The 56,211-nt window shown below is 56.2% G+C and carries 59 protein-coding genes and 1 tRNA gene (1 of these 60 cut by a window edge); 23 read left to right on the forward strand and 37 right to left on the reverse strand.

Annotated elements, in window-relative coordinates; all coding sequences use genetic code 11:
* From SCT_RS12365 to SCT_RS12375, 3 genes are all read left to right on the forward strand, one after another.
* Window positions 1–689: glycosyltransferase family 4 protein (locus tag SCT_RS12365; protein ID WP_159107906.1), on the forward strand; the 689-nt coding region annotated here is incomplete at its 5' end.
* Entirely contained in the window at window positions 686–1,546 is an 861-nt protein-coding gene (locus tag SCT_RS12370; RefSeq protein ID WP_059423473.1) for a glycosyltransferase family 2 protein, read from the forward strand. The genes SCT_RS12365 and SCT_RS12370, both read left to right, overlap by 4 nt.
* Window positions 1,546–2,604 carry a glycosyltransferase family 4 protein gene (locus SCT_RS12375; RefSeq protein WP_059423475.1) on the forward strand — a complete coding sequence of 353 codons (1,059 nt, stop codon included), beginning with the start codon at window positions 1,546–1,548 and terminating at the stop codon, window positions 2,602–2,604. Before SCT_RS12370 ends, SCT_RS12375 begins: the two co-directional genes overlap by 1 nt.
* 174 nt (window positions 2,605–2,778) lie before the next feature.
* On the opposite strand, the gene SCT_RS12380 is transcribed toward SCT_RS12375, so the two are convergent.
* The 14 genes from SCT_RS12380 to soxX all read right to left on the reverse strand — a co-directional run bounded on the left by SCT_RS12380 (window position 2,779) and on the right by soxX (window position 16,305).
* Complete coding sequence (locus SCT_RS12380; protein WP_059423477.1) at window positions 2,779–4,980, reverse strand: glycosyltransferase; 2,202 nt, start codon at window positions 4,978–4,980, stop codon at window positions 2,779–2,781.
* Between the two features lie 91 nt (window positions 4,981–5,071).
* Window positions 5,072–6,109, reverse strand: a complete 1,038-nt coding sequence (locus SCT_RS12385; protein WP_059423479.1) for a sulfotransferase family protein — start codon at window positions 6,107–6,109, stop codon at window positions 5,072–5,074.
* Between the two features lie 104 nt (window positions 6,110–6,213).
* Window positions 6,214–7,488: an ABC transporter ATP-binding protein gene (locus SCT_RS12390; RefSeq protein WP_059423481.1), complete on the reverse strand. Its 1,275-nt coding sequence runs from the start codon at window positions 7,486–7,488 to the stop codon at window positions 6,214–6,216.
* Window positions 7,489–7,495: 7 nt separating this feature from the next.
* The gene (locus SCT_RS12395) at window positions 7,496–7,912 is read right to left on the reverse strand and encodes a DUF86 domain-containing protein (protein ID WP_059423483.1); all 417 of its coding nucleotides are present in this window, start codon (window positions 7,910–7,912) and stop codon (window positions 7,496–7,498) included.
* The gene (locus SCT_RS12400) at window positions 7,897–8,289 is read right to left on the reverse strand and encodes a nucleotidyltransferase domain-containing protein (RefSeq protein WP_059423485.1); all 393 of its coding nucleotides are present in this window, start codon (window positions 8,287–8,289) and stop codon (window positions 7,897–7,899) included. The genes SCT_RS12395 and SCT_RS12400 overlap by 16 nt, the downstream gene beginning before the upstream one ends.
* A 118-nt stretch (window positions 8,290–8,407) precedes the next feature.
* Complete coding sequence (locus SCT_RS12405) at window positions 8,408–9,208, reverse strand: ABC transporter permease (protein WP_059423487.1); 801 nt, start codon at window positions 9,206–9,208, stop codon at window positions 8,408–8,410.
* 32 nt (window positions 9,209–9,240) lie between these two features.
* Window positions 9,241–10,464, reverse strand: a complete 1,224-nt coding sequence (locus tag SCT_RS12410; RefSeq protein ID WP_059423489.1) for an ABC transporter permease — start codon at window positions 10,462–10,464, stop codon at window positions 9,241–9,243.
* Window positions 10,461–11,156 (reverse strand): ABC transporter ATP-binding protein, encoded by a 696-nt coding sequence (locus SCT_RS12415; protein ID WP_059423491.1) that lies wholly within the window; start codon window positions 11,154–11,156, stop codon window positions 10,461–10,463. Before SCT_RS12415 ends, SCT_RS12410 begins: the two co-directional genes overlap by 4 nt.
* Window positions 11,156–12,319 (reverse strand): efflux RND transporter periplasmic adaptor subunit, encoded by a 1,164-nt coding sequence (locus tag SCT_RS12420; protein WP_059423493.1) that lies wholly within the window; start codon window positions 12,317–12,319, stop codon window positions 11,156–11,158. Before SCT_RS12420 ends, SCT_RS12415 begins: the two co-directional genes overlap by 1 nt.
* 55 nt (window positions 12,320–12,374) lie before the next feature.
* Window positions 12,375–14,090: a thiosulfohydrolase SoxB gene (soxB, locus tag SCT_RS12425; RefSeq protein ID WP_059423495.1), complete on the reverse strand. Its 1,716-nt coding sequence runs from the start codon at window positions 14,088–14,090 to the stop codon at window positions 12,375–12,377.
* Window positions 14,091–14,180: 90 nt separating this feature from the next.
* Window positions 14,181–15,008 (reverse strand): sulfur oxidation c-type cytochrome SoxA, encoded by an 828-nt coding sequence (soxA, locus tag SCT_RS12430; protein WP_059423497.1) that lies wholly within the window; start codon window positions 15,006–15,008, stop codon window positions 14,181–14,183.
* A 70-nt stretch (window positions 15,009–15,078) separates the two neighbouring features.
* Window positions 15,079–15,393, reverse strand: coding sequence for a thiosulfate oxidation carrier complex protein SoxZ (soxZ, locus tag SCT_RS12435; RefSeq protein ID WP_059423498.1), 315 nt, complete (start codon window positions 15,391–15,393; stop codon window positions 15,079–15,081).
* Window positions 15,394–15,444: 51 nt separating this feature from the next.
* Window positions 15,445–15,915, reverse strand: a complete 471-nt coding sequence (soxY, locus tag SCT_RS12440) for a thiosulfate oxidation carrier protein SoxY (RefSeq protein ID WP_059423501.1) — start codon at window positions 15,913–15,915, stop codon at window positions 15,445–15,447.
* 21 nt (window positions 15,916–15,936) lie between these two features.
* On the reverse strand, window positions 15,937–16,305 hold the full coding sequence (gene soxX / locus SCT_RS12445) for a sulfur oxidation c-type cytochrome SoxX (protein WP_371257745.1): 369 nt from the start codon (window positions 16,303–16,305) through the stop codon (window positions 15,937–15,939).
* A 283-nt stretch (window positions 16,306–16,588) separates the two neighbouring features.
* Here soxX and SCT_RS17930 point away from each other — a divergent pair, with 283 nt between their 5' ends.
* Window positions 16,589–16,792 carry a putative motility protein gene (locus SCT_RS17930; RefSeq protein WP_082098335.1) on the forward strand — a complete coding sequence of 68 codons (204 nt, stop codon included), beginning with the start codon at window positions 16,589–16,591 and terminating at the stop codon, window positions 16,790–16,792.
* A gap of 28 nt (window positions 16,793–16,820) precedes the next feature.
* Here SCT_RS17930 and SCT_RS12450 read toward each other — a convergent pair whose 3' ends face one another.
* Window positions 16,821–17,729 (reverse strand): fructosamine kinase family protein, encoded by a 909-nt coding sequence (locus SCT_RS12450; protein WP_059423503.1) that lies wholly within the window; start codon window positions 17,727–17,729, stop codon window positions 16,821–16,823.
* Window positions 17,730–17,802: 73 nt separating this feature from the next.
* Between SCT_RS12450 and SCT_RS12455 the strand changes: the two genes are divergently transcribed.
* Window positions 17,803–18,393, forward strand: a complete 591-nt coding sequence (locus SCT_RS12455) for a DUF938 domain-containing protein (protein ID WP_059423647.1) — start codon at window positions 17,803–17,805, stop codon at window positions 18,391–18,393.
* 4 nt (window positions 18,394–18,397) lie between these two features.
* Here the strand turns inward: SCT_RS12455 and SCT_RS12460 are convergent, their stop codons facing one another.
* Complete coding sequence (locus SCT_RS12460) at window positions 18,398–19,867, reverse strand: YdiU family protein (RefSeq protein WP_059423505.1); 1,470 nt, start codon at window positions 19,865–19,867, stop codon at window positions 18,398–18,400.
* A gap of 85 nt (window positions 19,868–19,952) precedes the next feature.
* On the opposite strand from SCT_RS12460, the gene SCT_RS12465 reads away from it, so the two are divergent.
* Both SCT_RS12465 and SCT_RS17335 read left to right on the forward strand, forming a co-directional pair.
* The gene (locus SCT_RS12465; protein ID WP_059423507.1) at window positions 19,953–21,092 is read left to right on the forward strand and encodes a GNAT family N-acetyltransferase; all 1,140 of its coding nucleotides are present in this window, start codon (window positions 19,953–19,955) and stop codon (window positions 21,090–21,092) included.
* 135 nt (window positions 21,093–21,227) lie between these two features.
* Entirely contained in the window at window positions 21,228–21,368 is a 141-nt protein-coding gene (locus tag SCT_RS17335; RefSeq protein WP_159107907.1) for a hypothetical protein, read from the forward strand.
* A 21-nt stretch (window positions 21,369–21,389) separates the two neighbouring features.
* Here SCT_RS17335 and SCT_RS12470 read toward each other — a convergent pair whose 3' ends face one another.
* Complete coding sequence (locus SCT_RS12470) at window positions 21,390–23,660, reverse strand: bifunctional diguanylate cyclase/phosphodiesterase (RefSeq protein ID WP_059423508.1); 2,271 nt, start codon at window positions 23,658–23,660, stop codon at window positions 21,390–21,392.
* A gap of 624 nt (window positions 23,661–24,284) precedes the next feature.
* On the opposite strand from SCT_RS12470, the gene SCT_RS12475 reads away from it, so the two are divergent.
* From SCT_RS12475 to SCT_RS12490, 4 genes are read left to right on the forward strand one after another with little or no spacing between them, the layout of a single operon-like run.
* The gene (locus tag SCT_RS12475; RefSeq protein WP_202812157.1) at window positions 24,285–24,581 is read left to right on the forward strand and encodes a hypothetical protein; all 297 of its coding nucleotides are present in this window, start codon (window positions 24,285–24,287) and stop codon (window positions 24,579–24,581) included.
* A gap of 8 nt (window positions 24,582–24,589) precedes the next feature.
* Window positions 24,590–25,090: an RNA polymerase sigma factor gene (locus SCT_RS12480; protein WP_082098336.1), complete on the forward strand. Its 501-nt coding sequence runs from the start codon at window positions 24,590–24,592 to the stop codon at window positions 25,088–25,090.
* Entirely contained in the window at window positions 25,087–25,893 is an 807-nt protein-coding gene (locus SCT_RS12485) for an anti-sigma factor (protein WP_059423512.1), read from the forward strand. Before SCT_RS12480 ends, SCT_RS12485 begins: the two co-directional genes overlap by 4 nt.
* A 30-nt stretch (window positions 25,894–25,923) precedes the next feature.
* Window positions 25,924–26,925, forward strand: coding sequence for a catalase family peroxidase (locus SCT_RS12490; protein WP_088178663.1), 1,002 nt, complete (start codon window positions 25,924–25,926; stop codon window positions 26,923–26,925).
* 539 nt (window positions 26,926–27,464) lie between these two features.
* On the opposite strand, the gene SCT_RS12495 is transcribed toward SCT_RS12490, so the two are convergent.
* The 5 genes from SCT_RS12495 to rpsU form a co-directional block, all read right to left on the reverse strand.
* A tRNA-Ile gene (locus SCT_RS12495) sits at window positions 27,465–27,541 on the reverse strand.
* A 28-nt stretch (window positions 27,542–27,569) separates the two neighbouring features.
* Window positions 27,570–29,456 carry an RNA polymerase sigma factor RpoD gene (gene rpoD / locus SCT_RS12500; RefSeq protein WP_059423516.1) on the reverse strand — a complete coding sequence of 629 codons (1,887 nt, stop codon included), beginning with the start codon at window positions 29,454–29,456 and terminating at the stop codon, window positions 27,570–27,572.
* A gap of 52 nt (window positions 29,457–29,508) precedes the next feature.
* Window positions 29,509–31,266 (reverse strand): DNA primase, encoded by a 1,758-nt coding sequence (gene dnaG / locus SCT_RS12505; RefSeq protein WP_059423519.1) that lies wholly within the window; start codon window positions 31,264–31,266, stop codon window positions 29,509–29,511.
* Between the two features lie 102 nt (window positions 31,267–31,368).
* Window positions 31,369–31,815, reverse strand: a complete 447-nt coding sequence (locus tag SCT_RS12510; protein ID WP_059423521.1) for a GatB/YqeY domain-containing protein — start codon at window positions 31,813–31,815, stop codon at window positions 31,369–31,371.
* 3 nt (window positions 31,816–31,818) lie between these two features.
* Window positions 31,819–32,031, reverse strand: a complete 213-nt coding sequence (gene rpsU, locus SCT_RS12515; protein WP_009205451.1) for a 30S ribosomal protein S21 — start codon at window positions 32,029–32,031, stop codon at window positions 31,819–31,821.
* A 120-nt stretch (window positions 32,032–32,151) separates the two neighbouring features.
* Here rpsU and tsaD point away from each other — a divergent pair, with 120 nt between their 5' ends.
* A complete protein-coding gene (gene tsaD / locus SCT_RS12520; protein WP_059423523.1) occupies window positions 32,152–33,156 on the forward strand; it encodes a tRNA (adenosine(37)-N6)-threonylcarbamoyltransferase complex transferase subunit TsaD in 1,005 nt (334 codons plus the stop codon).
* Here the strand turns inward: tsaD and SCT_RS12525 are convergent.
* Window positions 33,149–33,943, reverse strand: coding sequence for a hypothetical protein (locus SCT_RS12525; RefSeq protein WP_059423525.1), 795 nt, complete (start codon window positions 33,941–33,943; stop codon window positions 33,149–33,151). The genes tsaD and SCT_RS12525 overlap by 8 nt on opposite strands.
* Window positions 33,944–33,974: 31 nt before the next feature.
* Window positions 33,975–34,598, reverse strand: a complete 624-nt coding sequence (gene plsY / locus SCT_RS12530) for a glycerol-3-phosphate 1-O-acyltransferase PlsY (RefSeq protein ID WP_059423528.1) — start codon at window positions 34,596–34,598, stop codon at window positions 33,975–33,977.
* A 61-nt stretch (window positions 34,599–34,659) separates the two neighbouring features.
* On the opposite strand from plsY, the gene SCT_RS12535 reads away from it, so the two are divergent.
* Entirely contained in the window at window positions 34,660–35,022 is a 363-nt protein-coding gene (locus SCT_RS12535; RefSeq protein WP_059423530.1) for a dihydroneopterin aldolase, read from the forward strand.
* A 23-nt stretch (window positions 35,023–35,045) separates the two neighbouring features.
* Entirely contained in the window at window positions 35,046–35,747 is a 702-nt protein-coding gene (locus tag SCT_RS12540; RefSeq protein WP_256381549.1) for a sulfite exporter TauE/SafE family protein, read from the forward strand.
* A 7-nt stretch (window positions 35,748–35,754) separates the two neighbouring features.
* Here the strand turns inward: SCT_RS12540 and xerD are convergent, their stop codons facing one another.
* The 7 genes from xerD to ffh all read right to left on the reverse strand — a co-directional run bounded on the left by xerD (window position 35,755) and on the right by ffh (window position 40,584).
* Window positions 35,755–36,651 carry a site-specific tyrosine recombinase XerD gene (xerD, locus tag SCT_RS12545; protein ID WP_059423534.1) on the reverse strand — a complete coding sequence of 299 codons (897 nt, stop codon included), beginning with the start codon at window positions 36,649–36,651 and terminating at the stop codon, window positions 35,755–35,757.
* Entirely contained in the window at window positions 36,629–37,099 is a 471-nt protein-coding gene (locus SCT_RS12550; protein ID WP_059423536.1) for a methylated-DNA--[protein]-cysteine S-methyltransferase, read from the reverse strand. Before SCT_RS12550 ends, xerD begins: the two co-directional genes overlap by 23 nt.
* 151 nt (window positions 37,100–37,250) lie before the next feature.
* On the reverse strand, window positions 37,251–37,634 hold the full coding sequence (rplS, locus tag SCT_RS12555; protein ID WP_059423539.1) for a 50S ribosomal protein L19: 384 nt from the start codon (window positions 37,632–37,634) through the stop codon (window positions 37,251–37,253).
* 18 nt (window positions 37,635–37,652) lie between these two features.
* A complete protein-coding gene (gene trmD / locus SCT_RS12560) occupies window positions 37,653–38,423 on the reverse strand; it encodes a tRNA (guanosine(37)-N1)-methyltransferase TrmD (RefSeq protein WP_059423542.1) in 771 nt (256 codons plus the stop codon).
* Window positions 38,420–38,899, reverse strand: coding sequence for a ribosome maturation factor RimM (rimM, locus tag SCT_RS12565; RefSeq protein WP_237759692.1), 480 nt, complete (start codon window positions 38,897–38,899; stop codon window positions 38,420–38,422). Before rimM ends, trmD begins: the two co-directional genes overlap by 4 nt.
* A gap of 13 nt (window positions 38,900–38,912) precedes the next feature.
* Window positions 38,913–39,155: a 30S ribosomal protein S16 gene (gene rpsP / locus SCT_RS12570; RefSeq protein WP_009205463.1), complete on the reverse strand. Its 243-nt coding sequence runs from the start codon at window positions 39,153–39,155 to the stop codon at window positions 38,913–38,915.
* Between the two features lie 85 nt (window positions 39,156–39,240).
* Complete coding sequence (ffh, locus tag SCT_RS12575; protein ID WP_059423543.1) at window positions 39,241–40,584, reverse strand: signal recognition particle protein; 1,344 nt, start codon at window positions 40,582–40,584, stop codon at window positions 39,241–39,243.
* Window positions 40,585–40,676: 92 nt separating this feature from the next.
* Here ffh and SCT_RS12580 point away from each other — a divergent pair, with 92 nt between their 5' ends.
* The 8 genes from SCT_RS12580 (at window position 40,677) to SCT_RS16830 (ending at window position 48,567) form a co-directional block, all read left to right on the forward strand.
* Window positions 40,677–41,504, forward strand: coding sequence for an inner membrane protein YpjD (locus SCT_RS12580; protein WP_059423545.1), 828 nt, complete (start codon window positions 40,677–40,679; stop codon window positions 41,502–41,504).
* 123 nt (window positions 41,505–41,627) lie between these two features.
* Window positions 41,628–42,896 carry an HlyC/CorC family transporter gene (locus SCT_RS12585; protein WP_059423546.1) on the forward strand — a complete coding sequence of 423 codons (1,269 nt, stop codon included), beginning with the start codon at window positions 41,628–41,630 and terminating at the stop codon, window positions 42,894–42,896.
* A 75-nt stretch (window positions 42,897–42,971) separates the two neighbouring features.
* On the forward strand, window positions 42,972–44,687 hold the full coding sequence (gene pilB, locus SCT_RS12590; protein WP_059423548.1) for a type IV-A pilus assembly ATPase PilB: 1,716 nt from the start codon (window positions 42,972–42,974) through the stop codon (window positions 44,685–44,687).
* A 10-nt stretch (window positions 44,688–44,697) separates the two neighbouring features.
* On the forward strand, window positions 44,698–45,921 hold the full coding sequence (locus tag SCT_RS12595; RefSeq protein WP_059423550.1) for a type II secretion system F family protein: 1,224 nt from the start codon (window positions 44,698–44,700) through the stop codon (window positions 45,919–45,921).
* Window positions 45,922–45,997: 76 nt separating this feature from the next.
* A complete protein-coding gene (locus SCT_RS12600) occupies window positions 45,998–46,852 on the forward strand; it encodes an A24 family peptidase (protein ID WP_059423551.1) in 855 nt (284 codons plus the stop codon).
* Window positions 46,853–47,464 carry a dephospho-CoA kinase gene (gene coaE / locus SCT_RS12605; RefSeq protein WP_237759686.1) on the forward strand — a complete coding sequence of 204 codons (612 nt, stop codon included), beginning with the start codon at window positions 46,853–46,855 and terminating at the stop codon, window positions 47,462–47,464.
* 117 nt (window positions 47,465–47,581) lie between these two features.
* Complete coding sequence (gene zapD, locus SCT_RS12610; RefSeq protein WP_059423552.1) at window positions 47,582–48,337, forward strand: cell division protein ZapD; 756 nt, start codon at window positions 47,582–47,584, stop codon at window positions 48,335–48,337.
* A gap of 32 nt (window positions 48,338–48,369) precedes the next feature.
* Window positions 48,370–48,567 carry a DNA gyrase inhibitor YacG gene (locus SCT_RS16830; RefSeq protein WP_082098338.1) on the forward strand — a complete coding sequence of 66 codons (198 nt, stop codon included), beginning with the start codon at window positions 48,370–48,372 and terminating at the stop codon, window positions 48,565–48,567.
* A 16-nt stretch (window positions 48,568–48,583) separates the two neighbouring features.
* On the opposite strand, the gene SCT_RS12615 is transcribed toward SCT_RS16830, so the two are convergent.
* The 6 genes from SCT_RS12615 to SCT_RS12640 form a co-directional block, all read right to left on the reverse strand.
* Complete coding sequence (locus tag SCT_RS12615; RefSeq protein ID WP_144408268.1) at window positions 48,584–49,009, reverse strand: hypothetical protein; 426 nt, start codon at window positions 49,007–49,009, stop codon at window positions 48,584–48,586.
* A 14-nt stretch (window positions 49,010–49,023) separates the two neighbouring features.
* A complete protein-coding gene (locus SCT_RS12620; RefSeq protein ID WP_059423554.1) occupies window positions 49,024–49,956 on the reverse strand; it encodes a Nudix family hydrolase in 933 nt (310 codons plus the stop codon).
* Window positions 49,956–51,185 carry a bifunctional glutamate N-acetyltransferase/amino-acid acetyltransferase ArgJ gene (gene argJ, locus SCT_RS12625; RefSeq protein ID WP_059423555.1) on the reverse strand — a complete coding sequence of 410 codons (1,230 nt, stop codon included), beginning with the start codon at window positions 51,183–51,185 and terminating at the stop codon, window positions 49,956–49,958. Before argJ ends, SCT_RS12620 begins: the two co-directional genes overlap by 1 nt.
* Window positions 51,186–51,268: 83 nt before the next feature.
* A complete protein-coding gene (locus SCT_RS12630; RefSeq protein WP_059423655.1) occupies window positions 51,269–52,000 on the reverse strand; it encodes an EI24 domain-containing protein in 732 nt (243 codons plus the stop codon).
* A gap of 107 nt (window positions 52,001–52,107) precedes the next feature.
* Window positions 52,108–54,828: a preprotein translocase subunit SecA gene (gene secA / locus SCT_RS12635; RefSeq protein ID WP_059423557.1), complete on the reverse strand. Its 2,721-nt coding sequence runs from the start codon at window positions 54,826–54,828 to the stop codon at window positions 52,108–52,110.
* Between the two features lie 117 nt (window positions 54,829–54,945).
* A complete protein-coding gene (locus tag SCT_RS12640) occupies window positions 54,946–55,860 on the reverse strand; it encodes a M23 family metallopeptidase (protein ID WP_059423559.1) in 915 nt (304 codons plus the stop codon).
* A gap of 28 nt (window positions 55,861–55,888) precedes the next feature.
* Here SCT_RS12640 and SCT_RS12645 point away from each other — a divergent pair, with 28 nt between their 5' ends.
* Window positions 55,889–56,211, forward strand: partial view of a DUF721 domain-containing protein gene (locus SCT_RS12645; protein ID WP_059423561.1) — the 5' portion only. 118 nt of this gene lie beyond the right edge of the window; the window shows 323 of its 441 coding nt (coding positions 1–323); its start codon is at window positions 55,889–55,891; the stop codon falls past the right edge of the window.

Here is a 56,211-nt window from a genome sequence, read left to right on the forward strand (position 1 = left end):
TAGACAGATTGACGGTGGTCAGCGCGGCTTTACGCACGCATGCATTCAGCCTGGCAAGCCGGGATGATGTGGAAATCATCCCGATGGGGGTCGATTTAGCCGAGACTTTTACGCCCCCCGTCGAATCGGGGCGCAGCAACGCTGAACTTTTGTTTGTCGGGCGTCTGGTTGAACAAAAGGGGGTGCAATACCTGATCATGGCCATGCCGGAGATTCTAAAAAAACACCCCAGGACGACGCTGGTCATCGCCGGCGACGGGCCGGAACGTGAGAATCTGCTGCGGCAGGCCGCCGCTTCGGGCGTGGGCAAACATGTCCGGTTTCTTGGCGCAATGGAGAATGCCACACTGAGTGAGTTGTATGGAAATGCCGCGATATTTGTGTCGCCTTCTCTGGCGGAAGGGTTTGGTCTGGCTCTCGTCGAAGCGTCGGGCTGTGGGTGCCCGGTTATCACCACAGACCTCCCAGCCATCCGGGACTTAGTCATCGACGAGGTCACCGGATTGTTATGCCGGCAAGCGGATAGTGCCGACCTTGCCGCCAAGATAGACTTTCTCCTCGAACATCCCGAACTGCGCGAATCCATGGGGCATGCGGGTCGGCAACATGTACTGGAGCAGTTCGATTGGGAAACAATTTCCCGCCGGTATGCCTCCCTGTTCGAGGGATTGTTGCGGGAACGCCCATGAAAATTTGCGCCATCGTCCTCAATTACCGCAATGCCGCACGCACAGAAGCCTGTTTATGTTCATTAGCCGGCGAGGGACTGGACGCGGTGCTGGTCGTCGACAATTCAGCCGATAAGCACGCTGCCGCCGAGCTTGCCTCCGTGATGGCGCGGCAGGAGGGGTATGTGGACTGCACGTTGCGCCTGCTCAACCCTGACCGCAATCTTGGCTTCGCGCGCGGCGTCAATCTGGCGCTCAATGACGAGGCCGCGCGACACTGCGACGCCTTCCTGCTAATCAACAACGATGCCGTCGCCCTGCCTGGTATGCTTGCGGGTCTCGCAGCCGCGCTTGCCGACACCGGCGCGGGTTTGGTTGCGCCCACGGTGATCGATGCAGAAGGCAAGCCACAACCCATGTTCTGGTACCAACGCTTCTTCGGCTTGCAGACTATGCGCCCGCTGCCCGGCTCATTTCCCTACCTGAGCGGTTGCTGCCTACTGGTACGCCGCGACATGCTGGAGGAAGGCAAATTGTTCGACGCGGAGTTTTTCATGTATGGAGAAGATACCCTGCTCGGCTGGCGTCTTGCATGTGCGGGGATAAAGCCGCTTCGCCTAGACGATGCCTTTGTACGCCATGATAGTGCGGGGTCTTCACGGCGTGGCCAATTTTTTTACGAATACCACATGGCACGCGCCCATGTCCTGCTCGCCATGAAAACCTGGCGTCACCCGCTGGAGATACCCCTGCTGCTGGCAAGCAAGTGTGTTGGCCTGGTCTTGCGCGCCTTGTGGCGCAGCCTGCGTTTTGGAAGCCCCATTCCGCTCAAGGCATTTTTCATGGCCTGGGTGGCACTGGACATTCGCGAACCCTGATGGAAAACGAAAGAATCAAGGCTTGGCTACCGGCGATCCGAGCGGGCAGCGGTACCGACGTTTATACCCGACGCCTTGCCGCATCGCTGGAGCGCCACGGCATAATGGCGCAAATCACCTGGTTCCCGTTGTCCCATGAACTGCTGCCAGCCTTGCTGCAGCGCACGCAACCGCCCCTTGGCACAGACATTATCATCGCCAATAGCTGGAACGGTTTCGCCTTCGAGCGCAACAACCTGCCGCTGGTGGTGATCGTGCATCACTGCGTGTTTGATCCCGGGTTGCGGCCATACAAAAGCGTACTTCAGTCTCTTTATCATCGCTTCTTTGCGGAACCCCGGGAAGTGCGGTCGATGCATGCCGCAGATGCCGTCGTGACGGTCAGCCACTATGTGGCGAATCATCTGCGGCAGAAGATAAGCATGGATGGCGTGGAAGTCATTAACAACTGGGTCGATACCGAGTTGTTCAAGCCGAAACCACAGGAAACCCACGAAAACAGGCCATTCCGATTACTGTTTATCGGGAAGCCCACACGCCTCAAAGGGGGCGATCTGCTTGCGCCACTAATGCGCAGACTGGGAACTGATTTTGAGCTCCGCTTCACAGCAGAACCGCAAGACTGCCGAAGAATGAATCTTCCGGCCAACATGATTCCGGTGGGCAAATTTACGGAACAGGGTATGGTTCGAGCCTACCAGGAATGCGATGCGGTACTGCTGCCCTCGCATGCCGAAGGTTTTGGCTATGCAGCACTGGAAGGCATGGCGTGCGGCAAGCCAGTCATTACCAGCAACAATACGGCCCTGCCGGAAATAATCATAGACGGTGTTACGGGTATCCTTTGCGAAACCAATGATATTGAAGCTTTTGCCAGAGCCGGCCAACTGCTTGCGCAAGACTCAACTCTTTGTTCAGTTATGGGCAGTGCAGGTCGTCAGCGAACTATGGAAACCTTCTCTGAGAGCATGTTAATCGATAGGTATATCCGCTTGATACACCAGTGTTTAATGCCGAAAAAGGATTCTCTTACCTTACCATCCTCTTCATTTCCGTGACTGAGGTTCCCTCGGTATTTCGTCTTCCAACGAGTGGGTTTGATGCTACCAATTTTTTATTTTATTGTTTGATCCAGTCCGCCAGAAACTACGCTGGTGACTTGTAGCCAAGTATTCAACACTCAAGGCTTGCACCGATAAATTCGGTCGTAAATAGCAGCATTAACGGCAATCTCAGGAAGGCCAGCGGCCAGCCAACCAAGCTTTAATCATCTTGCGGTTATACGGAGAGAGAATCTTCCCGATTTTTCTAACAACTGGGACTATAATTTTCACCAATCGTAGCAATGGGTTAAGTATTACCCTCAAGTCAAGAAGCATACGCTCAAGAAGTTTGAAAGGTGGTCGGCAATACGCCACTAATAAATGGCGCACCACAGAAAGGTCGCCCTCTGCCAATGCTGCACATTTGCCAGTTCTAACATAATCCTGATATCGATAATAGGTGGAACTTTGTGCATCATTCGTGACGGCGGGGCTAACATTAGCTAAAAAATTGGCTTCCCTCACCCGCACAAAAAATTCATTCCATTCAACTGCCGAACAATCCCAACGGCATACCCATGACCATGGGCGTTGGCTTACTCTTTCTGTAAATGCACCAATATTTGGCACAATTATTGGAAATTCGCTCATCAATGCTGTGCTGAGTGTGTAACTGTAGGTTTCCGGCCATTGAGCAGGGAACCAGATAACATGCGGTCGTGAGTCTAAAATCAATTGCTGCAAATCCACATCTTCATATTCGCCATGGATTGAAAGAACCTCAGCAGGCAATCCTGCCATATCCTTGTAAGCGTAGCCAATTAAATGAAATTGCAGCGGTAAATTATATTGATTAGCCAATATGGCACAGCGATCCAATATATCCGCACCTTTGATTTGACTCATTGCACCAATAACAACGATGCGTAATCTTTCATTTGTGCTCAGTGGTAGTGCTTTCGGAGTTGGCAAGGTGCTTTCTGGCCCAATGTCCAAGTGGGGAGCTAACACGACCTTTGCATCATTAAAATAGGTTCGAATTCGCCGCGCTGCATCTTCGCTTGGGACAAACACATGCATTGCTTTATTGAACATGGTTCTATTTTCATCACGCCAATTTTGGATATTTGCTGAGCCAACTCGAGGCTTTATATTTAGACATGCATTGCATTGCTGCAAGTCAGGTTCCCCGCAGTAGCGATAATTAATCGAGGTTAGCGAAATTCTTGGACAAATTGCGTAATAGTCATGAACAGTAAAGTCGAAAGGGACGCCAATATCCTCAGGAATGTTCCTTATTTTAATATTGTGTCCAAACAAATGATGAAAATGTACCTGACCGATGCGTGCCAACCTGAGAAAGCTCAGTAATGCTTGATAGTCGCGATCCATATGGAAATAAAGTTGGAACCGCTCTCCTGGTCTTATCCATTCAAGCGTAATTACACCCCAAAGATAAGGGCGTAGCATTAACACTTCCGCTGCATGATCGAGATGCATGGAAAGCTCTCGCACATGCCTTTCTGTGCCTCCGCCTCGTCTGTGGGTAACAAAGAGAATAACGGGGCGACGACCGACACGTATCCGCATAAAATCCACCATCAGTCGGTAAGACCGTGCAGGATCTTTCTTGAGATGCCATGACACCAAAGGCATGTAATGCGGATAACGCCGCCGCAGAATGGACATGGCATTTTCCTTGCGCACATTCTGCGTTTCAGCGAAGCTCACACCGCCAGCATGGTAAACAAAAGTATCGGCGCACAATATGTGCCGCCAACCACGTCTGCGCGCGCGCATGCAGAAATCATTTTCTTCCCCGTACCCCTTACCAAAAGTTTCCGTATCAAACAAACCGACCGCATTCAGACAGGCGCGTTTTATATACATGCAGAAGCCCACCGCCGTGGGAATTTCAACGCTTTTACCTGAATTGACTTGGTGAAAAATAGCATCGAGTTTGGCGGCATCCCACCCTTCCGGAAGGGTGTTGTCCTCGCAAAACTTCGGGTAACTACATATCGTTGCGTTATTCGAAAATGGTGTGACCGTGCCGACATCAGGGGCACTGTAGGCACAGCGATGCAACCTGTCGAGCCAGTCTCCAGCAACCTCCGTGTCACTGTTGAGCAAAATCACATCGGCATTCGGATCAAGCTCCATGCCACGATTGACCGTTGCCACAAACCCAAGATTCTGTTCGTTGCGTAAAAGCTGCACCATCCCACCCTTCGATAGCTCGATGAGATAATCCGTCAACTCTGGATCGGGGCTGCAATCGTCAATGATGGTAATGCGGTGATCCAGGCTATTGCCAGCGCGAAGTACGCTTTCAATGCACTGTCTCGTTTCCGCAATTCCCCTATAGACAGGAATAATGATGTGAACCATATCGTTTGTTATTTGGTGGCTATTTCAGCAGGCTATGGGCAGGTTCCGTTTATATCACCGATTTTTCAACAAGCTCAGCATATTCAATTTTTCATGGTTTTCTTGTGCCAGGAATGATCAGCCGTATCAAATACTGGACCAATCTTAGTGGTTTGGTAATTTGCCAAGAAGCCGTATTTTTGACTCGCTTTATTTCTGAATGCAGCAAAGCATTCTCCGATTCAAGGCGGGCAAGATTGGTGCATGAATCTTGATTTTTTGTCTCACTAGACCTAAGCAGTTTTGACAATGGAGCAACGATACTGACGAGTTCTACGGTCTGAGCGCGCATACGATCAAGTTTCGCTGGGTCTGGCGATTTAGCCAAAAGGAGTTCGAACACTTCCTGAGCCAAGCGGCACACCGGATGGTCAGGCAGTGTGGCATTGTCGACATAATGTCGCAGAGAAGGGTCGATGAATGCCTCAATGCTAGGGGCGGCATCTTCTACGGTGACAGGCCAAGTCAAACCGAGGGTTTGGCCGATTGAAGCCACAGTTTTCCGCCAATCAGCCAATAGGCATTCATAATTAACGAAAGCTCGTGGCTGGCCTCTAGTCTGGTATTCAGCTTCCAGCATGTGGGTGAGCCACAGCAGGCAGGATGTTACTTCTGAGAAATTGTCTCGTTTACGTAAGGAATGCGCCACTTCGGCTGGTTTCCGTAGCATGAGGATAAACAGCGGTTGGCAGGCCAGTTCACGGAACACCTCCTGCCACAGAGGCAACAGGCGGCACATGCGTGGGTCTTTGATGAGCCAAAGGGGGCTGTTGCTAAAGTCACGGCGCAGCACGCTAACGATCCTGTCGCGAAAAACGTCAACGGGGGGTGAACGCCACCACTGGTCGGGCAAAGAGGTTTCTTCGTACCATGAGGAATCGAATGCCTCCAGTATCTGATCGTGAATGGTCACAACTTCTGCATGCTCCCAGAAGCCTTTGGGGTTAATACCTTCCATCGCTGGCAGGAGAGAGTAGCCAGGATGAATGCCCAGCATGTGCAGCACGCCAGCCAATGCAGAGGTGCCGCTGCGGTGCATACCCAGAACAACAATGCCGGTTTTTGGCGCGAGTTCTTGTATCAAATTCACTTCAGTGATTTCCTGAACAAAACTAGAAAGTGCCGTTGATGGGATGGACGAAATCCATTATGTATAGGTTGAGACATGTCTATCGATTTTATGAGATCGATCTGTCAGGGCATGAGGCCTGAAAATGAGGAGGATATATCCACTGTTCCTGATCGTATTGAACCATTTTCCTGTGTGATTTTGAACATGGCTGCATCAAGCACTCTGTGCAAATACACTTCGCCCTTGTCAGGCATAAGACAGGTAATGCCAGCATTAAGAAAATAAGTACCCGATAGCAGGTTGCATCGAAAACGAAACCGTTGAGAAAGGGTTGTGCCACACTCAACCGAAATACCAGTGTCCGCGGGGTGAGAGAGAAGACCGCCTAGTTCGTAGCCTGTAACTGTTTTGATCATCATGCCGAAACGTACGCATTTTGCGGGCACGTTGAACTGGGCTTCATAAGCATAGATGTATTCCTCACCACTATGCAGCAGATTTACACATTTCCCATCAAGGGAAAGAATGCGAGGATTGATGATTTGCGCACCCAAGGAGGTGTATGAAACGGTACTTTCCGGAATTAGTGTTTGGTCAAAGCACGCCGTTTCTTGCTCTTGGTAAGCTAGCTTAGGGTTATTTTTCACCTCATCTGTGGCGTACGGACGATTGAGATTTTTCAAATAACTCGCTGAAACAAACTTGGGATTGCCGATTACAGTGAGTTTACCTTGTTCCAGAAGCAATGCATGATCACAGAGTTCAACCACGGATGCCATGTTATGAGAAACGTAGATGATGGTACATCCCTGCTCGCGGATTTGGCGAATGCGTTCAAAGCATTTTCGCTGGAATGGTTCATCACCCACAGATAGCGCTTCGTCAATAATTAAAGTATCAGGTGCACTGTGGATTGCGGTGGCAAATGCCAATCTCACATACATTCCACTGGAATAAATCCGCACTGGCTGGTCAATGAATTCGCCGATGTCTGAGAAGGTGGCGATGTCGTCGAAGCGTCGCACCATCTCTTTTTTGGGGATACCCATGACAGCCCCCTGAAAGTAAACGTTTTCTCGGCCAGTAAACTCCGGATTGAAGCCTGCCCCCAGCTCCAGCAGGGCCGATACCCTGCCATTGACTTCAACCTCACCCGAGGTGGGTTTGAGAATACCGCAAATCAATTGCAACAGAGTGCTCTTACCCGACCCATTTCGCCCAATGATGCCAACGGTTTCCCCTTTTTTGATTTCAAAGGAAACGTCCCGCAAGGCGGTGAATTCTCGATGAAAGCGCATTCTGCCAAAAGTAAGCGCCTGCTTGATGCGGTCGCCAGGGTGGCCGAAGATACGGTAGGTCTTTGTGAGGTTTTTGACAGAGATGGCGATTTCGTTCATGGAATACTTAGAGCCCAGTTTTCTGGATAACAGCCTGAGCAAACTCCTTGAAATCAGTTAGGTGACTGGTTGCGATGGCATGAACGATTTGCCAGTTGATTGCTTCATAATTATGGACGGCGATATTGCGAAAACCCAAGGTTTTTTTCATGCGTATTGCCAGTTCGGTGTTGATGCATCCAAGCTCGGCAAGCACGTCGAAGGTTTGACCCATTGTGGCAGGAGGAGGAGTGTCCTTGCCGGCGATAAGGTGCGCTCCGATGTCAACGCAGAGTTGGATGGCTCGAGTCAGATTGAGCGCGAGGATATCTTGCAAGTCGACATCTCTGCCAAGGGTTTCGGAGGATGGCGGACATTTTTCCTGGATTCGCTGAAGGCAACGGCGAAGAGACTCCAGTTTTTGTTCGATCACTTCTCTATCCATGCGCTGCGCCTTTCCCTGAGAATACGACGATAGTACGGCATGAAATCCGCCTCATCGAATACGTGCCTCTTGATGAGTTCAGCATAGAGGCTATCTTTACCGAGGAGGCGCTTCCCGTGCCTGAGAATCTGCCCCAGCAGTGGTTCGCCGACGGTCTGAAGATCGATTAAGTCAACAGGACAGCCTGTGGATTCTGCAAGTTCCGCCATCAATGACATTGATTCTTTAAACCCAAGAGGCTGCCCCGCATCAATTGCCAGATCGACATCGCTGTCATGATGCCCTTGGCCGGTGGCCAACGAGCCAAAAAGAATGGCCAGCCGAACTTCGGGATGGTTTGCCAGGGTGGCCTGAATTAGGGTCTCGATGGTTGTCATTTATCTATGGCTGCGCAGTATTTGTGTAATGGCTAGTTTAACGATGAACAGTTTCGCATTTCTCGCTGGCATATGTCATTCTTTCCTCAGCATTTTATGCAGTGATGTGGCCGCCTTCTTATAGCGCATCGGCAAACTCCTCGCGACTATGCTGAAAAAAGGCATAACCAAGAATGGCCGCTGCCAAACCGATGACCAGAGCAGTGACCCAGTGAGTCCACGAAATCGGCGCGCCCAAGGCTGCAGTCCGTCCAGCCTCTATCACCGCTCCGAGTGGGTTGTGCAAATAGATGGGGCGCAGCGCTTCAGGCACCGCGCTCACAGGGTAAAACACTGGCGAAAGGAACATCAGCATTTGAACGAACAGCGGCACGATCTGGGTCATGTCCTTGATGAATACTCCCCACGCGGCCAGGAACCAGGAAAACCCCAGAGCGAGCAGCAGGACGGGGGCCAGTAGCAAAGGAAAAAGCAGTATCTGCACATGCAGATTGCCCGTCCAGGCCAGTGCGGCCAGCAGAATGAGAAAATTGAATGCGCCATGCACCAACCCTGCTCCAAGAGGAACCAAGGGCAGAATTTCCACCGGGAAGATGATTTTTTTGACAAAGCTGGGGTAGCCGCGAACCGCAGAGGGCGAGCGGGATACGGCTTCGGCAAAGATATTGAAAACGATCAGACCGCAATACAGATTCAGCCAGAAGGGCAACCCACCCAGTTGCTGGGACCAACGCGCCTGAAAGATATGGCCGAAAACGAAAGCAAAGATACTCAGCATCAATAGCGGGCTGAGAAAAATCCACAGCAAGCCGAACATCGCACCCCGGTAACGCAGCAGCACATCCCGCTTGATGAGTTGACCAAGCAGGTAGCGGTTGCGCCCGATATCGGCAAAGATGCGCAGGGGATTTAAAATCATATGCTCATATTGTCTTTGGAATTACTCCACTTTTATTCATAGCGCAACGCCTCCACGGGCTTGAGCATGGCCGCGCGCCGTGCCGGGTAATAACCGAAAAACACGCCGATCGCGGCAGAAAAGGCAAACGACAGCAGGATCGACCACACCGTGACCACCACGGCCATTTCCGCCATCGAACTGACCAGCCAGGCACCACCTACACCAAGGAGCACTCCAACCAACCCACCGACTATGCAAATAATCAGCGCCTCAAGCAGAAATTGCAACAGGATGTCGCGGCGGCGCGCACCGATCGCCATGCGGATGCCGATTTCCCGGGTGCGCTCTGTGACCGACACCAGCATGATGTTCATAATACCGATTCCGCCCACCAGCAGGGAAATGGAGGCGATAGCACCGAGCATGAAGGACATGGCTTGCGCCGATCCGGCGGCAGATTGCGCCACCGATGTCAGGTTGCGGATGGTGAAGTCGTTTTCCGCATCTTCAGCCAGATGATGGCGCTGGCGCAGCACTTGGCCCATCTCCCGCTCTGCCTCATCCATCGTCTCGGTCGATCGCGCCTGCACCATGAGATAGCGCACCGTGCCCGGAAACTGGTTACCGAAAAGCTTGCGCTGAGCGGTGGTGACCGGCACCACAGCGGTATCGTCCTGGTCGCGCCCGTCCAGGCTTTGTCCTTTTGCGGCAAGCAATCCGACCACCAGAAAAGGCATGTTCTTGATGCGAATGGTCTTGCCGGTGGGGTCTTCCTCTCCGAACAGGTTCTTCGCCACTGTCTGGCCAAGCACAACTACCCGGGTCGCACCGCGCACATCGCTTTCCTCGAAGGGGTGGCCGGCATCCAGTGTCCAGTTGCGCACCGTAAAGTAATCTGGCGTAGAGCCAGTGACGATGGTGCTCCAGTTGCTTGAGCCATAAGCCAGCTGGGCGTTGCCTGGGTAAGAAGGAGAGACTGCCTTGACCGACGGGATTTGAGCGAGCGCCTGCGCGTCGCTGACTGTCAGGGTAGGCACACTGCCCGAGCCGAAGCGCAGCCCGCCTGAAGTACTGGCACCGGACAGCACAATGAACAGGTTGCTGCCCATCGAGGCGATGGACTGGCTGACGGTGTATTGCGCCCCCTGACCGACGGCAAGCATCAGTACCACTGCCGCCACGCCGATCACCATGCCGAGCATGGTCAGGGCGGTGCGCAAGCCGTTCATCGCCATGGCGCGCCAGGCTTCGGCAAAGATCGCCAGGATCTTCATGACACCTCCCCATCCCGTTCCACCCGCCCATCCACGAAGCGCACCATCCGGTGAGCATAGTGGGCAATATCCGGCTCGTGGGTTACCAGGATGACGGTCATGCCCTGTTCGCGGTTGAGGCGGGTAAATATCTCCATGATCTCCTGGCTGGTGTGGGTATCCAGGTTGCCGGTGGGCTCGTCCGCCAGGATCAACGGCGGACGGTTGATCAGCGCGCGGGCGATGGCGACGCGCTGCTGCTGGCCGCCGGAGAGCTGATTGGGCAGCGATAGGGAAAATTTTTCCAGCCCGGTCTGGCGCAGGACCTCCAGGGCGCGCTCACGCCGCTCAGCCTGCCCCAGGCCGGCGTAAAGCAGCGGCAGCGCGACGTTGTCCAGCGCGGTGACGCGCTTTAACAAGTTAAAACCCTGGAACACGAATCCAATCAGGCTATTGCGCAGATGAGCGAGTTCATCCGGATTCAGCTTTGCGACATCCCGGCCATTAAGGAAATAATGCCCGCTGGTGGGCGTGTCGAGACAGCCGAGAATATTCATGAAGGTGGACTTGCCCGAGCCGGAAGGCCCCATGATGGCGACAAATTCGCCGGGGGCGATGCTCAGGTTGACGTCATGCAGCACCGGAGCGACTCGCCCGCCGGTGATTTCATACTGCTTGTGCAGGCCCTCGACGCGGATCAGGGGATCGGCCATTACATCATCCTGAGGCTGAAGCCGGAACCTTTGTCTTTCTTGGCACCCATCTCCCTGACTACCAGCGACTCCCCAGGTTTGAGTTCATCGCCCAGCACTTCAGTGTAGGAACCATCAGAGATGCCGGCCTTGACCCTCACCGGCTTCGGCTCCCCTTGATCGAGCCGGTAAACGGTAGCGCCGCCGCGCCCTTTTTCTTTCCTGTTGTTCTTGCCAGCAGCCTCGCCACCCTCTTCCCTCAGAGGCTTGAAGCGTAGCGCTGCATTCGGCACGCGCAGTACATTTTCGTGGCGGCTCACGATGACCTGAACGTGGGCGGTCATGCCAGGCAACAACACTTCATCCGGGTTATCCACCGCCACCACGACATTGTAGGTCACTACGTTCTGCTGCACGGTGGGGTTAAGTCGGACCTGCTTAACCTTGCCGGAAAACTGCCGGTCCGCAAAGGCGTCGACGGTAAATCGCACCTCCAGGCCAATGTTGAGATTGCCGATATCCGCCTCGGCCACGCTGGTTTCGATCTGCATCTGCTTGAGATCGCCGGCGATCTGAAAAAGAACGGGGGTCTGGAAGCTGGCCGCAACCGTCTGGCCCACATCGATATTGCGTGCCACCACTACGCCGGAAATCGGGGAACGGATCACAGAATAATTCAGGTTGGTGCGGGAGCGCGTCAACTGGGCTTGCGCCAGCTTGAGCTGCGCCAGAGCGGAGTCCAGCTGCTGCCTGGCCTGGTCGACGGCATCCAGAGAAATGAAGCCCTTCTTCTGCAACAAACGAGCACGCTCCTCCTTGGCTCGCATCAGCACAAGATTGGCCTCCGCATTAGCGATGTTGGCCTGGTCCTGCCTGAGCTGGGCATCGAACAGGGCAGGATCGAGTTCAGCCAGAATCTGTCCTTCTTTCACCCGGCTGTTGAAATCCGCGTTGAGCTTTTTCACCGTACCGGACACTTGGGTGCCCACGTTCACCAGCACCACAGGGCTCAGGGTGCCATTGGCCGAGATACTCTGGACAATATCGCCGCGGTCAACCACTTGGGTTTTGTACTTTTCCTGGGGTGAGTTGGCGCTCTGGCTCTTCCAGTAATAAACGCCGCCAGCAGCGACGATGAACGCGAGAATAACAAGCGGGATTCGGATGGAACGGATTGAGGGCATAGGCGTCTTCTGCAAAGAAAAAATTATAGCAGTTGCCCGCCTATCTTACCCTATATCAAGCGATGCCGGCATTTCCCTCCACCCCGATCAACCTGGGCAGATTGAGCTTGCGCGGCGTGATCACCTTCTTGTCACGCAGGTAAGACGCAACAACATCCCATACCGGCTCGCCTGTAGCACCTTCGGCCACCGGCGCCCAACCCGCCACCTTGTATTTCTTGTTCGGGTCAAGCGGCTTGCCTTTCATGATCATGTTATTGATGCGCTTGCCGAATCCCTGCCGCAAATCGCAGGTATAGCTGATGCCTCCGACGCGCACCATGTCGCCGCCCTGCTGCTTGTAAGGATCGGCATTGAACAGGTTATCGCAGACGTCTTCCATGATGGTCTTGATCATTTCGCCGGTCATTTCGGTCAGCGTGGTATAGGGATAGGTAATGGCGGTCTGGTCCATCACATGCTCCATGGTGATGGTGTCGCCCGGCAACAGTGAAGTACCCCAGCGGAAGCCTGGAGAGAAAGCGGCGTCCGCGCCTTTCACGTCCATCAGGGCATCCAGAATCAATTGGTCGAATGTGCCATTGAAGTTGCCGCGGCGGTACAGCGTTCCCTCCGTTACGGCCAGTTTCTCCGCCAGCTTGGCTTCATAGGGCGCGCGAACTTTCTTGATCAGCCCCGCCATTTCCGCATCCGGCTCGATCAGGTTGGCAAACACCGGCAGCAGCTTGTATTTAAAACCAGCCACCTTGCCATTCTTGACGTCGAAATCCAGCACGCCAAGGAACTTGCCATTGGAGCCGGCGTTAGTCACCAGAGTCTGCCCTCTGGCATTCTTGATTATGGATGGAGCAGGCATGCCGTCGTGGGTATGGCCGCCAAGGATGGCATCGATGCCGGTGACACGGCTCGCCATTTTCAGATCCACATCCATGCCGTTGTGGGACAGCACCACCACGACCTGAGCACCCTTGGCGCGAGCCTCATCCACCATCTTCTGCATATTGTCGTCCTGGATGCCGAAGCTCCAGTCCGGGGTCATGTAGCGCGGGTTGGCGATCGGCGTGTAGGGGAATGCCTGGCCGATGATCGCAACCGGAATGCCATTCATCTGCTTGATGACATAGGGCTGAAACACCTGGTCGCCAAAATCGTTGGTCTTGATGTTCTGCGCCAGAAAATCCACCTTGCCCTTGAAATCGTTATCCACAATCTGCTTGACGCGCTCCGCACCCAGAGTGAATTCCCAGTGGCCGGTCATGATGTCCACACCGAGCAACTTGCAGGCATCCACCATATCCTGGCCATTGGTCCACAGTGCGGTAGCAGAGCCCTGCCAGGTATCGCCGCCATCCAGCAACAAGGCCCCCGGACGGTTGGCGCGAACTTTCTTTACCAGACCGGCGAGGTGGGCAAAGCCGCCGACCTTGCCGTAGGTGCGGGCGGCCTTTTCGAAATCGAGGGAAGTGAATGCATGGGCATCGACCGTGCCGGGCCGGATACCAAATGCCTTGAGCAGTTTCTCGCCCACCAGGTGCGGCGCCTTGTTGTGGCTGACACCCAGGCCGATATTCACGTTGGGCTCACGGAAATAAATCGGCATCAACTGGGCATGGCAATCGGTAATATGCAGCAAGGAAACATTGCCGAAGGAGGGCAGATCATAGAAACCGCCTGCACTGGCCGCAGATAGCGCAGAACGGCTGTTCAGCGCAAAGCCTGAGGCAGCTGCAACCGCCAGCATCTGAAGGAATTCTCGGCGATTCATGGACATGGGGGAAACTCCAAATCGGGTAAACGGCATGAAACAAGGGCCGAGAGAAAAGGAATCACTTCCAGCCTCTCGGCCCTCTCTTGGGGAGACTTATTTGCGGAACACCGGGGTCTGCATCGGCAGGCCTTTGCTCATGTAAGTCATGAAATATTCGAGGTTGTTGTACTCTTCACTGTTATATTCCAGCGGCGCTGCCCGAACATTTTTCTGGCACTGACGAAAACGCCCTTGCAGCGTAACCAGTTCGGTTCCGGCACGGAATTCCGGCCAGTGAGCCGCCTGCCCGATCATCGGGGACAATTGCTCGCTGCGAGTGAACTTTCCGGCATTGTCGACATGGCATATTGCGCAGGAGAAATTCAACTGGCCGCGCCGCGAATAGTAATAATCCTTGCCATTTTCATAAGCAGCCAGGGCATCTTTACCTTCCACCTTGATATTCACCTTCATGCCGTCAGACAGGCTTTTGGCATAAGCCGATAGCAGACCAAGCTCATTACTGCCATATTTCAACTCCGCCTCATCGTTATGGCGCAGACAGGCATTCAAGGCATTCTCAAAGGTAATCACCTTGCCGACGCCGTTATCGAAGTAGGGATAACTGCCCGCCACGTTCTTGCCACCGTTGCGGAAACAGCTGGTGAAGGTTTTCCCATTCTTGAAAGGCTTTTCCCACAGCTCCCTGCCCACATCCACATCATTGACGAAGGGCGGGAACATCATGATGCTGTCGTACTGTTCCTTGGCATCCGGATTCAGGGCCAAAGCGCCCAGAACATAATCGGCCTGCTTCACATTCGGAAGAATCTGCTTGTAATGCTTGAGCAGGGCCTTGCGGTCATCCTCGGGACTAGCATATGCGCCAATATTGGCAACAACCAGCAAGCAGCCAAGAAAAATAGAAAGTCTCCGCTTCATTAGTCTCTCCTCATAATTCTATTTCTTGTTTTCATCCCGGCCGGACGCCACTCGTCCGGCCGTGCAGATGTCAGGCTACGGTTGTTTCGCCGCTGAGCTTTTCGCCTTTGTTGTCCACCGCATTTATGGTGATCTTGTCGCCAGCCTTTGCTCCTTTTACCCGGAAACCCAGAAACGGGTTTTTGGCAACCGCAGCGCCCCATTGCGCCTCCAGCACCGTCTTGCCGTTCACTGCTGCAACCACGCTATTGATAAAGTGCGCCGGAATCAGCTGCCCGGTTTTCGCATCCTTGCGCAGACCGGTTTCCATAATATGATTCATCAAAACTTTCACGTCGGCGGTATCGCCTTGCATCGTTGCCCGCATTTTCATTGCATCAGCCATGTTCGTATCCTCGTCAAACAGATTGAATATTCAAGATCAGGAAATTTTTTATCAACCGCCGCAGCCACCGATTGTCACTTTAACCTCCTTGCTAGCGGTATAGGCCTTACCGCCGGCTTTCACCGCCACCTTGACGTGAGATGTCGACGCCATCTTGATACGTGTAGAAACGAATCCTTCAGCACCATTCGAAAACTCGAAATCAGCGATCAAGGGATTCTGGTTCTTGTCTACAAAGATCATGATGGAAGTGGTGCCTGGGATTTTACTGGTTACTTCTACCGGAACAACCGCACCATTCTCGGCAATGTCCGGTGCCTTGATCAGGATGTCCTTGCTCTCGACGGCACCCGCAACATTCAAGCCCTTCATCGCATCCGCCGTGGTCGTGGCATCGAAGGCCACCTTGTTCCATTCCGCTGCCAACACCTGACCAGGCTTGAGCAGGCCCGCCGCAATCGCGATGGCTACGGTACCCGCGGCACCCGTTCCTCTCAAAAATGTTCTACGCAGATAATTCATCGCTCACTCTCCTAAAATTGGTTAAAGACTTTGAACAAAATCTACAACAAGATCAATTTCCTGCTCGCTCAGGATACGATGCTTGCCAAAGGGCGGCATTGCCGTTTTCGGATTGGCCTGAGTCGAGTCCCAAATCTGCGCACGCAACTTCGCACGATCAGGATAGCGCTCCTTCATCATGATAAAAGGAGGCGCAATATTGCCGGCCGCCACAGCCTTGGGGTCGTTGGGAACCGCGTGACAGGAAAGGCAGTTGCCCTTCTTATTGTCAAAAGCGATGTCCCGGCCGGACAGCTCTTTCCCCTTGCCGTCGTCAGCCGCCATAACCGGGCCGGCCGAGGCTGCCAGCACAACAGCCAGCACAGTCAGAATGGATGATTTATTTTTCAACTCGCTCCTCCTTCTCCATTTTGCTCATTCCGAGCCGAGTGGATGCATTTCCTGGGAGATGCATCCTGCTTTGCAACGTAAATCAAGCATACTCAATTTCACTTGCTGAGCGCAAGCATTTTTTACAAAATTTCTTTATTTTTCCGATAGTTAGTACAAATGTACTAGGTAAATTAGCATATGGCCAATTACCGATTAATCCGGAGGCAATATTTTTTCGCGTGAAAAACCGTCCTGTGCTATATTTCAGTTCAAGAATTTTATTTTTAATGGGTAAATTGCCATGGATATCTCCAGCGCATCGTCTGTCAGTGCATTCTCTGGCCAATCGGTAGGCACCTCGGTCGAGAATGAGGTTTTGAGGAAGGCCCAGGAAATTCAGGCGCAAAGCGCCGCAGCACTTATCAATTCCGTACCGCAGCCGACAAAATCTTCCCCCGCAAATATGCCCTCCCATCTGGGGCAAAACGTCAACACTACGGCCTGACTTCAGGCCTTACCACTGCGGCGCGGGGCTATGCTGCCTCGCTCAAAAGCTTTTCTATCATCCCTTCTGCTTGCCCAAGATAACCTTCACCAAACATATTCAGATGATTGAGTATGTGGTACAGGTTGTATAACGTCTTTCGAATCGGGTAGCCGGAATCTAGAGGAAACGCCTCACGGTAGGCCGCATGGAATGCCGCGGGGAAGCCGCCGAACAGCTCGGTCATCGCCAGGTCCGTTTCCCTGTCGCCATAGTAGACCGCCGGATCGAAAATAACCGGCTCACCGGCAGCGGAGTAAGCATAATTGCCGCCCCACAGATCCCCGTGCAATAACGACGGCAACGGTGCATAGCCGGTAAAAAATCCAGCCAGCCCCACCAGTAACCTCTCTCCCTTGCGTTGCAGTGCGCCGCAGTAACCGTTGCTTGCCGCCAGCGCAAGCTGCCGTCCAAGACGCTGCTCACGCCAAAATTCCGGCCAGTTGTCGGCAGGCGTATTGATCTGGGGGGTGGAACCGATCGTATTGTCGCGCCGCCAGCCGTATTGTGTGGCACTTACCCGATGCATGTCAGCCAGTTGGCGTCCCAGATATTCTGGCCGCCCCTTTCTGCCAGCACTGAAATCACCAGAATTGAAATCAACGGCCTCGAGCACCAGAAATGCCGAATCCACAGCGACTCCGGCACATACCGGATAGGGCACGCGAATAGTACCGCTACCCGCAATTTCGCACAGCCCGTCGGCCTCCGCCTCAAACATGGCCAGACCAGACACGCGGTTAAGCTTGATGAAGAAACGGCGCACACCGTCCTCGACCAAATACGTCGAATTGATGCATCCGCCCCCGATAGCGCGGAATTTCTGGACGACGAAACCCTTCCCAGTTGCAACCCGGATTGCTTTGCCGATTGCCTGCCACCTCGCTTCATTTTCCATGGTTCATTTTACCCACAGAAATTCGCATGTAAAATTCCAACCACTCCTGTCCAACATCTATTACCATAAAAACATGAAACCTTACGCCGAGTCCTGCGAGCAAAATCAGGGCCCCATACTCGAAGTCCTGCAGGATATCTTTGCCGACCGGCAACGCGTGCTGGAAATCGCCAGCGGTACCGGACAGCACGCCGTTTATTTTGGCCGGGCACTGCCTCACCTGACTTGGCAGACCAGCGAGCTGGCGCAGAACCATGCGGGCATCCAGGCATGGCTGGATGAATCTCTGCTGCCGAATGTGCTGCCGCCTGTTGCCATCGACGTTAGCGACCCCGAGTGGCCGATCGAAAGCGTGGATGCCGTGTTCAATGCCAACACCGTGCACATCGTTGCGTGGCAAGAAGTAGAAACGATGTTTGCAGGCATAGCACGCATTCTGGACGAAGGCGGGCTTCTCTGCCTGTATGGGCCATTCAACTACGGGGGAAGATTTACATCCGAAAGCAATGCACGATTCGATGCCTGGCTCAAATCACGCGACCCGAACAGCGGTGTCCGGGATTTTGCAACCCTGAATCGGCTCGCCGAATCACAAGGGCTGCTGCTGCAGAAAGATGTGGCCATGCCTGCCAACAACCGTATCCTGATATGGCAGCGCGCCTAAGCCGTCACGACGAACAGCTCACCGAGATATGCTGCGCCCAGTCCGGCGGTGACGCGGCATAATCCGCCATCTCCGGTTGCTCGTCGAAGGGGCGGCCCAGCAACTTCAGCAAGCGATCCACTTCTGAAAAATCGCGCTCCTTCTCGGCCTTGTCGATCGCGACTTGCGCCAGATAATTGCGCAGGATGTACTTGGGATTGACCCTGTCCATGCGCACCTTGCGCTCCTCATCCGTGCCCGGCTCATTTTGCAACCGGGCGCGATAAGTTTCGGCCCAGGCATCGAACGCTGGACGGTCGATGAATTGATCGCGCACCACGCTGTTCTGCTCGCCCGAAGTGGATTTGAAATTGCCCAGGCTGCGGAACAGATGGGTATAGTCCACCTTGTTTGCGTGCATCAGCCCCAGTAGCGATTCTATCAGCGGAACATCGTCTTGGCCTGCATGGGTCATGCCCAGTTTCTGGCCCATCAAGTCCACGTAGTGCTCGGCATAAGTCGGGCCATAGTGACCTAGCACCGCTCTGGCTTCCTCCACCGGAATAATCGGCGTCAAGGCCTGCGCCAGACAGGTCAGATTCCACAGACCGATTTGCGGCTGCCGGTCAAATGCGTAGCGACCGCCATGGTCGGAATGGTTGCAGACGTAGCCCGGATTATAGGCATCCATGAAACCGAATGGGCCATAGTCGAAAGTCAAACCGAGGATGGACATGTTGTCCGTATTCATCACCCCATGCGAGAAGCCGACCGCCTGCCATTTGGCCATCAGCCGTGCGGTGCGGGTAACCACTTCGTTCAGAAAGCGTGGATATTTGTCAGACGCATCGGCCAGCTCGGGAAAATGCTTGGCGATCACATAATCGGCAAGCCGGGCAATCGGTTCAGGCTGATCCCGATAGAAAAACACCTCGAACGAACCGAATCGTACGTGGGAAGGCGCGATACGAGTCACCACCGCGGCACTTTCAACGGTCTCGCGCCAAATCTCTTCGTCGCTGCCGACGATGCACAAGGCGCGAGTGGTTGGAATACCCAGGCCATGCATGGCCTCAGAACACAAGTATTCACGGATGCTGGAACGCAACACGGAACGGCCATCGCCACTGCGCGAAAACGGCGTGGCCCCTGCCCCCTTCAGCTGAAGATCCCAGTGCTCCCCGGCGCGATTCTTTACTTCACCCAGCAAGATCGCCCTGCCATCGCCCAGCTGCGGCACGAAATGGCCAAACTGGTGGCCTGCATAGAGCATCGCCAGCGGGTCGCTGCCGGGCAGCAAACGGTTGCCGATGAAATACTCGGCAAAGTCGGCGCGCATCGCTTCGTCCGGATCCAGATCGATCAATTCTGCCGCATTCGCGTTGAAGCTGACCAGGTAAGGCTCGGGCAGAGGCGTGGGGTGCAAGCGACTGTGAAAAGTCTCCGGCAGATGAGCAAAGGTATTCTGAAAATTCAGCTGATCGAGTTTCTTCATGGAGCGATTCAATCCCGAGTGTATTACTGGGAGAATCGGGCCGACTCGGCTAGAATCAAGAGGATCTCATAAAAGGACTGGTAAATTGCCCCCCTCCCCTGATCTCAAGATTATCGAAACCATCGCGGACATCCCCGAGGCGCAGTGGAACGCACTGGCAGGAAACAATCCGTTTCTGTCACACGCCTTTCTGCGCGCACTCCAGGAAAGCGGATGCGCCACGCCGCGCACCGGCTGGCAGGCACAGTTCCTCACCCTCTGGCAGGGCAACACCCTCGCTGGAGCCATGCCGCTGTATCTCAAAAATCACTCCTACGGCGAATTCGTTTTCGATTGGGCTTGGGCGGAGGCTTACCAGAAACGGGGGCTGAACTATTACCCCAAACTGCTGTGTGCCATCCCCTTCACCCCGGTAGCGGGGCTGCGGCTGCTGGCCGCATCGTCCGAGATCCGGGCAGAGCTGATACGCTCAGCCCTGCAACTAGCAAAAAGCTCAGGCGTCTCTTCCCTGCATTGCTTATTTCCCTACGAAGACCAGGCGCTGGAGATGCAGCAGCAAGGCATGATGTTGCGCCAGGGCGTGCAATTTCACTGGCGGAATCCCGGTTACACCGATTTCGATTCCTTCCTATCCGGCATGAGCCACGACAAGCGCAAAAAAATCAAACAGGAAAGACGCAAGGTAAAGGATGCCGGCATCAGCTTCGAACACATCCGAGGAAAAGAGATTACAACAGAACAATGGACGTTCTTTTTTAGTTGTTTTACTCACACTTTCCGGCAATACAACTCGCCGCAACCTTTGAATCTGGATTTTTTCCGGCGCATCGGCGCGTCCATGCCCGAAAACATTCTGCTCATCATCGCCTCACGCAATGGCGAACCGATTGCCAGCGCACTCAATTTCTTCAACAACGACGCCCTGTATGGACGCTCCTGGGGAGCGCTTGAATACCACCCCGGCCTGCACTTCGAAACCTGCTACTACCAGGCGATAGAATTTTGCATCGAACGGAAAATCGCCCTATTCGAAGGTGGCGCTCAAGGCGAGCACAAGATCGCACGGGGATTTTTGCCCGAGGCAACCTGGTCAGCACACTGGCTAGCTCACCCCGAATTCTCGCGTGCCGTGGAAGATTTTCTGCAGCGCGAAGCAAAAGGCATGAGCCAGTATGTTGATGAATTGAACGACAGCAATCCTTTCAAGCAAAAACCCAGTGAATGATGCTTTCACCAGCATTGCCATCAGATTGGATCCGTTTTCGTCAAGTTCAAAAAAACAAATAGCCTAGGGGTGTTATCACTAAGCTATTATTTTACATTATTAAAAAGCACGGACCGAACCGTGGAACGAAGGATTATGAATCAGTTCATCGCGCGGGGCGTGCAAAACTCGACCCGTTTCTGGCCCAGCGCCAAAGTGACAGTCATGCGCATCCAGCGGCGGGGCATCCGGGTCGCTGACCAGGTAGGTTCAACATCGCGCAGCCAGTGCCGGTGATTTACCTCGGCGAACACACCCTCAGATCATCGCGGTTCGGGCTACGCCTCCACTAGACCGTCCAGGCGACATCCTGGGATGCCAGGACGCCACCCAACCGGGTAGTTCCACCGCCGACATCGGGCGGGCGATACCGTAGCCCTGCGCCAGTTCGCAGCCCAGCGATATCAGCAGTTCTCCGTGGGGCCCCGTTTCCACGCCTTCGGCGATCACCTCCAACCCGAAGGCCGTGGCCAACCCTATCAAGACCTCGACCATGGCAAGGTCATCCGGATCGTCGAGCATGCCGCGCACGAAGCTCTGGTCGATCTTGAGCAGTTTGGCCGGCAGGAACTTGAGATTGGTGAGCGGGGAATGGCCAGTGCCGAAGTCGTCCAGCGCGAAGCGCACGCCGAGTGCGCGGCAGGCGTGCATGACTTCGGACACCTGCGCCATGTCCTCCAGCGCGCTGCTTTCCCGGATTTCCAATTCCAGACGACTGGGCTGAACATCGGGATGCGCGGCGAGCAGCGCGGCGAGGCGCGGCACGAAGTTGCCCTGCTGTAACTGCATGGTTCCGACGTTCACACTGACCGGGATGTCCAGCCCTGCGGCACGCCATTCGGTCATCTGGGTCAGCGCCGTTTCGATCACCCATTCACCCAGTTCCACGCTGATTGGGAGGTTCTCAATGATGGGCAGGAAGACGGCGGGCTGAAGCAGACCGCGCTCCGGGTGCCTCCAGCGGATCAAGGCTTCGGCGCCGATTACCTCGCCGGTCTTCATGTTTACCTTGGGCTGGTAATGCAGCACGAATTCTTGCCGGTCAAGGGCGTGGCGGATGCGCTCCAGGCCCTCGCGCAGAGTCTTCACCGCCGCGTCCTGATTCACATCGAACATCTGATAGCGGTTCTTGCCCGCCTGCTTGGCGACATACATGGCCTGGTCGGCATGGCGCAGCAACAGGTCAGCATCGGCCTCATCCTGCGGGTAGAGCGTCACGCCGATGCTGGCGGATACTTGCAGCACAGCATCGCCCACCGTCGCCGGATCGGCGGTGGCCTGCAACAGGCGAGCGAGCACCGGCTCACAGTCCTTCTGCTGTTCCAGATCGACCAGTACGGCGATGAACTCATCGCCGCCGATGCGGGACAGCGTATCGCCCTCGCGCAGCGCCTCCTTCATGCGTTGCGAGATGGCGATCAGCAACTCGTCACCGACATTATGTCCATAGGTGTCGTTCACCGCCTTGAAGCCGTCCAGATCGATATAGGCCACGGCCAGCGACTGGCCTCGCCGCTGGCTCTGGACGATGGCGTGCTGCAGGCGGTCGGCGAGCAGCACACGGTTGGGCAGGCCGGTCAATGAATCGTAGTGGGCGATGTGTTCGAGCTGCCGCTGTTGTTCCTTCATCGGCGTGATGTCGCTGAACAAGGCAACATAGTGCTGCGTCTTCCCGGTGGCATCGCGCACGGCGCTGATGGTGAGTAGTTCCGCGTACACCTCGCCGTCCTTGTGCCGGTTCCAGATTTCGCCGTGCCAGTGGCACTGTTCGGTGAGGGCATGCCACATCGCCGCGTAGAATTCCGGTCCTTGCCGGTCGGATTTGAGCATGCGCGGGTTCTGGCCCAAGGCTTCTTCGCGGCTGTAGCCGGTGATGCGGGGGAAGGTGTCATTGACATCGAGGATGCTGCCGTCGGCATCGGTGATCATGATGCCCTCGTTGGCGTGGGTGAACACGCTGGCGGCGAGCTTCAGCTTATCCTCCGCCTGCTTGCGCTCGGTGATATCCATCACCACGCAGCGACATTCCTGTCCATCGGCGGCGAGCGTGGCTTCGATCTGCACGTTCCGCGGCGGTCGGCCTTTTTCCGCCAGTGCCACTTCGCAGGTTTGCTTGGTACCGGTAGCAGAGACCTGCTGGAGAAAGGCGTTGAAAACGGGCCGATCTGCCATTGCCACGAACAACTCGAATCGGTCGCCGGCCAACTGGGCGCGCTCCCTGTTCAGTAGGCGCGCAGCGGCGAGATTCACCTGGATAATCGCTCCATTGCGTTCCAGACTGACGAAGCCCATCGGGGCAAAGTCGTAGAAGTCGGAGTAGCGCGCCAACCCCGCCCCCACCTCTGCCCGTGAGTTTCTCAGTTCCTCGTTCTGCATCTCCAGTTCAACCTGATGGATCTGCAGTTCGCCGAGGAGACGCTGCACTTCATGCGCTGATTGCAGAGCATAGTCGGGTGGCGCCTTGCTCTGCAGGTGCTCTTCCGCGCGGCGGCGCAGTTCGGCTGCATCGGGTGGTGTGTCAGGTTTCACATTTTCCCCACCGCACGCCCTCCACTGGCAAAAATCGGGGTCCAGCGCCGCTTAGCAGGCACTTTCCACATTCAATGGTTAATTGTAGGCAATTTTGAGAGATCAGTTTTTTCAAATATTGTCCCGCTTGCCGCCCCGATTGAATTTTTCAACGGAAAGGGTCAGGAACCACCTTTCGCTAATGCCTGCTTGGCGCCAATACGACCTTTCAGGATGGATACTCATCGCAGGGGTTTTCATCAGAATTTGCTGAACCGATCCAGTCGCCGTTCGTCGCAAAAGTGCCACGAACAGTCATTAGGAGTCTGATGGAATTGGACTGTTGATTGTCAGCTTCCACCTCATTGGCCGCCATCAACGGTTAAGCGTAGGCCATCAATTCCTTACGAGATATATTGGAGGTGGCACTGATATGATCTGGTCCATTTCCCAAGACGAGGTCACCAAGAGTAACTTATTTTACGAGTGTTGGAATAAAAACAGGCTTGTTCCCGTTTATGCATGTGTAGGACCCAAATACCAACGGAGATCATCATAAAAATACATAATTTAGCGCTCGCCCTGATTTTATCCGCCACTCTCGCGGCTTGCACCGCTTATGAAATCCGACCTGCCGCACCTGCCATGGTGTCCAATGGCATACTCATCGGCAACAACAGCATGACGCTTTACACCTTCGACAAGGATGTCGCCGACAGCGGCAAGAGCGTTTGCAATGGCCCGTGCGCCACCAACTGGCCGCCGCTGTACGCTATGGATGGCATTAGCGCCAGCGGCGATTACAGCATCATCACTCGCGATGACGGCAAGAAACAGTGGGCGCTGAAGGGCAAGCCACTATATTACTGGGCCAAGGACCAGAAGCCGGGCGACAAGACCGGTGATGGCTTTAACAACGTCTGGCACGTCGCCAAGCCCTAGGTCGCAGAGTGGAAAGCAGCGCGATCCTGGCCGAGATTCCCCGCCTGCGCCGTTATGCGCGGGTGATGCTCGGTGATCGCGCGGCCGCCGACGATCTGGTGCAGGACACTCTCGAACGGGCCTGGTCCCGGCTCTCCCAGTGGCGAGCCGGTAGCGACATGCGCGCCTGGCTGTTCGGTATTATGCACAACCTTCGGGTCGACCAATTGCGCCGCCCAACGCTGCCCACGCATTCCATCGACGAGGATGATTTCGAGATGCCGACGCGTCCCACCCAGGCCGACAAGCTGGAAGTGAGGGATATCGAATCCGCCCTGAGCGGGCTCCCGGACGAACAGCGCGAAGTTCTGCTGCTGATCGCGCTGGAAGAAATGACCTATGCAGAAATCGCCGCGACGCTTGGCATCCCTGTCGGTACTGTCATGTCCCGCTTGTCACGCGGGCGCGAAAGGCTACGCATGGTAATGGATGGCTGGCATCCGACAGTCAAGCTGAGAGTTGTGCGATGAGTAAACCTCCCATTACCGAAGCCGACCTGCAAGCTTACGTCGATGCCGCCCTGCCCGAAGCGCGCTACGGAGAGGTAGAGGACTACTTGGCCGCTCACCCGGAAGAAGCCGAGCGTGTGCATGCCTATCAGGCCCAGAAGCAGGCTCTCAGGGCCTTATTCAACCCGATACTCGACGAGCCGTTGCCGGAAAATCTACGCGCGCTGGCATCTCCACCTCCCATAGCCGGGGTCGACCGTCCCCCAAGGCCATTTTTGGCCCGCTGGTCGCTGGAGCGCATTGCCGCCGGTGTCGTCATTGCTGTGTTCAGCAGCGTTGCCGGCTGGATGGCGCACGGCCAGTACCAACCGGCGGAGAGCATGGCCAGAGCGCCGCTTCTCCCCCGGCAGGCTGCGGTGGCCCACGTGGTGTTCAGTCCCGATGTGCGCCGTCCGGTCGAAATCAGCGCCGAGCATGAAGACCAGCTCGTCGCCTGGCTTTCCAAACGTCTCGGCACACCAGTGCACCCTCCTAAATTGGGAGCGCTCGGTTATGAACTGATCGGCGGCCGCCTGCTGCCAGGCAACAGCGGCCCCGTCGCCCAGTTCATGTACCACGACGCCACGGGTCAGCGGCTGACCCTCTACGTCTCCACCGAAAACACCGCCAACCACGACACCGCTTTCCGCTTCGCGCAGGAAGGCCCGGTCAATGTCTTCTACTGGATCGATGGCAAGTTCGGCTACGCCCTCTCGGCCGGGATAGACAAAGGCGAACTGGCCCGCGTCGCATCGGCGGTTTACGACCAGATCGAACACAAATAACACCCTCAACCCAAACAAAAAGGAATCAAAATGCAGAAGAATACTTTGTCGCAGTACGCGCTCGCCGGCCTGCTAACCCTCGGCACCCCGCTGGCCATATCAGCGGAAAACCAAGTGGCGCCCGACCAGGTGGTCACTGCCATTGAAGGCGCCTTTGGCGTAACGCCGGGCGAACGCCGCAACCACATCAAGGGTACCTGTGCGGTCGGTGAATTCGTCGGCAGCAAGGATGCCGCGCGCTATTCCCGCTCTGCCCTGTTTTCCGGAAAGCCTGTGCCGGTCATCGCCCGCTTTTCGCTCTCCGGCGGCAACCCGAAAGCGCCGGATACGGCAAAAAGCGGTCGCGGCATGGCGCTGGAATTCAAATTGCCAGGCAACCAGCTACACCACATTACTATGCTCAACACGCCCGTTTTCGGCGCCGCTTCACCGCAGACCTTCCTCGACATGATGCTAGCCCAGCAGCCCGACCCCGCTACTGGCAAGCCCGACCCGGAAAAGATGAAGGCCTTCAAGGCCAGCCACCCGGACAATCTTGCTCAGACTCAGTTTCTGGCGAACAACAATCCACCCGTAAGCTATGCCAACAGCTCCTACTTTGGCATCCATACCTTCAAATTCATTAACAAGAAAAACAAGACGACGCTCGTGCGCTGGCAATTTGTGCCTCAGGACGGAGAAAAGAGACTGTCTGATGAAGAGCTGAAAGCCGCTGGCCCCAACTTCCTGGAACAGGCGCTGATCAGCCGCGTTAAGCAAGGCCAGGTGCGCTGGGATATGGTGGTGTCGATCGGCGAAGCCGGCGATTCCGAAGACAACCCCACGCTGGCCTGGCCGGATGAGCGCAAAAAAGTGAAGGTCGGCACGCTGGCTATCAACACCGCCATGCCACAAAAAGGCGCCGTGTGCGAACCCATCAACTTCGACCCGTTGGTCATGGCTGACGGCATCGCCCCGACTAACGACCCCGTGCTCCAATTCCGTTCCCCTGCCTATGCGGTTTCGTTTGCCAAACGGCTCGGAGGGCTTTAACAAGTAGATATTTCATGCCGATTGACGCGATATCAGGCAGCCGCCCTTCGGGGTGGCTGTCGTTTCGTTGCCTAGGCGCTGCATCGCAGGGATGAAATCAATAAGGTGGTGGTCTTGTATCCTGAATCACTAGAAACATTGAAACGGAAGACTCATCTTTACACCACCTTCGCCGTATTCTTTTCACTGATACAAGGTAACTATGTTCTCGATCCAGCTAAAATTGGTGAAAAGTTGAGCACATGGTTTTCGTGGACAGATAAATAGAAGGATGTCGACAAAGAGTGGGAGGAGCTCATTAAAGAATACCGTCGTCTCAGTCAAGAAGGCGTGCAAAATAAGGCTAACAGGTTCCGTCGCTTCGAAATATTGCGCGCTTATATATTAAGCCCCGCATAGATATTGTGGTCGATACCACTCCCCGCCGCCGGCCAGTCAGCCTTGCTAAAAAGAAAAAACACAACCGGGTAGAGTTGAGGTTTTCGTCACGTTCCAAAAACAAAAAGCCTAGGGGATTATCCCTAAGCTATTGTTTTTTATGGTGGGCCCGCTCGGACTTGAACCGAGGACCAAAGGATTATGAGTCCTCTGCTCTAACCAACTGAGCTACAGGCCCAATAACTCTGTGCTACGCCAGCATTGGATCAGACCTCGTTATCCAGGAAGCTGCGCAGGCGCTCGGAGCGGGACGGATGACGCAACTTGCGCAGAGCCTTAGCTTCGATCTGGCGGATACGCTCGCGGGTGACATCGAACTGCTTGCCGACTTCCTCCAGGGTATGGTCGGTATTCATCTCGATGCCGAAGCGCATGCGCAGCACTTTGGCTTCGCGCGGCGTGAGCGATTCCAGCACTTCCTTGGTGGCTTCGCGCAGGGATGCATACAGCGCCGCGTCGGCTGGAGCCAGGGTTGTTGAGTCCTCGATAAAATCGCCCAGATGAGAATCCTCGTCGTCGCCGATCGGGGTTTCCATGGAGATTGGCTCCTTGGAAATCTTGAGGATTTTGCGGATCTTCTCTTCAGGCATTTCCATTTTTTCAGCCAGCTCGGATGGGTCAGGTTCCTGCCCCGTTTCCTGCAGGATCTGCCGCGAGATGCGGTTCATCTTGTTGATGGTCTCGATCATGTGCACCGGGATGCGGATGGTGCGCGCCTGGTCGGCGATGGAACGCGTGATCGCCTGACGGATCCACCAGGTGGCGTAGGTCGAGAACTTGTAGCCGCGGCGGTATTCGAATTTGTCCACGGCCTTCATCAGGCCGATGTTGCCTTCCTGAATCAGATCGAGGAACTGCAGGCCGCGGTTGGTGTATTTCTTGGCGATGGAGATCACCAGGCGCAGGTTGGCCTCGATCATTTCGCGCTTGGCGCGACGCGCCTTGGCTTCGCCGGTGGACATCTGGCGATTGATTTCCTTGAGGTCCTTGATGGGTATCCGCACCCGCTCCTGCAAATCCAGCAAACGCTGCTGCTGGTCGACAATGGCATGCTGGAAACGCGACAGCTTCTCGCTGTAGGGCTTCTTGGTGGCGATTTCCGTCAACACCCAGTCCAGGTTGTTTTCGTTACCGGGATAAGTCTTGATGAAATGCGGGCGTGGCATGCCGGATTTGGTTATGCACAATTCCATGATCTCGCGCTCATGGCTGCGAACTTCTTCCACCAGGGAGCGCAGGCTTTCACACAGAAATTCCACCTGCTTGGCGGAAAAACGGATGGACAGCAACTCAGTTGAGACTTGTTCCTGCCATTCCTTGTAACCCTTGGTCTTGGGACCGTTCTTCGCCAACGCCTGCTGCATCTTGTCGAATGCCTTGCGGATCACTGCGAAGCGCTCCAGCGCATCAGACTTGAGCTGGGCCAGATTGGCCGCTGCCACTGCGGCGCCGGCTTCTTCTTCCTCTTCTTCCGTCAGCTCCTCGCCCTCTTCTTCCGCTTCCACGGCAGAATCAGCCACGTCCTCGGCAAGCTCTCCATCTGCGTTCATCAAGCCGTCGACCAGCTCGTCCACACGCATTTCGTCGCGCTCGACCTTGTCTACCAGCGCAAGAATCTCGGTGATCGTGGTCGGGCAGGCAGAAATCGCCTGCACCATGTGCTTCAGACCATCCTCGATACGCTTGGCGATTTCAATCTCGCCCTCACGGGTAAGCAGTTCCACCGAACCCATCTCGCGCATGTACATGCGCACCGGATCAGTGGTGCGGCCGAAATCGGAATCCACGGTAGATAGCGCCGCCTCGGCCTCTTCCACGACATCTTCGTCGGTCACTGTCGGCGCGGCATCAGACATGAGCAGGGTTTCCGCATCCGGCGCCTCGTCGCACACGGAAATTCCCATGTCGCCGATCATGCTGATGATGCCCTCGATCTGCTCGGCATCGAGCATGTCATCCGGCAGGTGGTCATTTATCTCGGCGTAGGTCAGGTAGCCACGCTCCTTGCCCAGTACGATCAGGGTCTTCAGGCGCATCCGTCGCGCATCGACGTCGCTCATGCGTGATTCGGTTTTGTCGTTTTCTGTCGCCATAACATTCTGTTCCAGCAAAGGATTTCGTTGCAAAAAAGTGCTAAATTATATACTATTTTTGGGTTGATTGGGCACTATTTGTCGGAGCGGAACCACCCTGTAGCAGGCGCTGCAACTCCTGCTTCTCTTCCGGAGACAACCCCTGTACACGGGAGAGCGCAAGCAGCGATTCGATCCGCCGCTGACGGCCCGACTTTTTCAACTGCTCCAGCGCGCCAGCAAATTCCTCTGCCACTTCGAATTCCTCGTCCCACTGAAGAATCTCGCCCGACACCTCACTCAACAAAGCCTCATGTGACGTACCGCGAAAACTCTCCAGTACGGCTACCGTCGTCGTTGACTGTGAATGGCTGGCGGCGACGAGACCAAGCAGTGCCGACAAGGTCTTCAGTTCCTCCGAACCCTCACCCAACAGGCTCAGGTCGAAGTCTGCCCCCAGTTCTGGCTGGACAAGCAACAACTGAAGCAGCTTTCTGGCCAGCGAGGGCGGCTTGCGGGAAGGACGGGATCGAGTAGCAGCAGGTTTTACCGTCGATTTGACCGGAATCAGTCCTTCTAGTTCATTCCGTGTAACACCTGCCAATTCCGATAGACGCTGCTGCAGCATCATGCGTAGCGCCGGTGCAGCCACCTGCTGCACCAAAGGCTGCGCCAGTTTGAGAAAGTGCGCCCGTCCTTCCATGGTTTGCATGTCCACCCCGGCGGCCAGTTCACGCAGGAGAAACTCCGACATTGGCATCGCACTTTCTAACTGCGCCTCGAATGCCGCCTTCCCTTCCTTACGGATGTAACTGTCGGGGTCCTCGCCCTGGGGCAGAAACAGGAACTTGATGCTTTTTTCGTCCCCCACCAGCGCCAGGCTGTTTTCCAGGGCACGCCACGCCGCCTTGCGTCCCGCCGTGTCGCCGTCGAAGCAGAACACCACGTTATCGGTCTGCCGCAACAACTTTTGCACATGCACCGGCGTGGTCGCGGTACCCAGCGTCGCCACCGCATATTCGACACCGTGTTGCGCCAGCGCCACCACATCCATGTAACCTTCCACCACGATCACTTTGCCGGCGGCCCGGATCGCCTGGCGCGCCTGGAACAGGCCGTAAAGCTCACGACCTTTCTCGAACAGCGGTGTTTCCGGAGAATTAAGGTACTTGGGTTCCCCCGTTTCCAGCACCCGCCCGCCGAAACCGATCACCGCACCCTTCTGGTTGATGATGGGAAACATGATACGGTCGCGAAAACGGTCGTAGCGCTTGCCTTCGCCCTCGATCACCAGCCCCGCCTGCACCAGCGATTTTGCCTGGTAATCGGAAAAAACTGTGGCGAGGTTTTGCCAGCCTCCCGGCGCATAACCGATGCCGAAGCGCGCCGCGATTTCGCCGGAAAGACCGCGCTTTTTCAGGTATGCGATCGCCCCTTCTGAGCGCTTTAGCTCATCGCGGTAATAATGGGTCGCATGCTGCATAGCCTCGGTCAGGGCCTCAAAATCACCCTCTGTCTTGCGCTCATAATGCCCGGATTCCTCTTTCGGCACCGTCAGGCCAGCGCTTCTGGCCAACTCCCCCACCGCTTCGACGAAGCCCAGACCCTGATGCTCCATGACAAACCCAATGGCGCTGCCGTGCGCGCCGCAACCGAAGCAATGGTAAAACTGCTTGGTCGGACTAACCGAAAATGATGGGGATTTTTCGCTGTGGAACGGGCAGCATGCGACATAGTTCGCGCCCGCCTTTTTGAGCGGGACGTAACGGTCCACCACGTCAACGATATCCAGGCGATTGAGAAGATCCTGGACGAAGGACTGCGGAATCATGAGCCCCCCTGCTAAAGCATTACACCAAAACAGCACCGCCCACTACTGAATACGGGAATCGGAAACGGCGGTCGGACGGATGAAACTGTGGAGTTGAAACGCTTAGTCGCCCAGCTTGGCTTTAATCAGGGCGGACACCTTGCCCATATCGGCACGGCCGGCCATTTGCGGCTTGACGATCGCCATGATCTTGCCCATGTCCTTCACGCCAGCCGCCCCGGAGGAAACAATCGCGGCAACAACCAGCGCCTCGGTCTCGGAGTCCGTCAGGGGCTGCGGCATATAACCCTGCAGCACCGACACCTCGAACTTCTCGATGTCAGCCAGGTCCTGTCGTCCAGCGGATTCGAACTGGGAAATGGAGTCGCGCCGCTGTTTGAGCATTTTCTCGATCGCCGCGATCACCTGATCATCGGAGAGCTCGATGCGCTCGTCCACCTCGCGCTGCTTGATCGCGGCCATAAGCAGCCGGATCGCCGCTAGGCGTGACACATCCTTGGCACGCATCGCCGATTTCATATCCTCGGCGATTTGAAGCCTGAGACTCATTGCTCAGTAAAGCTTGGGGGGGAGCATCTGGCTGCGCAGGCGCTTGAAGTGACGCTTGACGGCAGCAGCCATCTTGCGCTTGCGCTCGGCAGTGGGCTTCTCGTAAAATTCGCGGGCGCGAAGTTCAGTCAGCAGACCGGTTTTTTCCACAGCGCGCTTGAAGCGGCGCAGAGCTACATCGAACGGCTCGTTTTCCTTGACACGTACACTCGGCATGAGTAAATCACCTTAAATTTAGTAATGAGTTTTGAAGCAAGTCGATAATTATATCGGCTAAATAATCTTTTTCATAGCCAAATTTACCGTTGCCTGCAAAACCGCTATGATGGCGGCCTTATGCTCGTCCTCGGAATCGAAACCTCCTGCGATGAAACCGGCGTTGCTCTGTACCATACGGAACGCGGCTTGCTCGCCCATGCACTGCACTCGCAGGTGGCGATGCACGCTGAATATGGCGGAGTGGTGCCGGAACTCGCTTCGCGTGATCACATCCGGCGTGTACTACCGCTGACCCGGCAAACCCTGCAGCAAGCCGGCTGCACCCTGGACGATATCGGGGCCATCGCCTATACCGAAGGGCCGGGACTGGCCGGGGCGCTGCTGGTCGGTGCCAGTATTGCCGCCGCGCTTGGATTCGCGCTCAAGGTGCCGGTTATCGGCATCCACCATCTTGAAGGCCACCTGCTCGCACCATTGCTCGAACCCAATCCGCCTGCCTTCCCGTTCGTCGCCCTGCTGGTTTCCGGCGGCCACAGCCAGCTGATGAAAGTTTCCGGCATCGGCGCCTACGAAACCCTGGGGGAAACCCTGGACGATGCCGCCGGCGAAGCCTTCGACAAGACCGCCAAGCTGCTCGGACTGGGTTATCCGGGTGGGCCGGCCCTGTCCATGCGGGCCGAGCGGGGCGTGCCGGGACGTTTCAAGCTGCCGCGTCCCATGATCAACAGCGGCGACCTCAATTTCAGCTTCAGCGGCCTGAAGACTGCGGTGCTGACCCTGGCCAGGCAACAGACGCTGGATGACCAGACCGTGAATGACATCGCCCGCGCCTTTCAGGACGCCATCGTCGAAGTGCTCGCCGCCAAATCACTGGCCGCGCTGAGCCAGAGTGGCCTGGACCGGCTGGTGGTAGCCGGCGGAGTGGGCGCCAACCGGCAGTTGCGCGAACAGCTCTCCGCGCTTTCCGCCCGCCGGGGCTTTGAAGTGTTTTATCCGAAGCTCGAATTCTGCACCGACAACGGCGCCATGATTGCCTTTGCAGGCGCGATGAGGCTCAAGCTTTCTCCCGCCAAGAGCTGGAAATTCAACGTGCGGCCGCGCTGGGATCTGGCGACTATTTGATTCCATGCAATCCGCTCACCCAGCGGATCAGGGATTCATTGCCGATCATCTGAGTCACTTCCAGCGGAAAAAACAGCACCGCATAGAACGCGATCAGGATCAGGATCAACAGCACGTGGCCAAACACACTTTCAGGCCGCAGCACACCCCAGTACTTCATGGCGAGGAACACCAGATCCTTCTTGTGTTCCGCCATGCTGCGGTATTTCAACACCAGCTTGACCAGCAGATAGACGGCGTAGCCGCCGCTAAGCGACAGGAAGACCACGCGAAACAAGCTGTACATGTCCATGCCGCCAAGCAGGGCGCGGTGATACATCAGCGAAAGCCCCCCCATGACCACAGAAGCAACCACCGCGATCAGGATATTGGCGATCAAGCGCCGACGTTCGCGTGCCAGATCCTGCTGGCGCTGAATGAAGAAGTTGTCTACCTCGCGCTTCAGATACTCGACGCGGTCCTGCACCAAGGCGGTGATTTCCGCCTTCATCACGCCCACACGAGCATCAACAGTGGCGCCAAGCCTCTCTGCTGCGTAGTCCACCAGTTCGATCACGTCGTCCTTGGTGAACTGGCGCTGGCTATGCAATTCAGCGGAAATCTTGTCAAGCTTGTGGTCAACTTCCCGGCTCGCGCTCAACACTGCCTCACGCAGTTCGCCGCTAGCCTCTTTCACCCCATCCTGGACAACGACATTCAACTTCTCCGCGGCCTGCTCGATGGCCGTGCGAGATACCTGTTCCAGGCTTTCCCGTGCGTAATCCATTTCCTTTTCGAACCAGGCCACAGCCACACCTCCAGTATCTTAAGTATAGAGCCTACGGTGGCGGCGCATCGCCGGGCTGAGTCTTGCCAATCGCATGCTCCTTGCCGGAAAGCAGGTTCTGGATATTACTCTTGTGCCGCCAGATCAGGAGTAGCGACACCACCGCCACCGCCGCCACCAGCACACCGGATTTCAACCACAACCAGCCGTAAAACGGCGTGAACACCGCCGCGATCAAGGCGGACAAAGAAGAAATTCGCCACATGTAGGTCGCCAGCAGCCAGGTTGCCAAGGCAGCGAGGCCCAGCCAGGGATTAAGCGCCAGCAGGATGCCCAGCACCGTGGCAACGCCCTTGCCGCCGTGGAAGCCAAAAAAAACCGGGTAGGCATGGCCGAGGAACACCGCTATGGCCGATGCGGCGACGACCGTCTCGTTCAGGCCATAAACGGGTGCCAGGCGCAACGCCAGAAAAACCGCCAGCCAGCCCTTGGCGCCATCGCCCAGCAAGGTCACTGCGGCGGCCAGCTTTTTGCCGGTGCGCAAGACATTGGTCGCACCCGGATTTTTCGAGCCGAAAGTGCGCGGATCGGGCAGGCCGAACACTTTGCTGGTAAGTACAGCAAAGGAAACCGAACCAATCAGGTAAGCGGCGAGGATGAAAATTACCGTATTCATATCAAATCACTTAAAATGGCCACTTTTAGATTTTACGGCAAATTGCCCGCCCTAACACCCGATGGACATCGTTTTCCTGGAAGAAATCAAGCTCGACATCGTCATCGGCATCTATGAGTGGGAGCGCAAAGTCCCGCAGACTATTCGCATCGACATCGACATCGGCCTGCCGCACAGCCGTGCCGGCGAAACCGACAGTATCGCCGACACCATCGACTACGGTGCGGTGATGGCTCGCATCCGTCAAACTGCGGCCGCACAGCACTTTTCCCTGGTAGAAGCCCTGGCGGAGCATATTGCCGCCCTGATCCGCACCGAATTCGGCGCACCCTGGGTCAAAGTCTCTGTCGCCAAACTGGGCATGCTGCGCGGTGTCAAGCGGCTGGGAATCGTGATTGAGCGCGGGGAACGACCATCAGCCTAGAAGCATTAGCGGTCGCACTGCTGATCCTCCTTCTCGCCTACTTCATCCGCGGCATCACGGGTTTCGGCTCCGGACTGATTGCGGTACCCCTCCTGGCGCACTTCCTGCCTCTCCAATTCGTCGTGCCGTTGGTGCTGGTGCTGGATTTTTCGGCTTCCATTGCGCTCGGCGGCAAAACCCGCAAGCATATCAACTGGAACGAACTAAAACCCTTGCTGCCCTTCGGCGCGATCGGCGTGATCCTGGGAGTGACGCTGCTCATCCACACGCCGCGCGAGCCGCTGCTGATCGGACTGGGAATTTTCGTGCTGATCTTCGGCGTGCGCAACCTGCTCAACATCCACGGCGAAGCCACCATCTCACGCTGGTGGGCCATACCGACGGGACTCACCGGCGGCACCGTAGGCGCACTGTTCGGCACGGGCGGTCCGCCCTACATCATCTATCTGTCCCACCGCCTGAAAGACAAAGCCGAACTGCGCGCCACCTTCTCCGGCCTGTTCACCTTCGAGGGCGGACTGCGCATCATTTCTTTCCTCGCTACCGGCCTGCTGCTGCAGAACGGAATGCTCACCGCCATCCTCACCGCCCTTCCGGTCATGGCGCTTGGCCTGTATCTCGGCCACCGCGCCCACCTCGGCATCTCCAGCCAGCAAATGCTCAAGCTCATCGGCGTGCTGCTCATCAGCAGCAGCGTCTCACTGATCTGGAAAGCCTTGGCCTGACATCCCATCACCCGCGTGGGTGATGGCTTGCATGCAGCTGCTTCAGACGTTCCCGTGCCACATGAGTGTAGATTTGAGTGGTAGAAATATCGGCGTGCCCGAGCAGCATCTGCACCACGCGCAAATCTGCACCATGGTTGAGCAGATGGGTAGCGAAGGCATGGCGCAGGGTATGTGGTGACAACGGTTTCCCGACCCCGCCCTGGACGGCGCGGCGCTTGATCAAGTACCAGAAGGCCTGACGCGTCATTGCCCCGCGCCGGGCAGTGACAAACAGAGCGTCACTGGCTTTACCATTGAGCAGATGAGGGCGTGCTTCGGCCAGATAGTGCTTTAGCCAGCCGACAGCCTCTTCGCCCAGAGGGACCAGTCTTTCCTTGCCACCTTTACCCATGACGCGCACCACGCCCATATCCAGGCTCGCTTCGGCCACCTTCAGCGTCACCAGTTCGGAAACCCGCAGGCCGGTGGCATAAAGCGTTTCCAGCATCGCTTTGTCGCGCAATCCCAGCGCGTCGCCAATATCAGGCGCATTCAACAAAGCTTCCACATCCGCTTCGGTCAGGCTTTTTGGCAGTGCCCTGACCTGTTTCGGCGAGGAGATATTGAGCGTCGGGTCGGCGCTTATCCGGCCTTGGCGCAGCAGGTAGCGGTAAAACCGCCGAAAGCTGGAAAGCTCGCGACTCGCCGTACTGGCACGGGTTTTCACCACGTTGTACTGATGCGACAAAAAACCCTCCAGCTCGGCATGGCCCGCTTCCTGCAAGCTCTTGCTGCATGTTCCCTGGAGCCAAACGGCGAACTGCTGCAAATCACGCCGGTAGCTCTCCAGGGTGTTGCGCGCCAGGCCTTCCTCCAGCCATAGCGCATCGCAGAATTCGTCAAGCAGGCTGTCTGTGCTCATGCTGTAACAGCCAACGTTTGATCGCCAGCGGATCGCCGCCGGTACTGTTCATGAACCCGCCCAGACCGTCTCGCGCCAGCACGCGGTGGCAGGGGATGATCACCGGAATGGGATTAGCGCCGCAGGCTTGCCCCACCGCGCGCGGCGCGGAGTGGAGTTGCTTGGCCAAATCACCGTAGCTTTGTGTAGAGCCGCTGGGAATTTGCCGCAACGCCTGCCACACCCTGGACTGAAACACGGTGCCATGCAACGCGAGGGGCAAGTCGAAGCTAAAGAGAGGATCGGCGAGGTAAGCCTGCAACTGCGTGCAAACCTGACTGGAAATGGCGTCCTGCGGCTCCAGAACCGGCGTTCCAGGCGGCAGAAAATCAAGGGCGGCCAGCGCCGTGCCGTCGGTCATGATGCCGAGCACCGCAAAAGGCGCAGGAAATCTCGCCTGGTAAGCCATCACCTCGCAACAGCGCCGCAGACGGCGCTTGTGAACGGGGAAAAAAGCGGGTACATCAGAACCAGATAATGCATAGCATCATTCTAGCCGATCAAAACAACAAAGGCCACGATGGCAATGCCTTCGTGGCCTTGGACTACAGCGTACAGGTTTACTGTGCCGGCTTCGCCGTCTGAGTACGGGCGACCAGCTTTTCCTTGATACGTGCAGATTTGCCGGAGCGATCGCGCAGGTAGTACAGCTTGGCGCGGCGCACATCTCCGCGACGCTTCACTTCGATGCTGGCAATCAGCGGGGAGTGGGTCTGGAAAGTACGCTCCACGCCTTCGCCATTGGAAATTTTACGGACGATAAAGGCGGAGTTGAGCCCCCTGTTGCGCTTGGCAATCACCACACCTTCAAAAACCTGAACCCGCTTGCGGGTACCTTCCACGACGTTAACGCCGACGATCACCGTGTCGCCTGGCGCGAAATCGGGGATGGTTTTGCCCAGGCGGGCGATTTCTTCCTGTTCCAGCTGCTTGATAATATCCATTTAAAACTCCTTGCTTCGTTATTTATTGGATTCCTGTTCCTGCTGGTTTTCTGCTTTGAATGCAGCCAGCAGCCCGGATTCCTCTTTTGTCAACTGACGGGCGGCCAATAAGTCCGGCCGCCTCAGCCAGGTTCTGCCCAACGCCTGCTTCAACCGCCAGCGTTGAATTTCTGCATGGTGACCGGACATCAAAACTTCCGGCACCGTCTCGCCCTGATAAACCTCGGGGCGGGTATAGTGGGGACAATCCAGCAGCCCATCCACGAATGAATCCTGTACTGCCGATTCGGCATCGCCGAGTACGCCCGGCAACTGCCTGACGACGGCGTCGATCAGCACCATCGCCGCCAGTTCCCCGCCGGACAGCACGTAGTCGCCGATCGAGATTTCTTCATCCACCTGATGGTGCAACAAGCGCTCGTCCACACCTTCATAACGACTCGCCAGCAGCACCAAACCTGGCTCCTGGGTCAGTTCCATCACACGCTGGTGGGTTAGCACCTTGCCTTGGGGAGAAAGATGTATCACCCTCGGGTTTGCCACACCGGCCTGCTTCTGCCGCTCTTTCGCAGCCAGAATCGCCTTTCCCAGTGGCTCGGCCAGCATCACCATGCCTGGCCCACCTCCGTAGGGGCGATCATCTACCGTACGATAGTTGTCCTCGGTGAAATCGCGCGGATTCCACAACTGCAACTGGAAACGCTCCTGCTCCAGCGCGCGCCGCGTGATGCCGTGTTTGGCAAGTGCGTCGAACATCGGCGGGAACAAGGTGATGACGTCGAAATTCAATAATCCGCGCCCCAGTCCACGTCGATCCGTCCCGCCGCCAAGTCGACTTTGAGGATGACCTGGGCAGTAAACGGCAGCAGTCTTTCGCGCTCGCCCTCTACCACCAGCACGTCGTTCGCCCCGGTTTCCAGGAGTTCCGCCACCTTACCCAGCACTTCACCCTGGACATTCACCACTTCCAGCCCGATCAGATCGGACCAGTAATATTCATTTTCAGGCGCTTCCGGCAGCGCCTCACGCGGCACTGCGACTTCAAGACCCTTCAGCGCCGCCGCGGCATCGCGGTCATTACACCCATCCAGCCTGGCAACCAAGGTCTTGTGGTGGGCTTCCATCTCCAGAACCTTGACTTCGCGCCACTGCTCGCCTCGCCCAAGATTCCAGACAGGAAAATCCAGCAGTCCACCGATTTTTTCGGTAAACGGCTGTACCTTGACCCAACCGAGGATGCCAAAGGGGGCGGCGATGCGCCCCATTACCACCAGATTCTTAAGCTGCGGCACGCTTGACGAGTTTGGCCACAGCGTCAGACAGCAACGCACCGTGTCCCTGCCAGTAGCTGATGCGCTCGCTATCGAGGCGCACAGCCTCCTGACCTTCACGCGCAACCGGGTTATAGAAACCTACGCGCTCGATGAATCGGCCGTCACGGCGATTGCGGGAATCAGCCACGACTACGTTGAAAAACGGGCGCTTCTTGGCACCACCACGGGCAAGTCGAATCACAACCATAATTAAATGTCACCCTTAAAAAATTCGGTCTAAAAAGCCGGCCATTTTACGCTAAGTTTTGGAATAAACGCAAGAAAGATATTCATCACATGCCGGGCAGCATGCCCTTCATGCCCCTCATCATCTTCGCCATGCCGCCCTTGGCGACCATCTTCATCATTTTCTGGGTTTGCTCGAACTGGTTCAACAACCGGTTCACTTCCTGTACCTGCACCCCGGCGCCGGCAGCGATGCGGCGCTTGCGCGAAGCCTTGAGAAGTGCCGGATTGCGGCGCTCTCCCGGTGTCATCGAGTTGATGATGCCCTCGATCCGATTGATCGACTTGTCGTCCGCCATACCCGCCGCTGCCTGTCCCATCTGTGCCGGCAACTTGTCCATCAGGGCGGCGACACCGCCCATTTTTTTCATTTGTTGCAGCTGCGCCTTGAAATCCTCGAGATCGAAGCTCTTGCCGGACTTGATTTTCTTTGCCAGTTTGACCGCTTCTTCCTGGTCGACGCCGCGATGGGCTTCTTCAATCAGGGACAACACGTCGCCCATGCCGAGGATGCGAGAAGCCATCCGCTCCGGATGGAAGGCTTCGAGACCACCTACTTTTTCACCTACGCCAGCGAACTTGATCGGCTTGCCGGTGACCTGGCGCACCGACAGCGCTGCACCACCGCGTGCATCGCCGTCGAGCTTGGTGAGCACCACGCCAGTCAGCGGTAACGCTTCACTGAAGGCCTTGGCGGTATTAACCGCATCCTGCCCCTGCATGGCGTCGACCACAAATAAGGTCTCTATCGGCTTGAGGACTTCATGCAGGCGCTGGATTTCGGCCATCATGGCTTCGTCTATCGCCAGACGGCCCGCAGTGTCTATGATCAGGACATCGTGGAAATGCTTGTCGGCGTAATCCCGTGCCGCCAGCGCGATCTGCTCCGGGCTCTGCCCCGCCTCGGCAGGAAAATAATCCGTCTCGATCTGCTGCGCCAAGGCACGCAACTGTTCCATAGCCGCCGGACGGTAAACGTCGCAACTTGCCAGCAACACCTTTTTCTTCATCTGCTCACGCAGGTATTTGGCCAGCTTGGCCGAGGTGGTGGTTTTACCTGCACCCTGGAGGCCTGCCATCAGTATCACCGCGGGTGGCAGCGTAGTGAAATTGAGCGCGGCGTTCTGGCCACCCATCAGTCTGGCCATTTCCTGATGAACGATACCTATCACGGCCTGACCCGGTGTCAGACTGGCGAGTACCTCCTGGCCCTGTGCACGCTCCTTGACGTGGGCAATGAAATCCTTCACCACCGGCAAGGCAACGTCAGCCTCGAGCAGTGCCATGCGCACCTCGCGCAGGGCGTCCTGGATATTGGCTTCGGTCAGGCGGGCCTGGCCGCGCAGAGTTTTTATTACACCGGAAAGGCGATTGGTGAGATTGTCGAACATGGCGGCAAATTGTCCTGCTGAATGTTAATCCGAATGCGGATAGTGTAGACTTGTGTTTAGAGAAACAATAACGCCGACAAGTTTACAACACAATGAGCGGTTCACTCCATTTCCTCGCCTTTCTGCTTTACAGCGCGCTCGGCCTGCTTTTCTGGCGCTCGGTCTGGCGCCCCGCCGGCCCAGAAAGGGCACACCACGCTGCCGAAGCCTCAATGGCCGGGCGGCTTGCCATACTGGTGCCACTCGCGCTGCATGGCGCACTGCTTTATCCCTCCCTACTTCCCGGCGCGGGCCTGAATCTCGGCATCGGCAATACTGTATCGGCAATCTCCTGGCTCACCGTACTGGTCTACTGGCTCGCCAGCTTCCATTACAACATGGAAGGCCTGCAAACCCTGGTATTGCCCGGCGCTGCGATCTGCCTGCTATTGCCGCTGATTTTTCCGGAAGCGCATACCATCGCCCATACCGAGCTACCGCTTTTCAAGGTTCACTTGCTGATTTCACTGCTCGCCTACAGCCTGTTCACTATCGCGGCAGTGCACGCGGTGCTGATGGCACTGGTGGAACGCCGTCTTCACGGCCACGCCCTGTCACGCATCCAGGGTAAATTGCCACCCTTGCTGGCAATGGAGGCGTTGCTGTTTCGCATCATCACCGTGGGATTCATACTGCTCACCCTGTCTATCCTGAGCGGCGTGATGTTCTCCGAGGAACTCTTCCACAAACCCCTGCAGTTCAACCACAAATCGCTGTTCGCACTGCTTTCCTGGGGTATTTACGCAGCCCTGCTGGGAGGACGGCAAATTTACGGCTGGCGTGGTCGCACCGCCATCCTCTGGACGCTCGCAGGATTTTCTATGCTGCTGCTGGCTTATCTCGGCAGCAAGTTCGTGCTGGAAGTAATCCTGCAACGCTGAAAATGAATGAAGCGAGGAGTAAGGGGTTAGGGGTGAGGAGTAAAACCAGGCTCGGTGGCGTTTTTGACTTTACTCCTCACTCCTCACCCCTCACTTCTACCCCCTAACTCATCACCTCGAAAAATGGATGACATCCCGTTAAGCGTTCTGCTGGCTGTGCTGGCACTGATTCTGATCGTTTCCGGATTCTTTGCCATCGCCGAAACCAGCATGATGGCGCTCAACCGCTACCGCTTGAAGCATCTGGTCAAACACGGCCACCGCGGTGCAAAGCTTACTGCCCATCTGCTCGAAAAAACCGACAAGCTGCTCGGCGTAATCCTGCTTGGCAACAACCTCCTCAACGCCGCCGCCGCCGCACTGGTCACGGTCATCACTATCAGGCTGTTTGGCGACAACGAGTGGTCGTTAACGTTGGGTACACTTGCCGTCACTTTCCTGATCCTGGTGTTTAGCGAAGTCACCCCCAAGGTACTCGGAGCAGCCTATCCAGAACGCATCGCGATTCCCTCCAGCTATGTTCTCACGCCGCTGCTCAAGTTGTTTTACCCGGTGATATGGTTCATCAATCTGTTCGTTCGTTCCCTGCTCTGGCTGCTACGCCTGAAACCTCCCGCCACGGCAACCGCCCTCAACATGGAGGAACTGCGCACGCTGGTGCTGGAAGCAGGCCATTACATTCCGCCCAAGCACCAGAGCATTTTCCTCAACCTGTTCGAGCTGGAAAACGTCAACGTGGACGATGTCATGATTCCGCGCAACCAGATCGAGGCGATCGACCTTGACGCGCCCGAGGAAATGATCCGGGAACAGCTCGCTACCAGCCACCACACGAGGCTGCCGGTGTACCGAGGCAGGCTGGACAATATCGTCGGCGTGATCCATATCCGCCATGTCCTGCACCAGGTTCGCAACAACGAAATCAACACTGAGTTGCTGCGGGAAATCGTGCGTGAACCTTATTTCATCCCCGCCGGAACTTCGCTTTTTTCCCAACTGCAACACTTCCAGGAAAATCGCCACCATATCGGACTGGTGGTGGACGAGTATGGCGAACTGCTCGGATTGGTGAGCCTGGAAGACATTCTGGAAGAAATCGTCGGCGAATTCGCCTCACGACCTACTGCCCACGGCGGCATTTACCCGCAGGACGACGGTAGTTGGCTGGTCGATGGCGGCTGCTCTCTGCGTGACCTGAACCGCAAGCTCAAACTCAATTTACCGCTGGATGGCCCTAAAACCCTGAACGGCCTGATTCTCGAACATTTCGAGGATATCCCGGAAGCCGACACCAGCTTCAAAATCAACGGACTTACACTGGAAATCGTCCAGACTCAGGATCGCATTGTCAAAGTCGTGCGTATTTTCCCACTCTTATCCTCCTCGGAATAGACTTCGCCGTCTTTACAAAAAAACTTGCCAAGTGCATTATTGGGCTGTTTTTAATCCCTAGGCGGACAATCCCAGATGGCAGCAGCAACAACTTCGAGCAAGCTTAGCGGACTGGCCAACGCACTGGTACAAAGCGGACGCCTGCTGGAGGCCGATGCCGAAGCCATTCAGTCCCAGGCCGGCGCCGATGAGACTGGCTTTGTTGCCCAGTTGGTGCAAAGCAAAAAAATGAGTTCCCTGGAAGTTGCAGAATTTGCTGCGCGGACATTCGGTTTTCCCCTGCTGGACTTGGCTGCCATCGATGTGGATCACCTGCCCAATGATGTGCTCGATGCCAAGCTGATCAGAAGCCGGCGCGTTCTAGCCCTGCAAAAGCGCGGTAATCGCCTGTTTATCGCCACCTCCGATCCAGCCAACTTGCGCGCCCTGGACGATGTGCGTTTCAAAACCAGCCTCACGGTTGAACCGGTGGTGGTAGAGGACGACAAACTCGGCAAGCTGATAGAAAAAATTGCCGAAGCTACCGACACTACACTACAGAATCTAGCTGGCGAAGACATCAACCTCGAATTTACCGACGAGGAAGCGCTGGCGCAAAAAGATGAGGGCGCCAGCGCCGAGGTTGATGACGCGCCAGTCGTCCGTTTCCTCCAGAAAATCCTGCTGGACGCAATCAATGCCGGCGTTTCAGATATCCATTTTGAACCCTACGAAAAATACTACCGCATCCGCTACCGCCTCGACGGCATACTCTCTGAAGTAGCGCAACCGCCCCTGGCGATCAAGGAAAAGCTCTCGTCCCGCATCAAAGTGATTTCCAAGCTCGACATTTCAGAGAAACGGGTGCCCCAGGACGGTCGCATGAAGCTGGTGCTGTCCAAGAACCGCGCCATCGATTTCCGCGTCAGCACTCTGCCTACTCTGTACGGCGAGAAAATCGTGATGAGGATTCTTGACCCGACCAGCGCCACGCTGGGCGTTGATGCACTGGGCTATGAGCCGGACCAAAAAGAGTTGCTGCTCAACGCCGTCCGCCGTCCCTATGGCATGGTGCTGGTAACCGGACCGACTGGTAGCGGAAAAACCGTATCGCTTTATACCTGCCTGAATATCCTGAACGAACCAGGCGTTAACATCTCCACCGCGGAAGACCCTGCCGAGATCAACCTTCCCGGCGTCAACCAGGTCAACGTCAACGACAAGGCAGGACTGACCTTCGCTGCAGCACTCAAGTCTTTCCTGCGTCAAGACCCGGATGTCATCATGGTGGGCGAGATCCGCGACCTGGAAACGGCGGACATCTCTATCAAGGCGGCGCAAACCGGCCACATGGTTCTGTCCACCCTGCACACCAACGATGCCCCCGGCACCTTGACCCGCCTGATGAACATGGGAGTCGCCCCTTTCAACATCGCCTCCGCGGTAATCCTGATTACCGCACAGCGCCTGGCGCGGCGTCTGTGCAAGTGCAAACAGCCCATCAACATTCCCAGGGAGGCGCTATTGCGTGCAGGCTATACCGAAGAAAACCTCGACGGCAGCTGGCAGCCTTATGGCCATATCGGCTGCGATATCTGCAAGGGTACCGGCTACAAGGGGCGCGTCGGCATTTACCAGGTAATGCCGATCAGTGACGAAATGAGCCGCATCATCATGAAAAATGGCACCGCGCATGACATCGCCGACCAGGCAAAGCGCGAAGGTGTTCGTGATTTGCGTCAATCCGGCCTGCTCAAGGTAAAAGCCGGACTGACAACGCTGGAAGAAATCGAAGCCGTCACCAACGAGTAAAGGGATAAGCATGGCCGTCGCAAAAAAAAAGGTAGCAGTGAAAGATCTCCTCTACGCTTGGGAGGGTACGGACAAAAAAGGCAAAACCGTAAAGGGCGAGATGAGCGCACCGGGTACAGCGGTAGTGCATACCATGCTGCGGCGCCAAGGCATCACCGTTCTCAAGGTTAAAAAACAAGGCGGTTTCGGAAAGGGCAAGAAAGTCACCGACAAGGACATCTCCCTGTTCACACGGCAACTGGCCGTCATGATGAAGGCGGGTGTGCCGCTGCTCCAGTCCTTCGACATTGTCGGCAAAGGGCACAGCAATCCGGCCGTATCGAAGCTGCTTGGCAACATCAAGGCCGATATCGAAACCGGCAGCAGCATGAGCCAGGCCTTCCGCAAATATCCTTTGTATTTCGACGCACTGTACTGCAACCTGGTCAACGCTGGCGAACAGGCAGGCATTATCGACACGGTACTGGATCGCCTTGCAACCTACAAAGAAAAGATCCTCGCCATCAAGGGCAAGATCAAATCCGCACTGTTCTATCCCATCTCCATTCTGGTCGTCGCTTTCGTCATCACGGCAATCATCATGATCTTCGTGGTACCGGCGTTCAAGGAACTGTTTACCAGCTTTGGCGCCGATTTACCCACCCCAACGCTGGTGGTGATGGCCATCTCGGACTTTTTCGTTGCCTACTGGTGGGCAATTTTCGGGAGTATTTATGGCGCGTTACAGTTCTTTTTCTACACCTGGAAACGCTCAAAAAAAATGCAGTATTTCATGGATCGCCTGTCTCTCCAGCTACCTATTTTCGGCCCGGTAATCGAGAAAGCCACTATCGCGCGCTGGACTCGCACCCTGTCGACCATGTTTGCCGCCGGCGTACCCTTGGTTGAAGCACTGGACTCGGTCGGCGGCGCTGCCGGCAACGCCTTGTATTTTGACGCCACAAAAAAAATCCAGAGCGAAGTCAGCACCGGTACCAGCCTGACCGTGGCGATGCAGAACTCCAATCTGTTTCCCAACATGGTGCTGCAAATGGTCGCCATTGGCGAGGAATCAGGTGCTTTGGACTCCATGCTCTCCAAGGTGGCCGATTTTTATGAAGCAGAAGTGGACGATGCCGTGGAAGCGCTTTCCAGCCTGATGGAACCGATAATCATGGTGGTTCTGGGCGTGATTATCGGCGGCCTGGTTATCGCCATGTATCTGCCGATCTTCAAGATGGGCCAGGTCGTTTAAAACCAGCCCTGAGCGCGGGGTGCTGAGTCCTGAGTGGACTGCGCTCAGCGCTTAGGTCTCAGCACTCAGGACTCAAATGATCTTCGAACCCCTGCAATCCTCCCCGGCACTGTACGTTAGTGTGGCCGCACTCCTCGGCCTGATGGTCGGCAGCTTTTTGAACGTCGTCATCCATCGTGTGCCCCGAATGATGGAACGCGAGTGGCGCGAGCAATGCAACACTTTGGACGGAGAAGAAGCCGCGCCCGCCACACCCTATAACCTGGTTGTTCCGCGCTCGGCCTGCCCGTCCTGTGGCCACATGATATCGGCATGGGAAAACGTTCCGCTAATTTCCTGGCTGATCTTGCGCGGCCGCTGTGCACACTGCAAGACCCCGATCAGCCCACGTTACCCCATAGTCGAGGCCCTTACCGGCATTATCAGCGGCTACGTCGCCTGGCGTTTCGGTTTTGGACCGACCGCCCTGGCCGCCATGCTCTTCACATGGGCGCTGATCGCACTGACATTCATCGACTTCGACACCCAACTGCTACCGGACAGCATCACCCAACCCCTGATCTGGCTCGGTCTATTGCTCAATCTCAACGGCTTCTTCACCGGCCTGGACTCCGCCCTGGTCGGGGCAGTGGCAGGTTACCTGTCGCTCTGGAGCGTTTACTGGCTGTTCAAGCTGGTTACAAAAAAGGAAGGCATGGGTTACGGTGATTTCAAGCTGCTTGCCGCGATCGGCGCATGGCTGGGCTGGCAGATGTTGCCGCTGGTCATCCTGCTTTCTTCGCTGGTCGGAGCGACGGTCGGCCTTTCACTGATCCTGTTTGCCGGCCATGGCCGCCAGATTCCGATCCCCTTCGGTCCCTACCTAGCGGGTGGCGGCCTGATCGCCCTGCTGTGGGGAAAGCAAATCACCCAGGCTTATCTCGGGCTCTAGATGATGCTGGTGATCGGCCTCACTGGCGGCATCGGCAGCGGAAAGAGCAGCGCCGCCAGAATTTTTTCCCCCTTGGGCGCCGCAGTTATCGACACCGATGAGATCGCGCATCGCCTGACGGAAAAAGGCACTCCGGCACTTGCCGCCATCATCGAGCAGTTCGGTTCCTGCTACCAATTACCGGACGAAAACCTCGACCGTGCCAAGCTGCGCAAACGGATATTTTCCGATCAGGCCGCCAAGGAAAAACTGGAAACGCTACTCCATCCTCTGATCAAACAACAGCTCGTCTCGGAAATAGCTAAGGCACGAGGGCCCTATCTGGTGCTAATGATCCCGCTGTTTTTCGAGACCGGTGCATATCGCGATCTGGTTGACCGGGTACTGGTAGTGGATTGCGATGAAAATCAGCAAATTACCCGAACCATGTCCCGTAGCAAGATTTCCGCTGATGAGGTTCGAGCCATTATGGCGCACCAGGTTCCTCGCACAGAGCGCATCAAACAAGCCGATGACATCCTGTCCAACCTGGGTAACCAAGCTGATCTTGAAAAACAAGTCCAGGAACTGCATCAGCATTACTTGACACTGGCATTGCAGCGGCAGGTCTGATACCGCTTTACTAAAAACCAAAACAATTCAAGGTTTCATGTAATTATGTTAATACAAATTATTGTCAGATCGCTTATAATTCGGCAGTATTGAACTTTGCCGACCCCAGACCCGACAGTGATCACCTACGACCACCCTCTTAACGAGCGGATTCGCACTCTCCTGCGACTGGAGGATCTCTATGCCAAAGCGCATTACTTTTCCTCCCAGTCGCATCAGATGGATCACCACGCCGCACTGCTGGTTGTGTTCGAAATTCTGGAAGTTTCCTGCCGTGCCGATCTAAAATCCGACCTGCTCCAGGAACTGGAGCGGCAGAAGCAAACCCTGGAAGCCCTGCGCAACAATCCCGCCATTTCGGAAATAGCCTTGAATGAAGTGCTGCGCGATATCGACAATGTCGCCGGCCTTCTGCACAGCCTGCCTGGCAAGATCGGCCAGCACCTGCGCGAAAATGAATGGCTGATGAGCATCAAGCAGCGCACCTCCATCCCCGGCGGAGTGTGCGAATTCGACCTGCCTTCCTATCATTTCTGGCTGAACCAGGATGAAAGTCTGCGTCGCTTGAATCTGACGGAATGGCTGGCACCGATGCTGCCAATTCGAGATGGATTGAGGATCATCTTGCGCATGCTGCGAGACAGCGGCAAGTCCAGCCACCACTCCGCACCGCAAGGCGCATTTCAGCAGATGCTGAGCGGCAGAGTGGCACAGATGCTGCGCATCTCAGTCGCACGCGACTTACCCTGTTTCCCAGAAATCAGCGCCAACAAATACGCGATCAACATCCGCTTCACCGCTCTGGGCGGCCCCCAGAAGCCACGAGGATGCGACACTGACGTCGAATTTGATTTAACCCTTTGCAACCTTTAAGGCCAGGCAATCATTAGTTGGCATTACCGCACATGAATACCCCTGCAAAACCCTCACCCTCCGTCCCGTGCCCCGTTTGTGGCAATCCTGCGCTCTTCAGCCCTAAAAATCCATTCCGCCCATTCTGCTCGGAGCGTTGCAAGCTGATAGACCTTGGTCAGTGGGCAACGGAGGGCTATCGTATCCCGCTGGACGAGGAAGAGACGGAAAAGGGCGAGAATCTCAACTAGCCCAATGGGCTAAACCCTACTGCTTGACTGCGACAAAGGGGATTTGCCGCTTTACGCCATCCAGTTCCAGGGTCATAGCCCAATTACTGGCACCGCTAACGCACACCGGCAACAGAATCTTTCCTTGCCATGCCCCATCAGCTTTACGCTGCAACACATAATGGTTTGGCCCCATGTTCATGCCCTGCATGGCAAAATCGGCGGAGACCTGACCGGCATCGGGCGCCTTCACCACCAGATCGAACCGCTTGAGCGGTGTTGGGGCGGAGAGGAATCGGACCTCCACCGTCCGCTCCCCGAATGCCACTCGGCAACCTTGAACCAGGTCTGAGCAGTGCGCCATTAATATCGGCCCTCCGACATCACCGCCAATAAAGCGGGGCAAGCCCAATGCCAGCAGCACCGGCAGGAGCAAGAGCAGGAAAGGCCAGATTTTTTTCATGTTCATTCTATCGGCTACCATGCCCCGCGCAACATGGCGATTCCATGAGCCCCATGCTGCCACGCTTCGTCCAAGTCTGCACCTGAGACCCCACCCAGCGCATAGACTGGCATCGGCAAATCCTTTACCAGGCGCGCAAAACCATCCCAGCCCAAAACCGGTGCTCCGGGATGGCTCAGAGTCGGCCGCACCGGCGACAGCAACGCAAAATCCAGCTCCAGTTCGGCAGCCTTATCCAGCTCACGTCTGTCATGGCAGGAAGCGCTCACCAACTCCACTTCCGGCCGGGCCGCCAACGCCATCAGCTGTGCTGAATTCAACTGCACCCCATCCGCACCGACCTCCCGGGCCAAGGCTGCATCGCCATTAATCACCACACGAGCACCGTGAGAATGCGCCCGCTGTACCACCTCGGCAGCGAAAACACGCAATGTTGCCGCATCCATGGCCTTCTCTCGCACCTGGATCAGTTTGACTCCCTGCTGCAGCGCAATCTGAAGCCGCTCCAGAAATGGCTCTATACCAAGCTCGTTGGCATGAGTAATTGCACACACTGGAGGCAATATAAGCGAGCGCAGAATCGGCCCATTGGCCGGCAATAGCGGCGTTACACTTACCGCGTCGGGATATTGCCAGGAAAGACGCTGGTTTTCCTTACCGTGTGGCTCGCCGTGCCAGTTCACCACGCGAAAGAAATGCAGCCGCACCGTGGCATGCGGGTAAGTATAGACGCGGGTCAGCCAGGGGTGAGCCACCGCTACCTCGATCCCCAGTTCCTCGCGCAGTTCACGCTCCAGAGCATGGTAGGGCGACTCGCCCTCTTCGATCTTGCCGCCAGGAAACTCCCACCATCCGGCATAAGGCTTGCCCGCCGGACGTTCTGCCAAAAGAAATTCGCCATCGGGCCGCTGCAAGACAGCGGCGGCGACCTCCAGAATTTTCGTCATCAGCTTCGGTACTCGGCATTGATCTTGACGTAATCATAAGAGAAGTCGCAGGTCCATACTGTGGCCAAGGCCGAACCCCGGCCAAGCTGTACCCTCACGGTGATCTCGGGCTCCCTCATCACCCGCTGGCCATCCTGCTCCTGATAGCTCGCCGCGCGGCAGCCATTTTCCGCCACCAGCACATCCCCCAGATAGAGCTTGAGCCTGTCCACATCCAGATCGGCAATGCCAGCATAGCCAATGGCGGCGAGTATCCGCCCCAGATTGGGATCCGAAGCGAAGAAAGCGGTCTTGACCAGGGGCGAGTGTGCAATGGCATACGCCACCTGGCGGCATTCCGCTTCCGTGGCTCCACCCTCGACGGTGATGGTCATGAACTTGGTCGCGCCTTCGCCATCCCGGACTATGGCCTGGGCCAGCATTTGCGACACTTCGGTGACAGCATCGCGCAGAGCGGCGTAGTGAGTGCTTGCGGCATCGGTAATTTCTGGCACACCAGCCTCGCCGGTCGCAATCAGCATGAAGGAATCGTTGGTAGAAGTATCGCCATCCACCGTGATGCAGTTGAAGGAACGGTCGGCGGCATGGCGCACCAGCGCTTCCAGCAGGGGCTGGCTGAGCGCCGCGTCAGTGGCGACATAGCCGAGCATGGTCGCCATATTGGGATGAATCATGCCGGAGCCCTTGGCTATGCCGGTGATGGTGATAGTCGCATCGCCCAGCCTGATCTGCTTCGACACCGCCTTGGAGACTATGTCAGTGGTCATGATCGCCTGCGCAGCGTCGAACCAGTTGCCCTCCTTAAGGTCGGCCACTGCCGCCGGCAGGCCGGCAATAATTTTTTCTACCGGCAGCGGCTCCAGGATCACGCCAGTAGAGAAAGGCAACACTTGTTCCTCCACGCAACCCAGCAGCTTCGCCACCTCGGCACAGGTCCGCCGGGCTCGATTCAGACCCTCCTCACCCGTGCCGGCATTGGCGTTGCCGGTGTTCACTACTAGCGCTCGGATGCCCTGGCCGGCTGCCAAGTGGCTCTTGCACAGCACCACCGGCGCAGCACAGAAGCGGTTCAGGGTAAACACGCCCGCCACGCGGGCCTTTTCGCCCAACCACATGATCAGAAGATCCTTGCGGTTCGCCTTTTTGATGCCGGCTTCGGCAATACCGAGGTTGATGCCTTTAACGGGCAGCAATTGATCGGGGTTGGGCGGAGAGAGATTAACGGGCATTAAGAAATCCTGAACGGTGAAGTTAACGAATTGGGATTATTTTAAACCAAAAAACCAGCGGAACGCCTATCGGCATCAAGGTTTCAGATTTCTGTTGCTGAACCCGCCCGCAATGTCTGCAGTTCAGCGAGACAGAAATGAATATAGGCAAGGCCAATGTAGATCGGTAGAAACAGGTTGAGGAAAGGCACGAACTGCACCAGCCCGAGCAATCCACCCAGGACATACATCCGGCCTCCCGCACGCTCCACGACCTGCAGATACTCATCGCGGGAGGCATGGTCAGCGAGCGCATCGTAGCGGAACAGGCGCTGGTTCAGGTAAGCGGAAAGAAAAACCGGCACAAGCAGCGCGAACGGTCCAAACAGCCACAACGGCAGCGCAAGCAACCATAACACTGCAAACACGAAAACCCCAGCCAGCCCGTTCCAGATAGACCCTAGCACGGTGCCACCTCGCTTCATCTGCATACCGGGGTAGTCCTTCTCGGCAACGAAGCGCAACATATAGGGCATTGCCACCACTGCGGCGATCAGAAGCGCGGTCACCACGCTTAGCGGGACTAGCACCATGAAGGCCAGCGTGGTTGCGGCGGCTCGCGCCACCCAGGCAAGCTCGTGCCGCCCCAGGAAATCGTGCACGGCGGCGTGATCAATCAAGCCTTGCAGCCCGGCCACCCAATCCGACCAGAAGAAGAAAGCCAGCCCACCCCACAGAATAGCGGCCAGCACCACCGGCCACAGCACCAAAGCCAGCATCTTCGGGTGAAACAAGCTTTTTAACGCCTTCAACAAGGCGTTCAGGATTTCTTGCATAGCACCATCCCCTCCGCCATCGCGCCCTTCAAAATACATTGTAGCAACGAATTCTAACCAAAAAAAAGCCGGCAATCCTGCCGGCTTTTGCGCCCATCAAATTTTCCTCAGCTGAGCTTGCCATGGCACTGCTTGTACTTCTTGCCAGAACCACACGGGCAGGGATCGTTGCGGCCGACCTTGTCGCCGGCGCGGACGAAGGGGTGATGCTCCTCACCCTCGGCATCCTCGTCAGCTCCTCCCAGCGCCTCGTCGTAATCGGCGTGGTGGTATTGGACATTGGACGGTTGCGGTTGGGCTTCAACCGCTTCCACATCCTCTTCGCTGCGGATCTGCACGGTCAGCACGATCTTGGTGACTTCGCGCTTGATGCGATCGAGCATGTCGGAGAACAACTCGAACGCTTCGCGCTTGTATTCCTGTTTCGGATTTTTCTGAGCGTAACCGCGCAGATGGATACCCTGGCGCAGATGATCCAGCGCCGCCAGATGCTCGCGCCAGTGTGTATCCAGGCTTTGCAGCATGACTGCGCGTTCGAAGTGGTGCATGGTTTCGACGCCGACCGATTCCAGCTTGTGCTGGTACTGTGCGTTGGCTGCATCGATGATGCGTTTGCGCAGACCGTGTTCGTCCAGGCTTGATTCCTTATCCAGCCACTCGCGTAGCGGCAGATCAAGCTGCCACTCAGCGTGCAGCGACTTCTCCAGCCCCGCCACGTCCCATTGCTCTTCCATGCTTTCCGGCATGATAAACTGGCTGATATGGTCGTTGATCACATCCTCGCGCATCGCCTGGATGGTTTCGGAAATATCGGTGGCCTCCAGCAACTCGTTGCGCTGGGCGTAGATCACCTTGCGCTGGTCGTTGGAGACATCATCGTACTCCAGCAACTGTTTGCGGATGTCGAAGTTGCGCGCCTCCACCTTGCGCTGGGCATTCTCGATGGCACGAGTCACCCACGGATGCTCGATCGCCTCGCCCTCCGGCATCTTCAGGCGATCCATGATGGCCGCCACGCGGTCGGAGGCGAAGATGCGCAGCAGCGGATCTTCCAGTGACAGATAAAAACGGCTTGACCCATCATCGCCCTGTCGCCCGGCGCGGCCGCGCAACTGGTTATCCACCCGACGCGACTCATGGCGCTCGGTACCGATGATGTGCAGGCCGCCCGCAATCAGGACCTGGTCATGCACGGGCTGCCATTCGCTCTTGATCGCGTCGTGACGTTTGATCTTCTCCTCTTCGCTCAGGCTCTCGTCGTGGCGAATCTTTTCGAAATCGCCTTCGATGCTACCTCCCAGCACGATGTCGGTGCCGCGGCCTGCCATGTTGGTGGCGATGGTAATCGCTTTCGGCCGACCTGCCTGCGCCACAATCTCGGCCTCGCGAGCGTGCTGCTTGGCGTTGAGCACCTGATGCGCAAGCTTTTCCTTCTCCAGCAGATTGGAAATGTATTCCGAAGTTTCGATTGAGGTCGTGCCGACCAGAACAGGCTGACCCCGGCTCTGGCACTCCTTGATATCGTTGATCACCGCCTGGTATTTTTCTTTTGCAGTACGATAAACCTGATCCATGCGATCCTGGCGTATCATGGGCCGGTGGGGCGGAATCACCACGGTTTCCAGCCCGTAGATCTGCTGGAATTCGTAAGCTTCGGTGTCGGCCGTGCCAGTCATGCCGGAGAGCTTCAAATACATGCGGAAATAGTTCTGGAAGGTAATCGATGCCAGCGTCTGGTTTTCCTTCTGGATCGCCACGCCTTCCTTCGCCTCCACCGCCTGATGCAGGCCATCCGACCAGCGTCGCCCGGACATCAGGCGACCGGTAAATTCGTCGACGATGACCACTTCACCATCCTGCACCACATAGTGCTGGTCGAGATGGTACAGGGCATGAGCGCGCAACGCCGCATAGAGGTGATGGACCAGGCTGATGTTGGCCGCATCGTAAAGGCTGGTGCCGGGCAGCAGCAGGCCGGCCTGCGTCAACAACTGCTCGGCGTGCTCGTGTCCCTCTTCGCTGAGCAGAACCTGGTGCGACTTTTCATCGACACTATAATCGCCAGGCCCATCTTCCTGTTCTTGCTTGACCAGTTTCGGCGCCAGATCGTTGATACGGTAGTACAGATCGACGTTGTCCTCGGCCTGACCGGAGATGATCAGCGGGGTGCGCGCCTCGTCGATCAGGATCGAATCCACCTCGTCGACGATAGCGTAATTCAGACTGCGCTGCACCCGCTCCGTGGGCTGGTACACCATATTGTCGCGCAGGTAGTCGAACCCGAATTCGTTGTTGGTACCGTAAGTGATGTCGGCAGCGTAGGCAGCCTGCTTTTCCTCGTGGTCCATCTGCGACAGGTTGACGCCAACGGTGAGTCCGAGGAAATTGTGGATACGGCCCATCCACTCGGCATCGCGCTTGGCCAGGTAGTCGTTCACCGTAATCACGTGTACGCCCTTGCCGGACAATGCATTGAGATACGCAGGCAGAGTGGCAACCAGGGTTTTGCCCTCGCCGGTACGCATTTCAGCAATTTTTCCATAATGCAGCACCATGCCGCCGATCATCTGCATGTCGAAATGGCGCATCTCGAGCACACGCTTGCCGGCCTCGCGCACAACGGCGAAAGCCTCTGGCAATAGCGCATCCAGGGATTCCCCGTTCTGGTAGCGTTGCCTGAATTCATCGGTTTTGGCACGCAGCTCCGCATCGGACAGCGGGGCGATTTTCGGCTCCAGCGCGTTGATGGCCTGGACTGTTTGCGTGTATTGCTTAATTAGCCGATCGTTGCGGCTACCAAAGATTTTTCTGACCAGACGGGATATCATGAGTTTTCAGGAAGTAAAATAAACAAAAAGCCAGCGCCGAGCCGGGCGATGGCCGTCAATTTCAAAAGGGTGTCTCTTGTCGAATTCTGACTCCAGAGGCTCCCATAAAGTACCAAGTCAGCCCAGATGCAGGTAATGCTCCGGATTCTGTGGAGCGCCACGGTGACGTACCTCAAAGTGCAAGTGCGGCCCGGTGGAGCGACCCGTGCTGCCGACCTCACCAATTTCTTGCCCTTTCATCACCACGTCACCGACCTTGGCCAGCAATTTCGAAGCATGTGCGTAACGGCTGATCAGTCCGTTGCCGTGATCAATCTCTATCATATTACCATAGCCGGCATAAGTATCGGCATAAACCACGATACCACCCCCCGCCGCATGGATAGCCGTACCTTGATCAGCCATGAAATCCACACCTTCATGAAAGGCTTTCTGGCCGGTGAAAGGGTCGATGCGGTAGCCATAATTGGAGGAATACCAACCCGTGGTCACCGGCCGCGTGGACGGAATGGCGACTTTCTTCGCCTGCTGCTGAACCAGCACCGCCTCCATCAACCCAAGCTGATCGGATCGATCGTCGAGTTTTTTCATTAAACCGTCAAGCTGCTGACCAAACTCGCTCAGGGTCATGTCGCGTGCCGGCAGGCTGGACTCCGCGCCGCCCTGGCCCGGTTTTTTGTCAAAATTAAATTCCTGTTTGCCCATATTTGTCAGCGTCGCCAATCGCTCGCCCAGGGAGTCGAGGCGCAGCACATGCGCCTGCATCTGGCCAAGTTTCACCGCCATGGCGTTAAGATTCTCCCGCAAGTACACCTGATTCTTCGCCGCCTCGGTGCGTTGCGAGCTTAACACCAGGGATTGCAGGTAGGGGTGTGGAATGTCTGCGGCGTGAAACAGCAACAGATAGGTGAAGGTCATCGCCAGCAACAACGGGAAAACCAGAAGCGCCATACCCAGGGTCATCACTTGGGCATGGCTCAATGCCACGGTCTTTCCCTTTGCCAACTTACCGGAAACTAGAATAATATTCATAGATCTCCCTTTAGTTTGTTCGTATCTTATGCCCGCCCATCCAGCACATTCATTCCTGAGCGCCGCGCCCAACCTGCAGGCACTCCTTCAACAGGCGCAAAAACTGCTGGTATTGCAGAAGGCCTGGAGTGAAGTCGCGCCCAAACCGCTGGCCGCTGCATCCAGGGTCGGCGCGGTGCGCCAGCAAACGCTGATCGTCTATGCGAACAATGGCGCGGTTGCCGGCAAACTTCGGCAACTCGTGCCCAGCCTGCTGGAAAAAATTCAAAATCGGGGGGTTGAGGTTACTGCAATTCGAGTGGACGTGCAAGTCGAGGCTCCGCCTCCGGGGAAAAAACCGAAAGACCTGAC

Origin of the sequence: Sulfuricella sp. T08, assembly GCF_000971475.1 — a bacterium.
Taxonomy (GTDB): Bacteria; Pseudomonadota; Gammaproteobacteria; order Burkholderiales; family Sulfuricellaceae; genus Sulfuricella.

Bases quoted from the DNA above. Each gene is read 5' to 3' on its own strand.
- SCT_RS12370 (WP_059423473.1), top strand. From the start codon at position 686: ATGAAAATTTGCGCCATCGTCCTCAATTACCGCAATGCCGCACGCACA.
- SCT_RS12375 (WP_059423475.1), top strand. From the start codon at position 1,546: ATGGAAAACGAAAGAATCAAGGCTTGGCTACCGGCGATCCGAGCGGGC.
- SCT_RS12380 (WP_059423477.1), bottom strand. From the start codon at position 4,980: ATGGTTCACATCATTATTCCTGTCTATAGGGGAATTGCGGAAACGAGA.
- SCT_RS12390 (WP_059423481.1), bottom strand. From the start codon at position 7,488: ATGAACGAAATCGCCATCTCTGTCAAAAACCTCACAAAGACCTACCGT.
- SCT_RS12395 (WP_059423483.1), bottom strand. From the start codon at position 7,912: ATGGATAGAGAAGTGATCGAACAAAAACTGGAGTCTCTTCGCCGTTGC.
- SCT_RS12400 (WP_059423485.1), bottom strand. From the start codon at position 8,289: ATGACAACCATCGAGACCCTAATTCAGGCCACCCTGGCAAACCATCCC.
- SCT_RS12405 (WP_059423487.1), bottom strand. From the start codon at position 9,208: ATGATTTTAAATCCCCTGCGCATCTTTGCCGATATCGGGCGCAACCGC.
- SCT_RS12410 (WP_059423489.1), bottom strand. From the start codon at position 10,464: ATGAAGATCCTGGCGATCTTTGCCGAAGCCTGGCGCGCCATGGCGATG.
- SCT_RS12415 (WP_059423491.1), bottom strand. From the start codon at position 11,156: ATGGCCGATCCCCTGATCCGCGTCGAGGGCCTGCACAAGCAGTATGAA.
- SCT_RS12420 (WP_059423493.1), bottom strand. From the start codon at position 12,319: ATGCCCTCAATCCGTTCCATCCGAATCCCGCTTGTTATTCTCGCGTTC.
- soxB (WP_059423495.1), bottom strand. From the start codon at position 14,090: ATGTCCATGAATCGCCGAGAATTCCTTCAGATGCTGGCGGTTGCAGCT.
- soxA (WP_059423497.1), bottom strand. From the start codon at position 15,008: ATGAAGCGGAGACTTTCTATTTTTCTTGGCTGCTTGCTGGTTGTTGCC.
- soxZ (WP_059423498.1), bottom strand. From the start codon at position 15,393: ATGGCTGATGCAATGAAAATGCGGGCAACGATGCAAGGCGATACCGCC.
- soxY (WP_059423501.1), bottom strand. From the start codon at position 15,915: ATGAATTATCTGCGTAGAACATTTTTGAGAGGAACGGGTGCCGCGGGT.
- SCT_RS17930 (WP_082098335.1), top strand. From the start codon at position 16,589: ATGGATATCTCCAGCGCATCGTCTGTCAGTGCATTCTCTGGCCAATCG.
- SCT_RS12450 (WP_059423503.1), bottom strand. From the start codon at position 17,729: ATGGAAAATGAAGCGAGGTGGCAGGCAATCGGCAAAGCAATCCGGGTT.
- SCT_RS12455 (WP_059423647.1), top strand. From the start codon at position 17,803: ATGAAACCTTACGCCGAGTCCTGCGAGCAAAATCAGGGCCCCATACTC.
- SCT_RS12460 (WP_059423505.1), bottom strand. From the start codon at position 19,867: ATGAAGAAACTCGATCAGCTGAATTTTCAGAATACCTTTGCTCATCTG.
- SCT_RS17335 (WP_159107907.1), top strand. From the start codon at position 21,228: ATGAATCAGTTCATCGCGCGGGGCGTGCAAAACTCGACCCGTTTCTGG.
- SCT_RS12475 (WP_202812157.1), top strand. From the start codon at position 24,285: ATGGTGTCCAATGGCATACTCATCGGCAACAACAGCATGACGCTTTAC.
- SCT_RS12485 (WP_059423512.1), top strand. From the start codon at position 25,087: ATGAGTAAACCTCCCATTACCGAAGCCGACCTGCAAGCTTACGTCGAT.
- SCT_RS12490 (WP_088178663.1), top strand. From the start codon at position 25,924: ATGCAGAAGAATACTTTGTCGCAGTACGCGCTCGCCGGCCTGCTAACC.
- rpoD (WP_059423516.1), bottom strand. From the start codon at position 29,456: ATGGCGACAGAAAACGACAAAACCGAATCACGCATGAGCGACGTCGAT.
- dnaG (WP_059423519.1), bottom strand. From the start codon at position 31,266: ATGATTCCGCAGTCCTTCGTCCAGGATCTTCTCAATCGCCTGGATATC.
- SCT_RS12510 (WP_059423521.1), bottom strand. From the start codon at position 31,815: ATGAGTCTCAGGCTTCAAATCGCCGAGGATATGAAATCGGCGATGCGT.
- rpsU (WP_009205451.1), bottom strand. From the start codon at position 32,031: ATGCCGAGTGTACGTGTCAAGGAAAACGAGCCGTTCGATGTAGCTCTG.
- tsaD (WP_059423523.1), top strand. From the start codon at position 32,152: ATGCTCGTCCTCGGAATCGAAACCTCCTGCGATGAAACCGGCGTTGCT.
- plsY (WP_059423528.1), bottom strand. From the start codon at position 34,598: ATGAATACGGTAATTTTCATCCTCGCCGCTTACCTGATTGGTTCGGTT.
- SCT_RS12535 (WP_059423530.1), top strand. From the start codon at position 34,660: ATGGACATCGTTTTCCTGGAAGAAATCAAGCTCGACATCGTCATCGGC.
- xerD (WP_059423534.1), bottom strand. From the start codon at position 36,651: ATGAGCACAGACAGCCTGCTTGACGAATTCTGCGATGCGCTATGGCTG.
- SCT_RS12550 (WP_059423536.1), bottom strand. From the start codon at position 37,099: ATGGCTTACCAGGCGAGATTTCCTGCGCCTTTTGCGGTGCTCGGCATC.
- rplS (WP_059423539.1), bottom strand. From the start codon at position 37,634: ATGGATATTATCAAGCAGCTGGAACAGGAAGAAATCGCCCGCCTGGGC.
- rimM (WP_237759692.1), bottom strand. From the start codon at position 38,899: ATGGGGCGCATCGCCGCCCCCTTTGGCATCCTCGGTTGGGTCAAGGTA.
- rpsP (WP_009205463.1), bottom strand. From the start codon at position 39,155: ATGGTTGTGATTCGACTTGCCCGTGGTGGTGCCAAGAAGCGCCCGTTT.
- ffh (WP_059423543.1), bottom strand. From the start codon at position 40,584: ATGTTCGACAATCTCACCAATCGCCTTTCCGGTGTAATAAAAACTCTG.
- SCT_RS12580 (WP_059423545.1), top strand. From the start codon at position 40,677: ATGAGCGGTTCACTCCATTTCCTCGCCTTTCTGCTTTACAGCGCGCTC.
- SCT_RS12585 (WP_059423546.1), top strand. From the start codon at position 41,628: ATGGATGACATCCCGTTAAGCGTTCTGCTGGCTGTGCTGGCACTGATT.
- pilB (WP_059423548.1), top strand. From the start codon at position 42,972: ATGGCAGCAGCAACAACTTCGAGCAAGCTTAGCGGACTGGCCAACGCA.
- SCT_RS12595 (WP_059423550.1), top strand. From the start codon at position 44,698: ATGGCCGTCGCAAAAAAAAAGGTAGCAGTGAAAGATCTCCTCTACGCT.
- SCT_RS12600 (WP_059423551.1), top strand. From the start codon at position 45,998: ATGATCTTCGAACCCCTGCAATCCTCCCCGGCACTGTACGTTAGTGTG.
- coaE (WP_237759686.1), top strand. From the start codon at position 46,853: ATGATGCTGGTGATCGGCCTCACTGGCGGCATCGGCAGCGGAAAGAGC.
- SCT_RS16830 (WP_082098338.1), top strand. From the start codon at position 48,370: ATGAATACCCCTGCAAAACCCTCACCCTCCGTCCCGTGCCCCGTTTGT.
- SCT_RS12615 (WP_144408268.1), bottom strand. From the start codon at position 49,009: ATGAAAAAAATCTGGCCTTTCCTGCTCTTGCTCCTGCCGGTGCTGCTG.
- SCT_RS12620 (WP_059423554.1), bottom strand. From the start codon at position 49,956: ATGACGAAAATTCTGGAGGTCGCCGCCGCTGTCTTGCAGCGGCCCGAT.
- argJ (WP_059423555.1), bottom strand. From the start codon at position 51,185: ATGCCCGTTAATCTCTCTCCGCCCAACCCCGATCAATTGCTGCCCGTT.
- SCT_RS12630 (WP_059423655.1), bottom strand. From the start codon at position 52,000: ATGCAAGAAATCCTGAACGCCTTGTTGAAGGCGTTAAAAAGCTTGTTT.
- secA (WP_059423557.1), bottom strand. From the start codon at position 54,828: ATGATATCCCGTCTGGTCAGAAAAATCTTTGGTAGCCGCAACGATCGG.
- SCT_RS12640 (WP_059423559.1), bottom strand. From the start codon at position 55,860: ATGAATATTATTCTAGTTTCCGGTAAGTTGGCAAAGGGAAAGACCGTG.